Source organism: Collinsella sp. SGI.241 (assembly GCF_050312955.1).
In the GTDB taxonomy this organism is placed as follows: Bacteria; Actinomycetota; Coriobacteriia; order Coriobacteriales; family Coriobacteriaceae; genus Collinsella.
Window position 1 is genome coordinate 1 of the sequence record NZ_JBNPKM010000016.1, and the last position, 49,386, is coordinate 49,386.

Annotated in this window: 44 protein-coding genes and 6 tRNA genes; 11 read left to right on the forward strand and 39 right to left on the reverse strand. The window is 59.6% G+C overall.

Annotated features, from left to right (window positions below; all coding sequences use genetic code 11):
- Positions 1-268: 268 nt before the first annotated feature.
- Entirely contained in the window at positions 269-1,168 is a 900-nt protein-coding gene (locus ACQQ92_RS07390) for an alpha/beta hydrolase (RefSeq protein WP_427793558.1), read from the reverse strand.
- A 246-nt stretch (positions 1,169-1,414) separates the two neighbouring features.
- Here ACQQ92_RS07390 and ACQQ92_RS07395 point away from each other — a divergent pair, with 246 nt between their 5' ends.
- The 9 genes from ACQQ92_RS07395 to ACQQ92_RS07435 all read left to right on the forward strand — a co-directional run bounded on the left by ACQQ92_RS07395 (position 1,415) and on the right by ACQQ92_RS07435 (position 11,495).
- On the forward strand, positions 1,415-1,978 hold the full coding sequence (locus ACQQ92_RS07395) for a PTS sugar transporter subunit IIA (protein WP_427796157.1): 564 nt from the start codon (positions 1,415-1,417) through the stop codon (positions 1,976-1,978).
- A gap of 179 nt (positions 1,979-2,157) precedes the next feature.
- On the forward strand, positions 2,158-3,561 hold the full coding sequence (gene asnS, locus ACQQ92_RS07400; protein WP_427796158.1) for an asparagine--tRNA ligase: 1,404 nt from the start codon (positions 2,158-2,160) through the stop codon (positions 3,559-3,561).
- A 250-nt stretch (positions 3,562-3,811) separates the two neighbouring features.
- Positions 3,812-4,600 (forward strand): hypothetical protein, encoded by a 789-nt coding sequence (locus ACQQ92_RS07405; protein WP_427796159.1) that lies wholly within the window; start codon positions 3,812-3,814, stop codon positions 4,598-4,600.
- Between the two features lie 158 nt (positions 4,601-4,758).
- Positions 4,759-5,739 (forward strand): ABC transporter substrate-binding protein, encoded by a 981-nt coding sequence (locus tag ACQQ92_RS07410; RefSeq protein ID WP_427747699.1) that lies wholly within the window; start codon positions 4,759-4,761, stop codon positions 5,737-5,739.
- A gap of 203 nt (positions 5,740-5,942) precedes the next feature.
- Positions 5,943-6,866, forward strand: coding sequence for an ABC transporter permease (locus ACQQ92_RS07415; protein WP_427796160.1), 924 nt, complete (start codon positions 5,943-5,945; stop codon positions 6,864-6,866).
- A complete protein-coding gene (locus tag ACQQ92_RS07420) occupies positions 6,859-7,653 on the forward strand; it encodes an ABC transporter ATP-binding protein (protein ID WP_117839998.1) in 795 nt (264 codons plus the stop codon). The genes ACQQ92_RS07415 and ACQQ92_RS07420 overlap by 8 nt, the downstream gene beginning before the upstream one ends.
- A 334-nt stretch (positions 7,654-7,987) precedes the next feature.
- Complete coding sequence (locus ACQQ92_RS07425) at positions 7,988-8,755, forward strand: mechanosensitive ion channel family protein (RefSeq protein ID WP_427718391.1); 768 nt, start codon at positions 7,988-7,990, stop codon at positions 8,753-8,755.
- Between the two features lie 116 nt (positions 8,756-8,871).
- Complete coding sequence (locus ACQQ92_RS07430) at positions 8,872-10,788, forward strand: BMP family ABC transporter substrate-binding protein (RefSeq protein WP_427796161.1); 1,917 nt, start codon at positions 8,872-8,874, stop codon at positions 10,786-10,788.
- The gene (locus tag ACQQ92_RS07435; protein ID WP_427796162.1) at positions 10,785-11,495 is read left to right on the forward strand and encodes a metallophosphoesterase family protein; all 711 of its coding nucleotides are present in this window, start codon (positions 10,785-10,787) and stop codon (positions 11,493-11,495) included. Before ACQQ92_RS07430 ends, ACQQ92_RS07435 begins: the two co-directional genes overlap by 4 nt.
- 50 nt (positions 11,496-11,545) lie before the next feature.
- On the opposite strand, the gene leuB is transcribed toward ACQQ92_RS07435, so the two are convergent.
- The 16 genes from leuB to ACQQ92_RS07515 form a co-directional block, all read right to left on the reverse strand.
- On the reverse strand, positions 11,546-12,718 hold the full coding sequence (gene leuB / locus ACQQ92_RS07440; protein ID WP_427796163.1) for a 3-isopropylmalate dehydrogenase: 1,173 nt from the start codon (positions 12,716-12,718) through the stop codon (positions 11,546-11,548).
- Positions 12,719-12,724: 6 nt separating this feature from the next.
- A complete protein-coding gene (locus tag ACQQ92_RS07445; protein WP_427796164.1) occupies positions 12,725-13,237 on the reverse strand; it encodes a 3-isopropylmalate dehydratase small subunit in 513 nt (170 codons plus the stop codon).
- 251 nt (positions 13,238-13,488) lie between these two features.
- Entirely contained in the window at positions 13,489-14,754 is a 1,266-nt protein-coding gene (leuC, locus tag ACQQ92_RS07450) for a 3-isopropylmalate dehydratase large subunit (protein ID WP_427796165.1), read from the reverse strand.
- Between the two features lie 42 nt (positions 14,755-14,796).
- Positions 14,797-16,332, reverse strand: coding sequence for a 2-isopropylmalate synthase (locus ACQQ92_RS07455; RefSeq protein WP_427796166.1), 1,536 nt, complete (start codon positions 16,330-16,332; stop codon positions 14,797-14,799).
- Between the two features lie 426 nt (positions 16,333-16,758).
- The gene (gene rplA, locus ACQQ92_RS07460; protein ID WP_154514750.1) at positions 16,759-17,466 is read right to left on the reverse strand and encodes a 50S ribosomal protein L1; all 708 of its coding nucleotides are present in this window, start codon (positions 17,464-17,466) and stop codon (positions 16,759-16,761) included.
- Positions 17,467-17,582: 116 nt separating this feature from the next.
- Positions 17,583-18,011: a 50S ribosomal protein L11 gene (gene rplK / locus ACQQ92_RS07465; protein ID WP_022093893.1), complete on the reverse strand. Its 429-nt coding sequence runs from the start codon at positions 18,009-18,011 to the stop codon at positions 17,583-17,585.
- Between the two features lie 120 nt (positions 18,012-18,131).
- On the reverse strand, positions 18,132-18,668 hold the full coding sequence (gene nusG / locus ACQQ92_RS07470; RefSeq protein WP_427718370.1) for a transcription termination/antitermination protein NusG: 537 nt from the start codon (positions 18,666-18,668) through the stop codon (positions 18,132-18,134).
- Between the two features lie 3 nt (positions 18,669-18,671).
- Positions 18,672-19,010: a preprotein translocase subunit SecE gene (gene secE / locus ACQQ92_RS07475; RefSeq protein ID WP_154514754.1), complete on the reverse strand. Its 339-nt coding sequence runs from the start codon at positions 19,008-19,010 to the stop codon at positions 18,672-18,674.
- A 76-nt stretch (positions 19,011-19,086) separates the two neighbouring features.
- A tRNA-Trp gene (locus ACQQ92_RS07480) sits at positions 19,087-19,162 on the reverse strand.
- A gap of 13 nt (positions 19,163-19,175) precedes the next feature.
- The gene (rpmG, locus tag ACQQ92_RS07485) at positions 19,176-19,325 is read right to left on the reverse strand and encodes a 50S ribosomal protein L33 (protein ID WP_102372646.1); all 150 of its coding nucleotides are present in this window, start codon (positions 19,323-19,325) and stop codon (positions 19,176-19,178) included.
- 278 nt (positions 19,326-19,603) lie between these two features.
- Positions 19,604-20,794 carry an elongation factor Tu gene (gene tuf / locus ACQQ92_RS07490; RefSeq protein ID WP_154514756.1) on the reverse strand — a complete coding sequence of 397 codons (1,191 nt, stop codon included), beginning with the start codon at positions 20,792-20,794 and terminating at the stop codon, positions 19,604-19,606.
- A 96-nt stretch (positions 20,795-20,890) separates the two neighbouring features.
- Positions 20,891-20,967 (reverse strand) — tRNA-Met (locus tag ACQQ92_RS07495).
- A gap of 3 nt (positions 20,968-20,970) precedes the next feature.
- A tRNA-Thr gene (locus tag ACQQ92_RS07500) sits at positions 20,971-21,046 on the reverse strand.
- A gap of 10 nt (positions 21,047-21,056) precedes the next feature.
- Positions 21,057-21,138 (reverse strand) — tRNA-Tyr (locus tag ACQQ92_RS07505).
- 637 nt (positions 21,139-21,775) lie between these two features.
- A complete protein-coding gene (locus tag ACQQ92_RS07510) occupies positions 21,776-22,468 on the reverse strand; it encodes a hypothetical protein (RefSeq protein WP_427796167.1) in 693 nt (230 codons plus the stop codon).
- A gap of 964 nt (positions 22,469-23,432) precedes the next feature.
- Positions 23,433-23,507, reverse strand: a tRNA-Thr gene (locus tag ACQQ92_RS07515).
- 161 nt (positions 23,508-23,668) lie between these two features.
- Between ACQQ92_RS07515 and ACQQ92_RS07520 the strand changes: the two genes are divergently transcribed.
- Positions 23,669-25,009 carry a DNA-binding protein gene (locus ACQQ92_RS07520; protein WP_427796168.1) on the forward strand — a complete coding sequence of 447 codons (1,341 nt, stop codon included), beginning with the start codon at positions 23,669-23,671 and terminating at the stop codon, positions 25,007-25,009.
- A 27-nt stretch (positions 25,010-25,036) separates the two neighbouring features.
- Here ACQQ92_RS07520 and ACQQ92_RS07525 read toward each other — a convergent pair whose 3' ends face one another.
- The 6 genes from ACQQ92_RS07525 to disA all read right to left on the reverse strand — a co-directional run bounded on the left by ACQQ92_RS07525 (position 25,037) and on the right by disA (position 30,522).
- Positions 25,037-25,714: an NYN domain-containing protein gene (locus ACQQ92_RS07525; RefSeq protein WP_154514764.1), complete on the reverse strand. Its 678-nt coding sequence runs from the start codon at positions 25,712-25,714 to the stop codon at positions 25,037-25,039.
- 3 nt (positions 25,715-25,717) lie between these two features.
- A complete protein-coding gene (rlmB, locus tag ACQQ92_RS07530; RefSeq protein WP_427796169.1) occupies positions 25,718-26,632 on the reverse strand; it encodes a 23S rRNA (guanosine(2251)-2'-O)-methyltransferase RlmB in 915 nt (304 codons plus the stop codon).
- Between the two features lie 167 nt (positions 26,633-26,799).
- Positions 26,800-28,266, reverse strand: a complete 1,467-nt coding sequence (cysS, locus tag ACQQ92_RS07535) for a cysteine--tRNA ligase (protein WP_427796170.1) — start codon at positions 28,264-28,266, stop codon at positions 26,800-26,802.
- Positions 28,267-28,269: 3 nt separating this feature from the next.
- Positions 28,270-28,764, reverse strand: a complete 495-nt coding sequence (gene ispF, locus ACQQ92_RS07540) for a 2-C-methyl-D-erythritol 2,4-cyclodiphosphate synthase (RefSeq protein ID WP_427796171.1) — start codon at positions 28,762-28,764, stop codon at positions 28,270-28,272.
- Positions 28,754-29,482: a 2-C-methyl-D-erythritol 4-phosphate cytidylyltransferase gene (gene ispD, locus ACQQ92_RS07545; RefSeq protein WP_154514770.1), complete on the reverse strand. Its 729-nt coding sequence runs from the start codon at positions 29,480-29,482 to the stop codon at positions 28,754-28,756. The genes ispF and ispD overlap by 11 nt, the downstream gene beginning before the upstream one ends.
- Positions 29,482-30,522 (reverse strand): DNA integrity scanning diadenylate cyclase DisA, encoded by a 1,041-nt coding sequence (gene disA, locus ACQQ92_RS07550; protein ID WP_370450554.1) that lies wholly within the window; start codon positions 30,520-30,522, stop codon positions 29,482-29,484. The genes ispD and disA overlap by 1 nt, the downstream gene beginning before the upstream one ends.
- A 248-nt stretch (positions 30,523-30,770) precedes the next feature.
- On the opposite strand from disA, the gene ACQQ92_RS07555 reads away from it, so the two are divergent.
- Complete coding sequence (locus ACQQ92_RS07555; RefSeq protein WP_154514774.1) at positions 30,771-31,355, forward strand: manganese efflux pump MntP family protein; 585 nt, start codon at positions 30,771-30,773, stop codon at positions 31,353-31,355.
- Between the two features lie 80 nt (positions 31,356-31,435).
- On the opposite strand, the gene ACQQ92_RS07560 is transcribed toward ACQQ92_RS07555, so the two are convergent.
- The 16 genes from ACQQ92_RS07560 to asnB all read right to left on the reverse strand — a co-directional run bounded on the left by ACQQ92_RS07560 (position 31,436) and on the right by asnB (position 49,141).
- Positions 31,436-32,893: an aminoacyl-histidine dipeptidase gene (locus tag ACQQ92_RS07560; RefSeq protein WP_427796172.1), complete on the reverse strand. Its 1,458-nt coding sequence runs from the start codon at positions 32,891-32,893 to the stop codon at positions 31,436-31,438.
- A 324-nt stretch (positions 32,894-33,217) separates the two neighbouring features.
- A complete protein-coding gene (locus ACQQ92_RS07565; RefSeq protein WP_427747689.1) occupies positions 33,218-35,860 on the reverse strand; it encodes an ATP-dependent Clp protease ATP-binding subunit in 2,643 nt (880 codons plus the stop codon).
- 185 nt (positions 35,861-36,045) lie between these two features.
- Complete coding sequence (locus ACQQ92_RS07570; RefSeq protein ID WP_427796173.1) at positions 36,046-36,639, reverse strand: DUF2798 domain-containing protein; 594 nt, start codon at positions 36,637-36,639, stop codon at positions 36,046-36,048.
- Positions 36,640-37,170: 531 nt separating this feature from the next.
- Positions 37,171-39,135 carry a lysine--tRNA ligase gene (gene lysS / locus ACQQ92_RS07575; RefSeq protein ID WP_427747687.1) on the reverse strand — a complete coding sequence of 655 codons (1,965 nt, stop codon included), beginning with the start codon at positions 39,133-39,135 and terminating at the stop codon, positions 37,171-37,173.
- 79 nt (positions 39,136-39,214) lie between these two features.
- Complete coding sequence (gene greA, locus ACQQ92_RS07580) at positions 39,215-39,685, reverse strand: transcription elongation factor GreA (protein WP_006234960.1); 471 nt, start codon at positions 39,683-39,685, stop codon at positions 39,215-39,217.
- A gap of 106 nt (positions 39,686-39,791) precedes the next feature.
- Entirely contained in the window at positions 39,792-40,067 is a 276-nt protein-coding gene (tatA, locus tag ACQQ92_RS07585; RefSeq protein ID WP_195838497.1) for a twin-arginine translocase TatA/TatE family subunit, read from the reverse strand.
- Between the two features lie 112 nt (positions 40,068-40,179).
- Positions 40,180-40,256: transfer RNA gene (locus ACQQ92_RS07590), tRNA-Pro, on the reverse strand.
- Between the two features lie 49 nt (positions 40,257-40,305).
- A complete protein-coding gene (ispE, locus tag ACQQ92_RS07595) occupies positions 40,306-41,202 on the reverse strand; it encodes a 4-(cytidine 5'-diphospho)-2-C-methyl-D-erythritol kinase (RefSeq protein ID WP_427747686.1) in 897 nt (298 codons plus the stop codon).
- A gap of 2 nt (positions 41,203-41,204) precedes the next feature.
- Positions 41,205-41,501 carry a Veg family protein gene (locus ACQQ92_RS07600; protein WP_118206416.1) on the reverse strand — a complete coding sequence of 99 codons (297 nt, stop codon included), beginning with the start codon at positions 41,499-41,501 and terminating at the stop codon, positions 41,205-41,207.
- Between the two features lie 114 nt (positions 41,502-41,615).
- Positions 41,616-42,062, reverse strand: a complete 447-nt coding sequence (dtd, locus tag ACQQ92_RS07605; protein WP_117797049.1) for a D-aminoacyl-tRNA deacylase — start codon at positions 42,060-42,062, stop codon at positions 41,616-41,618.
- 3 nt (positions 42,063-42,065) lie between these two features.
- The gene (rdgB, locus tag ACQQ92_RS07610; RefSeq protein ID WP_118206636.1) at positions 42,066-42,707 is read right to left on the reverse strand and encodes an RdgB/HAM1 family non-canonical purine NTP pyrophosphatase; all 642 of its coding nucleotides are present in this window, start codon (positions 42,705-42,707) and stop codon (positions 42,066-42,068) included.
- Positions 42,708-42,849: 142 nt separating this feature from the next.
- Positions 42,850-43,575 (reverse strand): ribonuclease PH, encoded by a 726-nt coding sequence (gene rph / locus ACQQ92_RS07615; protein ID WP_427796174.1) that lies wholly within the window; start codon positions 43,573-43,575, stop codon positions 42,850-42,852.
- Between the two features lie 53 nt (positions 43,576-43,628).
- Positions 43,629-44,513 (reverse strand): glutamate racemase, encoded by an 885-nt coding sequence (gene murI / locus ACQQ92_RS07620; protein ID WP_117769301.1) that lies wholly within the window; start codon positions 44,511-44,513, stop codon positions 43,629-43,631.
- A 53-nt stretch (positions 44,514-44,566) separates the two neighbouring features.
- Positions 44,567-45,478 carry an HAD family hydrolase gene (locus ACQQ92_RS07625; protein WP_427747684.1) on the reverse strand — a complete coding sequence of 304 codons (912 nt, stop codon included), beginning with the start codon at positions 45,476-45,478 and terminating at the stop codon, positions 44,567-44,569.
- A gap of 107 nt (positions 45,479-45,585) precedes the next feature.
- Positions 45,586-47,148 (reverse strand): Mur ligase family protein, encoded by a 1,563-nt coding sequence (locus tag ACQQ92_RS07630; protein ID WP_427727009.1) that lies wholly within the window; start codon positions 47,146-47,148, stop codon positions 45,586-45,588.
- A gap of 112 nt (positions 47,149-47,260) precedes the next feature.
- Positions 47,261-49,141, reverse strand: coding sequence for an asparagine synthase (glutamine-hydrolyzing) (asnB, locus tag ACQQ92_RS07635; RefSeq protein ID WP_161115110.1), 1,881 nt, complete (start codon positions 49,139-49,141; stop codon positions 47,261-47,263).
- Between the last annotated feature and the right edge of the window lie 245 nt (positions 49,142-49,386).

Consider the following 49,386-nt stretch of genomic DNA (forward strand, 5'->3'; position numbering starts at 1 on the left):
AGCTTCAAAACGGGATGCGTTTTCCGGTTGAGGCATCTTGCGGAAAATGCATCCCGGAATCGTCGCTCAGACCGGGACGCATTTTCCCGATCGACCCTCTGCGAGAAACTGTATCCCACCTTGAGGGGCAAAACTGGGACGCGGTTTCCGGTCCGGGCATCAAAACGAAGTTGCGGTGGAATAGTTCCTGCTTGGGGCTTTAACCAGCAAAAACAGGAACTATTTCACCGCAAGTTATGAGGGACGGGAGGGACTGGCCCTCTTACTCTTACAGATGGCGCTCCAGGAAGCGGAAGGCTAGGCGAATCCAAGGGCGAACCGCCACCTGCTTGTCCTCGTTGTCGACCGCGGTATTGGCATTGCCGAGCGAAAGGCCGTGACCGCCTTGGTCAAAGACGTGCATCTCGCAAGCGACGCCCTCCTCGGCCATACGCTGAGCAAACGGATAGACCTGCGCGATCGGCGCCGTTTTGTCATCGGACACGCCCCACACAAAGGTCGGCGGCATCTGACGCGAAACATGCGTGGTAGGGCAGATATCGGCCAGGTGCTCTTCGGTGGCCTCGCCGCCGGTCACCATCGACAGGTAGTCGTTGAGCAAATCGCGCCCCGTCTTGCCCCCTGTCTTGGGCACGCGCAAGTCGATGCGCGGATCGCGCGTCTGCATGTCGCGGACATAGGCAAAGTCGAGCAATGGATAGCCCAGCACCACGGCATCGGGACGAATGTCGTCCGGACGCGCCCCGGCAAGTGCCGCGAAGGGGCCGGTCTTCCATTGCGTTGCCAGCGAAGCGCAGATCATGCCACCCGCCGAGAATCCCACGACGCACACGCGCTTGGGATCGACATGCCACTCGTCGGCATTCGCACGAACCGTGGCGACCATCTTGGCAAGATCTGCCTGGGGGTGCGGAAAGCTCACGTCACCCGTGCCACTCGTGACATAGTTGAGAACAAAGGCCTGGTACCCGTGATCCAAAAATGCAAACGCCACCGGGTCCTGCTCGTGCGGAGCGATGTGCGTAAACGCGCCTCCGCCGCAGATGATCACTGCCGGGCGACGACCATTGGGCTTGCCGGGCAGCGGTTCGGCCCCCATATAGGTAAACGTCGCCGGATATTCCTCGGTCGGCTCCTCGCCCCACAGCGCATGGCTCTCGACGATCATATATGCTCCCTTCGCGCGATTCGTGCGCACGTTATGTATCGCCTTCAAGCGTACCCCACTTGGACGCACGGCATCGAAATGTATCCGCAATAAGTTCCCTTCAACTGATATATCACATAATCCCAGCTCAGGGCCGTCGTTGAGCAGCGTAAAATAGAGACGCTGACCGAGCCGGTAACACACACGAAACGTTTCCGGCAAAACTACGCGTGCGCTACATGCGCACTTGATACGTTGGAGGCATCTATGGGTCTACTCGATTCGCTCAAGTCCACGTTCAACTCGTCGGGCGAGGCGTCCGTACCGCCCGCAGCAAGCTTCGCCACCCGCGAAGGCGTCATCTACGCTCCCGTTAACGGTGTGCTCGTCAATCTAAACGAGATTCCCGACGAGACCATCGCCTCGGGTATGCTCGGCCAGGGCTACGGCATCGAGCCCATCACCGGCACCATCTATGCGCCCGCTAACGGCCGCATCGGCGCCACCACCGTCACCAACCACTCTATTGGCATGATCACCGAGGACGGCATTCGTGTGTTCATCCATGTCGGCCTGGGCACCGTACAAATGAACGGCAAGGGCTTTGCCCGCTTTGTCGAGATGGGCGATGTGGTCAAGGCAGGCCAGCCGCTCATCAGTTTCGACCGCGATGCCATTAAGGCCGCTGGTCACGAGGACATCGTGACCGTCATCATCTCCGAGCTCGATCGTCTTAAGAGCATCGACCATGTCGGCGAGTCTGGAACGCTTATCGGCGGCAACCCGCTCGTCAAGCTGGGCGACCCGCTGCTGGTGGCTAAGACCAAGTAACGAGTCCTGCGCCGTACAGCCAATAGGCAACACGCCAAGCGCCCACGACCATCTGGCCGCGGGCGCTTTTCGTTTGAAAACCGTCCCGTCAATACCTTATCTGTATAGCCCAAATGAGCCGAGCTGCTAGAATATCGAACTATATGGATAACTATCATTCAACCGTTATGGGAGGATACGTGAACCGCACCAAAATCGCGCAGCTCTATGCCGATGCCGAGTCGCTCGGCGGCAAGACCGTCACTGTCGCCGGCTGGGTCAAGTCCGTCCGCGACATGAAGAACTTTGGCTTCGTCACGCTCAACGACGGCAGCTGCTTCCGCGACCTGCAGGTCGTCATGAACCGCGAGACGCTCGGCAACTACGACGAGATCGCCCACCAAAACGTCTCGGCTGCACTCATTTGCACCGGCACCGTCAAGCTGACCCCCGATGCCCCCCAGCCTTTCGAGCTTTCTGCCACCTCCATCGAGGTAGAGGGCACGAGCGCCCCGGACTACCCGCTGCAGAAGAAGCGCGCAACCGTCGAGTTCCTGCGTACCCAGCAGCACCTGCGCCCGCGCACCAACCTGTTCCGCGCTGTGTTCCGCATCCGCTCTGTCGCGGCTGCCGCCATCCACCGCTTCTTCCAAGAGCAGGGCTTTGTCTACGTCAACACCCCCATCATCACCACGAGTGACTGCGAGGGCGCCGGCGAGATGTTCCGCGTGACCACGCTCGACCCCAAAAATCCGCCTCTCACCGAGTCCGGAGAGGTCGACTGGAGCCAGGACTTCTTTGGCAAGCACGCAAGCCTTACCGTGTCCGGCCAGCTCAATGCCGAGAACTTTGCCATGGCCTTTGGCGACGTGTACACCTTTGGCCCCACCTTCCGCGCCGAAAACTCCAACACCACGCGCCACGCCGCCGAGTTTTGGATGATTGAGCCCGAGATGGCCTTTGCCGACCTGAACGACTACATGGATAACGCCGAGGCCATGCTCAAGTACGTTCTTAAGGACGTTATGGCCACTTGCCCCGACGAGCTCAACATGCTCAACAAGTTTGTGGACAAGGGCCTGATCGAGCGCCTGAACCACGTGGCCAACTCCGACTTTGCCCGCGTCACCTACACCGAGGCCGTCGAGATCCTGGAGCAGGCCGTCGCTGCCGGTCACAAGTTTGACTATCCTGTCAGCTGGGGCATTGACCTGCAGACCGAGCACGAGCGCTTCCTGACCGAGGAGCACTTTAAGCGCCCGACCTTCGTGACCGACTACCCGGCCGAGATCAAGGCCTTCTACATGCGCATGAACGACGACGGCAAGACCGTCGCCGCCGCCGACTGCCTGGTTCCCGGTATCGGCGAGATTATCGGCGGCTCCCAGCGCGAGGAGCGCCTGGATCTGCTCGAGGCCCGCATCAAGGACCTGGGCATGGCCCCCGAGCAGTACAAGTACTACCTTGACCTGCGCCGCTATGGCTCCTGCAAGCACGCCGGCTATGGCCTGGGCTTCGAGCGCTTGGTAATGTACCTGACGGGCGTGGGCAACATCCGCGACGTCCTTCCGCACCCCCGCACCGTGGGCAACGCCGATTTCTAATCGCCACAGCTCCGCCCCGCGCGTTACAGCGTGTCGCACCAGCGCCTCTCGGCAAGCCGAGGGGCGCTTTTTTCAACAGCATCCGTCAGGCTTTTGTCAAGTTTTTGGTCAGCTGAGCAGGGCTGTTGAAAACTCGATCCGCCGCTTGCCGACGACTACCGACCACCCAGAGTGCCCTGCGCCCCTAAGCAAACCCCGTGTCCTAGGCTCCGTAGCGTCATCACCCAAAAACGGAAAGGACGTGAACGCAATGGCCAAACCCGCTGTTGAGAACTACGAGGCCACGACCAGGGGTGCTGCTTCCATGGCAGCCTATCGCGCTGTGCGCATCCTGCAACTCTTAAGCGAGCATACCGGTGAGGACAAAGCGCTTCCTCCCGATGAGCTGATCGAGCGTCTCGCCCATCCCGACGACCCCGCTCGCATGCCCATCTCGGCAGCGCGGCGCAGTATCCATACCGCGATTTCCGCCCTGCGACATGCCGGATACGAGATTGAGTACAAGCGCGGCGCGGGTTACCGACTTCTCACCCGACCGCTCTCCGACGAGGAAATCATTCGACTCCATGGCATGGTCATGCGCAACCGCTCCACACCCATCGCGACCAGGAAAAGCATAGCGCGCCATCTGGTCGCCATGGCAAGCGCCGACGTTCGCGGCTATCTCGATACGTCCGAGCCGGCACCAAGCTCAGAAGGCAAACCCGCCAAGGCCACACGACCGCCCGCCAAACGCATCGATACCTGCGAGCTCATCGAGCGGGCCATCGACCACGGAACCACGGTGAGCTTTGACATTTCAAGCGTCACGACACACGACAAGATCGAAGTGACGAGGATGACCGTTCGGCCTTTTGCCATCAAACAGCGAGACGGCGTCTCGTATCTGCTGGGAACGGTCGTCGACGGGCACGGCTCCGACGACACCCTACGCACCGTCGAGGTCGGCCGCATGAGAAACGTTAGCACGCGCCTGCTCGACGGCAAGAAGCTCTTTGCCGCGCTGGACGAGGGGGAGCGGCCCGCGCCCGCCGCCTAAGTCTTGCCGTTGCCCGCCGAATCCCCCGCCGTCCATCCGGTTCAGTATTAAAAAACCCGACAGGTTGTTGAAAAAATGGGCATCGGCGCTACTATAGACCCACTTGCACTTTGTTTGAGTGCAGTGTTTCCAGCAATTTCTATACTGGGGGTAATGACATGAACGACATCACCATCAGCCGCAGGAGCCTTCTGGTCTCCGCCGGTCTGCTCGCACTGGCCCCGCTCGCCGGATGCGGCGGCAACTCTGGTTCCGGCTCTGCAGCCGCCGGTTCCGACTACACCATCGGCGTTCTGCAGCTCACTGAGCACTCCGCGCTCGACGCCGCCAACGACGGCTTTGTCAAGGCCATCAAGAAGAGCGGACTCAAGGTCAAGATCGACCAGAAGAACGCCCAGAACGACCAGTCCACGTGTAAGTCCATCGCCGACAAGTTTGTGGGCGACAACGTCAACTTGATCTACGCCATCGCCACGCCTGCCGCACAGGCTGCCGCCGGCGCCACGGCCGATATCCCCATCGTGGGCTGCGCCATCACCGACTACGCCGCCTCCGGCCTGGTCCAGGACAACGACAAGCCCGGCACCAACGTCACCGGCGCCTCCGACCTCACCCCGGTCGCCGAGCAGCTCGAGATGATGCAAAAGGTCCTGCCCGACGTTAAAAAGGTCGGACTGCTCTACTGCACCGCCGAGTCCAACTCCGACGTCCAGATCAAGGCCGCCAAGAAGGAACTCGACAAGCTGGGCCTGGAGTACACCGATTTCACCGTCTCGAGCTCCAACGAGATCCAGTCCGTCGTCGAGTCTGCCGTGGGCAAGGTCGACGCGCTCTACTCTCCCACTGACAACACTATCGCCGCGGGCGCTTCGCAGGTCGGTCAGATCTGCAAGGAGAACAAGCTTCCCTTTGTGACCGGCGAGGAGGGCATGTGCATGGCCGGCGGCCTGTTCACCCTTTCCATCAACTATGAGGACCTGGGCTACGCCGCGGGCGAGATGGCCGTTAAGATTCTGAAGGGCGAGGCCAAGCCCGAGGATATGCCGATCAAGCACCTCCCAAGCAAGGATCTGGTCGTCATCAAGAACGACGAGATGGCCGAGGCCCTGGGCATCGACCTTTCCGCTCTAGACGAGTAGCGCCATGCGCGGTAACGCAGCTAGGCACGCGCTTGCGCCATAGCTGCGTTATTCAATATCTGAGTCATTGGGGCGAACGCTAAAGACCGGCGTTCGCCCTGCTTGTTTTTGGTAAAACAAAATGTCCGTCCGCTGCTCTTTTATGCATTGGTACCGCTATTATGGAAAATCACGTGTCCACCCTATCCTAGGAGGTATGAAGCATGCTCATTGCGTTGCAGGGCGCCGTTTCGCAGGGTGTCCTCTGGGGCATTATGGTGCTTGGCGTGTTTATCACGTTCCGCCTGCTCGACATCCCCGATATGACCTGTGACGGCAGCTTTGCCCTCGGCGGCTGCGTCTGCGCCGTGCTCATCGTCAACAACAATGTCGACCCGTTGCTCGCCGTTTTGGCCGGCATGTGCGCCGGCGCCATTGCGGGCGCGGTCACGGGCATTCTGACCACCGTCTTTGAGATTCCCGCGATCCTCGCCGGAATCCTCACCCAGATCAGCCTGTGGTCCATCAACCTGCGCATCATGGGCAAATCCAACACGCCCATCCTTGCCAAGGGCACCGTGTTCTCGGCCGTCAGCAATATGACGGGCCTGCCGCAGTCCGCCGTTGCCATCATCCTGGGCGTCTTGCTCGCCGTGGCCATCGTTGCCATCCTGTATTGGTTCTTTGGCACCGAGATCGGCTCGGCGCTGCGCGCCACCGGCAACAACGAGTACATGATCCGTGCCCTGGGCGTCAACACCAACTCCACTAAGATGATCGCCCTCGTGCTCTCCAACGCCCTCATTGGCCTTTCGGGCGCGCTCATCTGCCAGAGCCAGAAGTACGCCGACATTGGCATGGGCACCGGCGCCATCGTTATCGGTCTCGCCGCCATTGTTATCGGCGAGGTGCTCGGCCGCCTGCTGCCCGGCGGTCTCACGCAGTTTAGCGTCCGTCTTGCCTCCGCCGTCTTTGGCTCCGTAGTGTACTTCCTCATCCGCGCCATCGTGCTGCAGCTGGGCATGGACGCCAACGACATGAAGCTGCTCTCCGCCGTGATTGTCGCTGTGGCCCTATGCGTGCCCGTGGTTTGGGAGCGCTATAAGCTCCGCAGCTCCTACACGAAGGGGGATGAGGCAGATGCTTAAGCTCTCGCACGTCAAGAAGACCTTTAACAAGGGCACCGTCACCGAAAAGCGCGCTCTTACCGGCGTCGACCTTACCCTCAACGATGGCGACTTTGTAACCGTGATTGGCGGCAACGGCGCCGGCAAGTCCACGCTGCTCAACATGATCGCCGGCGTGTATCCGCTCGATTCGGGCGTTATCGAGCTCGACGGCACCGACATCTCGCGTCTGAGCGAGTCGCAGCGTGCCAAGTACCTGGGCCGCGTGTTCCAGGACCCCATGCGCGGCACCGCAGCCGACATGCAAATTGCCGAGAACCTGGCACTCGCCAAGCGTCGCGGCCAGCGTCGCGGCCTTTCGTGGGGCGTCACCAAGGCCGAGAAGGACGAGTACGTCAAGCTGCTCAAACGCCTGGACCTTGGTCTGGACACGCGCCTCAACGCCAAGGTCGGCCTACTCTCGGGCGGCCAGCGCCAGGCACTCACCCTGCTCATGGCCACGCTCACCAAGCCGCGCCTGCTGCTGCTCGACGAGCATACCGCGGCACTCGACCCCAAGACGGCCTCTAAAGTGCTCAATCTGACCGAGGAGATCGTCGACGAGAACCACCTGACCACGCTCATGGTCACGCATAACATGAACGACGCTATCCGTCTGGGCAATCGCCTGATCATGATGCACGAGGGCCACGTAATCTACGACGTGGCGGGCGATGAGAAGAAATCGCTCACCGTGGCCGACTTGCTTCAGAAGTTCGAGGAGGTCTCGGGCGGCGAGCTCGCCAACGACCGCATGCTGCTGAGCTAAACCTACCAAAAAGGGACAGGTTTGTTTTGGCAGGTTTTATCTGCGCAGACGTCAAAACCGCCGCAAAGGGACAGACACCTTTGCGGCGGTTTTCGCATATTATGTCGATAATCCAGCGTCAGCAGGGACCACTGGTTAAGAACTAAAGAAACTGCCATGAGAGGATCTCTTCCTCGTCTTGCTTGACCGCCGCACTCCTTGCCGGCGTACTCGCCGGCGCCCCAGCTTACGCCACCGCGGACGCCCCATCTCAAGTTATCGGCCCGTCCGTTGTGATCGGACGGGCTTTTTGGTGGGTATCATGGTTGAACGATCTTGAGGAGGTTTTCCCTACATGGAATTGTTTGAGCCGATTCTTCATTTCTTTGAGCAGCGGTGGGTCCACAACATCATCTGGGCTGGCATCTTGGCGATAGGCACCGCCGTCGCCGCCAAAGTCGTTTCCAAGACGCTGCGTCACCTGCTCAACCGCGACGATAACCCGCTTCCGGCATCGAGTATCTTCATCAACATTGCGCGCGCCGTCATCTGGATGATCGGCGGCAGTTTTATCCTCGACAACTGCTTTGGCATTAACGCAAACGCGCTCGTCGCCGCTCTTGGCGTCGGCGGCATTGCCATCTCGCTCGGCTTTCAGGACACGCTGTCGAACCTTATCGGCGGCATGCAGGTGACCTTTATGGGCATCATCAAGCCCGGCGACAATATCGAGGTCGGCGGCGTGTCGGGCGTGGTCCAGGACATCACCTGGCGCCACACGACCATCGAGGATGCCTACGGGCAGACCATCATTGTGCCCAACTCCAACATCTCCAAGGACACGCTCGTGCATCTGATGCCCTTTGGGCGCGTGGCCGTGCCCGTTGCCGTAAAGGACACGTCTAAATGGGCTTCCCTTGACGCGCTGGCAGACGAGCTGACCAGCGCCACCAAGGCCGCCGTGCTTCCCATCTCGGGCTTTGACCAGGAGCCCTACGTGCTCTTTAGCGAAATCGGCGACTTTGGCATCAAGGGCAAGATCATCTTTATCGTCAGTGACGACAGCACCACACTCACCGCTGCCGACGCCTGCATCCGCGCTATCGCTCCCATCATCGCCTAAAGCACCACAAAGGGGACAGTGAACTGCCTCCCATTTCTTTGACATCGGAAAATGGGAGGTTTTCATTCGTGGTACCATAGTTCATACAGTTGTTTAAACGACTAAGGGAGCAAACTATGGAAGAGGCCTACCGTCAAGCACGCAAGCGCGGCGAGCAAGGACGTCGACGCGCCATTAGCCAAAGCGAGCATCCATACCTTACGGACCTCGACAGTTTGGTTGCTCAGCTCCCCTTAGGTCAGCGAGAGAATGTCGGCCTGCGGGATATTCCGCTCGAAATGGTTGTCGGCACGGTTACCAAGGGCCGTCAGTCCGCCTTTTCATGCAACTTTATGCCCCTGCTGCCGTTTAGCACCGAGTTCGCCCGCAAGTGGTCCAACCTCTACGACATTCAGGTAACCGAGGGCTATCGCGACCCCATCATCGTCACCGAGTTCATGCATAGGTTCTATGTCCAGGAGGGCAACAAGCGCGTCAGCGTCCTCAAATTCCTGGACGCCCCGACGGTTTCGGCCAAGGTCACCCGCCTCTACCCCGGCAAATGGGATTCCGTCGAAAGTCGCCTGTACGGCGAGTTCTGCGCGTTTTGGCGTGTCTGCCCCCTATACGAGATCGAGTTCTCGCGCGAAGGAAGCTACGAAACGCTCGCCAAGATGCTCGGTCAGAACCTTATCGAAAAATGGCCCCAAAAAAAGGTCGATTACCTGCGCCACACCTTCCTACTCTTTAAGCGCGCCTACCTTCGCGCGGGCGGCGACCACCTGGACATTACGCCAGCCGACGCCATGCTCGTGTACCTCAATGTGTACAACCAGGACCGCCTGCTGGATACGCCGACGGATATCGTCGTAAACCGCCTGTGCAAGATTTGGCGCGAGCTGGTCATTGCCGGGAAAAGTGACGAGGACAAGGTCGATCTTGTCGAAGCGCCAAACGTCGATGAGGAGGAGTCGCCCGCCAAGTCCACCTCCGGTATGCTCAACTTCTTTATGGGCAAGACCGTCTATTCGGCGGCCAACCCCCTGCGCATCGCCTTTATCCATGAATTCACCTGTGCGACGTCGAGCTGGGACAGCCTGCACGACCAAGGGCGTCAGTATCTCGATGAGCACTTTGGAGGTATCGTGCGCACCGAGGCGTTTGAGGACTGTCACGATCCGGACGTGTTCTACGCCGCCGTGGAAACGGCAGTCAAACATGGAGCAAACGTCATCTTCTCGACCTCGCACCGCCTGATGGAATACACGCTCAGGGCTGCCGTTGAATATCCCCGGGTTCGGTTCCTTAACTGCTCCATCGGCCTTCCCCACCAAAGCGTCCGTTCGTACTTTGGCAAGATGTACGAAGCCAAGTTTCTCCTGGGCGCCCTTGCCGCCAGCATGGCGGACAACCACCGCATCGGTTACCACGCGTCGGTCTTCGCCTCGGGCGCACTCAGCGAGATCAACGCCTTTGCGATTGGCGCCTCGCTGCTCGACCCCCGTGCGCAAATTATCCTAACCTGGGGCGATGTGCCCGCCGGAGGCCTTGCCGAGGCCATGTGCCGCGAAGGCGTGAGCGTCATGACCGGCGCCGATATGTCAAAGTCGCTCGAAGACCCCACGGCCTACGGACTCCACCGTCTGGTCGATGGCAAGGTCGTCGGCATTGCCATGCCGGTATGGAACTGGGGCCGATACTACGAGCTTATCGTGCGAAGTCTACTGCATGGCACCTGGGATGAGACCAGTGACGACAGCCAGCTTCGCGCCGTCAACTACTGGTATGGCATGAGCTCGGGCGTTATCGATATTCGCTACGCTCCGGGTCTGCCCTATCAGACGCGCAAGCTTGTTCAGCTCCTCCGCAATGGCATCGTCGAGGGCTCCATCAATCCATTTGGCGGCGAGCTCCATAGCCAAGACGGCGTGGTGCAGATTGAGGGCTTTCCCCCACTGCCGAGCACGCAAATCGTCGAGATGGACTGGCTGGCAGACAACGTGGTGGGCACCATTCCGCAGCCTGACGATGAGCCGAAGGTCCGTGCTCTATGAAAATCCTTGCCATAGCCGATACCGAAGAGCGATGCCTGTGGGAGTGCTTTCGCAAGGAACGCTTTGAGGGTGTCGACCTGATTTTGTCCGCTGGTGATCTGGACCCGGACTATCTTGAGTTTTTGGTTACGGTCATCAACAGACCGCTCATCTACGTGCGTGGCAATCACGATGACCGCTACGCGCGTCATGCACCGGGCGGCTGCATCTGTGTCGAAGACACCGTGTACGTGTATCGCGGCGTCCGCATTGCGGGGCTTGGCGGCTCCATGCGCTACCGAGATGGCGCTAACATGTACACCGAGCACGAGATGGCCAAGCGCGTGCGCAAGCTGTCCCGCAAAGTGAGGATGGTCGGCGGCTGCGACATCTTGCTCACCCATGCGCCCGCCGCCGGCATGGGCGATCTGGACGATCTGCCGCATCGGGGATTCGAATGCTTTAACACAGCGCTCCAGACATGGAATCCCGACTACATGGTGCACGGGCATGTGCACCAATGCTATGTTCGCGACTTTCAACGCGAACGCCAGCACGCATGCGGGGCAACGATCATCAACGCCTGCGGCTATACGCAGTTTGAGCTGGACGAGGCGCGCTACCCCATCCGTGGATGGCAGGCAGCCTGGCTCAATTCGCAAACCATGCGCCGCGAACTCAAGCGCCACGAGGCAATCGAGTCCTCAACCGCCAGAACCCCCTGGTAACCACCACAAAGGGGACAGGTGCCTTTGTGGTGGTTCCGGACATCTCGACGCTACAGTGCGGCGATGACCTTATCGCCCATCTGGGTCGTGCCGAGGATCTTATCGGCAGGGGTACTGGCATCGGCAATGTCGCGGGTGCGCCAGCCTTCATCAAGCACACGTGCCACGGCATTTTCGATCCAAGCAGCCTGCTCACCCATGTCGAGCGCGTACGTGAGCAGCATTGCCGCCGACAGGATCTGCGCGAGCGGGTTAGCGATACCGAGCCCCGCGATGTCGGGCGCGCTGCCGGCGCTCGGCTCAAACAGCGACACACCATCGCCCAGCGAAGCCGAGGCAAGCATGCCGAGCGATCCGGTAATCTGCGCCGCCTCGTCGGAGAGAATGTCGCCGAACATGTTCTCCGTAACTACGACGTCAAAGTCGGCCGGCCGGTTAATGAGCTGCATGGCGGCGTTGTCGACGAGCAGGTCCTCAAGCTCTACATCTGGATACTCCTCGTCATGCACGCGATGCACGACCTCACGCCACATGCGGCTCGTCTCCAATACATTGCGCTTGTCCACGCTTGTCACCTTGCCGCGGCGCTTGCGAGCTGCCTCGAACGCCTGACGGGCGATGCGCTCAACTTCGTACTCGCGGTACTCCATTACGTCAACCGCGCGCTGGCCAGCCACACCGTCGGTGCCCGCACCGCCCTCGTCATAAAAGCGCTCGTGCTTGCCAAAGTAAATGCCACCGGTAAGTTCGCGGACGAGTACCATGTCAACACCCTTGATGACTTCGGGACGAAGCGTCGATGCGCTGGCAAGTGCGTCGTAGATTTTTACAGGGCGAAGGTTGGTATAGAGGCCGAGTTCTTTGCGGATACGCAGCAAGCCTTGCTCGGGGCGCGGGGCCGCCGGATCGGTCGAATCCCACTTTGGGCCACCGACGGATGCCAACAGCACGGCGTCCGACGCCTTTGCCGCCGCAAGAGTTTCATCGGGCAGCGGATTGCCGCACGCATCGATCGCCGCGCCACCAATCAGGTGATCCTCAAAGGCAAACTCTACGCCGGCGCGCTTGCCCACGGCAGCCAGCACCTTCTTACCCTCGGCAATGACCTCGGGCCCAATGCCGTCACCAGGAAGACAGCAGATCTTATAGGTCTTCTTCACGTTGCAACTCCAGCTCTCGCTACTCGGCCCGTTTGCAAACGGATTATCCAGCTTGACCGTCATAATCGCTTACGCCTCCTGACCCTTTGCCGCGACAATCTTGGCACGCGTGCGCGCAACCAAACCGCCGGCCTCGATAATCTCGGCAATAAATGGCGGGAACGGCTCAGCTGTAAAAGTCTCGCCAGTACGCTCGTTGGTGATGACACCCGCATCGGTATCGACCTTCACGGTATCGCCGGCACAAATCGCATCGACGGCTTCGGGGCACTCCATAATGGGCAGGCCCACGTTAATGGCATTGCGATAGAAGATGCGTGCGAAGCTCTTGGCAATAACACACGACACTCCTGCAGCCTTAATGGCAACCGGGGCATGCTCACGCGAAGAACCGCAACCAAAGTTCCCCTCAGCCACAATGATGTCACCGGGCCTCACGGCAGAGGCAAACGCGGGATCAATATCCTCCATAGCATGCGCCGCCAAGTGCGCATGGTCGGACGAGTTCAGATACCGAGCAGGAATGATGACATCCGTATCAACATCACGACCATATCGAAAAACCGAACCTTCAAAGTTCATATCATTCTCCGTTCAAACATGGAATGCGGGGGATTTGATATTTACTTACTTACTCGGACAGTCCTGCTCGCACGGAGAGCACATTAAGTGCTCTCCGGCTCGTGCGTAACTCGACGCAAGCAAATATCAAATCCCTCGTTCGCGTTTCGGCTACAAAAAAGCTAATGGTAAGTTAGCGTTCGCCTTCGGCGAACAAAAAAGTGCCAGGACTGTCCGCCGTAGCGAGCAAAGGTCGAAGGACCCCGTAGCCCCTACAGGTCAGACGGCAAGCATATGTGCCCCGCCACGGCAGAAGCAGCCGCCACGGCCGGCGAGGCCAGATAGACCTCGGACGTGGGGTCGCCCATACGGCCGACAAAGTTGCGGTTGGTCGTAGAAACGCAACGCTCCCCCGCCGCCAAGATGCCCATGTAGCCGCCCAGGCACGGACCGCACGTGGGCGTGGAGAACACACAGTTGGCATCTAGGAAAATGTCGGTCAATCCCTCCTTCATGCACTGGCGGAAGACCGCCTGGGTCGCCGGAATCACGATGCAACGCACCCCGTCGGCAACCTTATGGCCGCGCATGACTTCGGCCGCAGCACGCATATCCTCGATACGTCCGTTGGTGCACGAGCCGATTACCGCCTGGTCGATCATGATGTGACGGCTCTCGCTCACCGGATGGGTGTTGCTAGGCAGATACGGCCACGATACACACGGCTTAATGTCGGCCGCGTCAATGGCAATAACCTGGGCATACTCGGCGTCTGGATCGGCGTGATACTCAACGTAATCACGCTCGCAGCGTCCCTTGAGCCAGGCGCGGGCAACATCATCGACCTCGATAATGCCCGCCTTGCCGCCCGCTTCGATCGCCATGTTCGAAATTGTCATGCGACCTTCCATCGACAGGCCCTCGATGGTGCTGCCGGCAAACTCCATGGCCTGGTACAGGGCACCGTCCACGCCGATCATGCCGATAATGTGCAGGATGATGTCCTTGGCGGTAGCACCGTCCTCAAGCTCGCCGTTAATCTCAAAGCGAATCGTCGGCGGAACCTTAAACCATGCGCGCCCCGTGGCAATGCCCACGCCGGCGTCTGTTGAGCCCACGCCGGTCGAAAACGCACCCAAGGCGCCATACGTGCAGGTATGCGAGTCGGCACCGATAATCAGATCGCCCGGGACCACCACGCCGCGCTCGGGCAGCAGGGCATGCTCAATGCCCGCGCAGCCTTGCTCGTAATAGTGCGTCACATGCTGCTCGTGCGCAAAATCTCGCATCTTTTTGGTCTGCTCGGCGCTCTTGATGTCCTTGTTGGGCGCATAGTGATCGGGCACCAGGCAAATGCGATCGCGATCAAATACCTCGGTGGCACCCAGCTCACGAAAGACATCGATCGCGATAGGTGCGGTAATGTCGTTGGCGAGCACAATGTCCAGGTCGCACTCGACCAGCTGGCCCGGCTTTACCTCATCGAGCCCGGCGTGTGCCGCCAAAATTTTCTCTGCTACGGTCATGGGACGTGCCATGTGATTCCCCTCTCGTACGGGCGCATGCCCGGCTGGTGCTTGTTACTTGCCCGCCTTGGAACGGTTGGTCTGAATCATGCGGTTAATAGCGTTGATGTAAGCCTTGGCCGAGCTCACGATAATGTCGGTATCCGCGCCGCGGCCGGTGTAGATCTTGCCGTCCTCGGCGGTGATGCGCACCGTCACCTCACCGATGGCGTCGATACCACGCGTAATGGCTTTAACGTTGAACTCCGTCAGCTCACCATGGGCAGAGATGGCCTTGTCAACCGCCTTGTAGGCCGCATCAACCGGACCAGTACCCGTCGAGCAAACCACCCGTGTCGCGCCGTCCTCGTCCGTGATGGTCGCCGTGGCCGTAGGAATAAGCGGGTCGCCGCAGGAAACTTGAAGCGCGTCGAGGGTGTAGATCGCCTTGACCTCGCGCTGGCGCTCCTGAATCATCGACTCCAGATCCTCGTCAAAGACCTCTTTCTTTTGATCTGCAATCTCCAAGAAGCGCTGATAGATCGACTCGAATTCCTCATCGCCAAACGTATAACCCAGCTCGGCGAGACGATGGCGCAGTGCCGCATGGCCCGAACGTGCCGAAAGGATAATCTCGGATCCCGCTGCACCCACGTCCTTGGGATCGATAATCTCGTAGGTGTCACGCGCCTTGAGCACGCCATCCTGATGAATGCCCGAGCTGTGTGCAAACGCATTAGCGCCCACAATGGACTTGTTGGGCTGCACATTAATGCCAGTGATTGAGCTGACGAGCTTAGATGCGCGCGTGAGCTCGGTCGTTACGATATCGGTATGTGCATCCAGATCCTGCTCGTGCATCCTCATGGCCATGACGACCTCCTCGAGCGCCGTGTTGCCCGCGCGCTCGCCCAAGCCGTTGATGGTGCACTCGATCTGCGTCGCGCCATTGCGGACGGCCTCGAGTGCAAGGGCTGTGGCCATGCCCAGATCGTTATGCGTGTGGACCGAAATCGTAACGTCCTCGATTCCGGCCACGCGCTCGCGTAGATCGCGAATACGGGCGCCAAACTCCCAGGGCATGTTATAGCCCGTGGTGTCCGGAATATTCACGACCGTAGCGCCGGCCTTGATCGCTGCCTCGAGAATGCGGACCAGGAACTCCTGATCGGAGCGGCCCGCATCCTCGGCATAAAACTCGACATCGTCGACAAACTTACGAGCGTGCTTTACGGCGTGAATAGCGCGCTCGATAGCCTCGTCTTCGGTCATATGGAGCTTGTCGCGCAAATGGCTGGGACTCACACCCAGACCGGTATGGATACGGGGCCTCTGAGCCGTCTTGAGGGCTTCTGCCGCTACTTGGATATCCTTATCGACCGCACGGGTGAGACCGCATACCGTGCACCGGTCACCCGCGATCTTGCCAATCTCCTGTACGGAACGATAATCACCGGGGCTCGAAATAGGAAATCCCGCCTCGATCACGTCGACATTCATACGTACCAGCTGGCGTGCAATAACGAGCTTTTCCTCGGTATTCATGCTGGCGCCGGGAGACTGCTCCCCGTCACGCAGCGTTGTGTCAAAGATTGCGATTTTGCGGCTCATGATTTCCTCCTGACAGGCTAAAGATACAGATGGCTTTCAGGAGAGATGGAGTGCCTCAAGATAGGATAATACCCGTGTCGCTCATCACGCCCAAAAGCGGCGGAAGATAGCGCACCCGGGTACAACTAATCGTTATAGCAAAATTACAACCCTAGCGCGCTATCCAATCTAGTAGCGCTAGGCCTAGGAGCTGCTGATTGTAATTGAACAAGTCTGGCTCCTTTCGGCCTCGGGTATTCACTACATTGGGCTAAAGTGTAACACAGTCAAAACGACGCTCAACGGGGATTTTGAACCAAAACCACCACAAAGGCGCCTATCTCCTTCGTGTTGGTTTTGGCCCGAAATAGCAAGGAACCCGGTCCTGCACGAGACAGAACCGGGTTCCTTTAGCAATGCTTGCTTTGCTCAGGCAGTAACTAGAAGTTACTCAGCCAGGAAGTCACGCTGGACAGCGGGATCGACCTTGACGCCAGGGCCCATGGTGGAAGACACAGAGATGGACTTGACGTACTTGCCCTTAGCAGAAGAGGGCTTGACGCGCAGGATCTCGGTGTACAGGGCAGCGTAGTTCTCAACGAGCTGCTGCTCAGAGAAGGACTTCTTGCCCAGGGGCACGTGGCAGATGCCATAACGGTCGGCGCGATACTCAACGCGGCCGGCCTTGAGCTCGGAGACCATCTTGGCGACGTCCATGGTCACGGTGCCGAGCTTGGGGTTCGGCATGAGGCCACGGGGACCAAGGATCTTACCGATGCGGCCAACCTTGGCCATCATGTTCGGCGTAGCGATAGCAGCGTCGAAGTTGATCTCGCCCTTCTGGATCTGGGCGACGAGCTCGTCGGAACCGATGATGTCGGCACCGGCAGCCTCGGCCTCACGGGCCTTCTCGCCCTCGGCGAAGACGGCAACACGAACGGTCTTGCCGGTGCCGTGGGGCAGGGAGATGGAACCACGGATGTTCTGGTCAGCCTTACGAGTATCGATGCCCAGACGGAAGTGGGCCTCGACGGTCTCGTCGAACTTGGCGGTGTCGAGCTCCTTGATGAGCTTGGCAGCCTGAAGGGGGGTGTAGAGCGTGGCGCGGTCGACCTTCTCGGCAGCGGCGTTATAGCTCTTACCATGCTTAGCCATGTGCATTACCTCCTGTGGTTAAACGGGCGTGAGCCCTCCCACATCGTATCGTGTGCCCTATTGCACACATTTAACGGGCGCCCCGGTCGGAGCACCCGTCGTTACCTAGAAAAACGCTACTCAGCGATGGTGACGCCCATGGAGCGGGCGGTACCGGCGATGATCTTCTTGGCGGCGTCAATGTCGTTGGCATTGAGGTCCGGCATCTTGATCTCGGCGATCTTGGTGAGCTGCTCCTGAGAGAGCTGGCCAACCTTGTCGGCCTGGGGCTTAGCGGAACCAGACTTGAGGTTCAGCTCCTTCTTGATGAGGTGAGCCGCCGGCGGAGTCTTGGTGATGAAGGAGAAGGACTTATCCTCGTAGACAGAGATCTCAACGGGGATAATGTCGCCCTTCTTGTCCTGCGTCTCGGCGTTAAAGGCCTGGCAGAACTGCATGATGTTCACGCCAGCAGCGCCCAGGGCGGGGCCGACGGGAGGAGCGGGGTTAGCGGCACCAGCAGGAATCTGGAGCTTAATGACGTTGGCAACCTTCTTCTCAGCCATGGTCATTCCTTTCGAATCACGAGTGTGAAGTACTTGCTATATCGTAAGCACGCACGTGTTAGAAGCACTCCTGAGATGAGCAGTCACAGAAGAAGCACGCTCGCGCGAACGGACGAAAACTTAAGCGATGACAGCGACCTGGTTAAAGTCAAGCTCGACCGGCGTCTCGCGGCCAAAGATCATCAGCGTGACCTTGAGCTTGCCTGCCTCGGCGTTAACCTCGGAGACCTTGCCATCAAAGTCGGTAAGCGGGCCATCGGTGACGCGGACGGACGTACCAACCTCAATATCAACCGACGTACGCTTGGGCGAATCGCCCTTACCGGGACGACGAGTCATCTTATTGTACTCGTCGCGGGAAAGCGGAGCGGGCTTGCCGTTGCCGCCCAGGAAACCGGTGACGCCGGGCGTGTTGCGAACACACGTCCATGCATCGTCATCCATCTCCATGCGAACCAGGACATAACCCGGGAAAATCTTAGAATCCTTGGTCTCGCGCTTGCCACCCTCTTTGATTTCGGTGACGCGCTCCATAGGAATCTCAATATCAAAGATACGATCCTGCATGCCCATGGTCTCGATGCGATGCTCGAGATCGGACTTAACGCGGTTCTCGTATCCAGAGTAAGTGTGGACGACGTACCAACGCTTAGACATGGTTTAGCCCCTCAATCCAGAGAACAGAGCAAGAGCCTCGCCAAAGCCAGCATCGAGCAAAGCGATGACGACGCCGACGACGATCAGAGAAGCGCAAACGACGACCGAGTAGTTCACGAGCTCCTTCTTATCGGGCCACGTGACACGCTTCATCTCGGACTTCACCGAAGCAAAATACTTCTTGGTGCGGGCGAAGAAACCGGGCTTCTCGTTCTTCTTGGACTTCGCAGCCTTCTCGCTCTTCTTGGCAACGGCCTTCTTGGCCTCAACCTTGGAGTTGGCGGCAGCTTTGTTGGCAGGCGCCTGCTGCTGTGCCTTCTTCTTGTTCTTCTTGTTGGCCATTTGGGTTACCTCCGCGCAATGCGCTTATACATGAGTAAACCGTAAGCCCCCAAATGGGAGCTTACGGAATAATGACTGGCACGCCAGGAAGGACTCGAACCCTCAACACTCGGTTTTGGAGACCGATGCTCTACCAATTGAACTACTGGCGTATGTGACTAGAGACTAGCGAGTCTCTTTGTGCAGCGTGTGGTGACGGCACCAGGGGCAATACTTCTTGATCTCCATACGATCAGGCATGTTCGCCTTGTTCTTAGTGGTCGTATAGTTGCGGCGCTTGCACTCAGTGCACGCAAGAGTAACTAGAGTACGCATGTATCCTGAACCTTTCATATCCGCCCCGTACGGGCACGAGTTGGTACTTTATCAGCTCTACGTAAGTGCTGTCAACGAAAACCTCGAATCAATTGGTTCTCGGTAGATCCATTCATATTTGGAACACATCAATGGAGCCAACGAGATCTAATCGATCCCTCACGCTCAACTTAAGAGCGAGCTAAGCGTAATCATCAGGCAAAAAGACCAGCGTAGAAAAGAACCCGGCACCCATATAAGTGCCGGGTTCTCTAAGTCAGCTGTATCAGAGAGCTAATTTACTCAATGATCGTGGAGACGATGCCCGAACCGACGGTGTGGCCACCCTCGCGGATAGCGAAGCGCAGGCCCTCCTCCATAGCGATCGGGTGAATGAGGTCGCCCTCGATGGTGATGTGGTCACCAGGCATAGCCATCTCGGTGCCCTCGGGGAGCTTGACCGTACCGGTAACGTCGGTGGTACGGAAGTAGAACTGAGGACGATAACCATCGAAGAACGGGGTGTGACGGCCGCCCTCCTCCTTGGTCAGAACGTAGATCTCACCGGTGAACTTGGTGTGCGGGGTAACCGAACCGGGCTTGCAGAGAACCTGGCCGCGCTCGATGTCCTCGCGCTTGATGCCGCGGAGCAGCAGACCGACGTTGTCGCCAGCCTCGCAGAAGTCCATGGACTTACGGAACATCTCGATACCGGTAACGACGGTGTTCTGGGTATCCTTGATGCCGACGATCTCGACGGGCTCGTTGAGCTTGAGCTCACCGCGCTCGACACGGCCGGTAGCAACGGTACCACGGCCGGAGATGGTCATAACGTCCTCAACGGCCATCAGGAACGGGAGGTCGTTGTCACGAGCAGGCGTCGGGATGTACTCGTCGACGGCAGACATGAGCTCGCGAATGGCGTCCATCCACTTGGCGTCGCCCTCGAGAGCGCCCAGAGCGGAACCACGGATGACGGGGATGTCGTCGCCGGGGAACTCGTACTCGGAAAGGAGCTCACGGGTCTCCATCTCGACGAGGTCGATGAGCTCGTCATCGTCGACCATGTCGCACTTGTTCAGGAAGACGACGATGTAGGGAACGCCGACCTGACGGGCGAGCAGGATGTGCTCGCGGGTCTGAGCCATGGGGCCGTCGGTAGCGGCGATGACCAGGATAGCGCCGTCCATCTGAGCAGCACCGGAGATCATGTTCTTGACGTAGTCAGCGTGGCCCGGGCAGTCAACGTGAGCGTAGTGACGGGCAGCAGTCTCGTACTCGACGTGGGAGACGGAGATCGTAATGCCGCGCTCGCGCTCCTCGGGAGCCTTGTCGATGTTCTCGAACGCAGTGAAGTCAGCCTTGCAGCCCTCGGTCTCGGAGAGAACCTTGGTGATGGCAGCGGTCAGCGTGGTCTTGCCGTGGTCGACGTGACCAATGGTGCCGATGTTAACATGCGGCTTAGTGCGCTCAAACTTCTCTTTGGCCATAAAGCCCTCCTCTAAACAGGTCGTCCCCGGACGGGACTATGCCTTTATACCATAGTGGCCTCTCAACATACTATTGAGAAGCCACCGTGTTACCTATGGTAGCGGTGACTGGATTCGAACCAGTGACGCCACGGGTATGAACCGTGTGCTCTAACCAACTGAGCTACACCGCCGGATGGAGCCTGCAACCAGACTTGAACTGGTGACCTCTTCGTTACCAACGAAGTGCTCTACCGACTGAGCTATACAGGCACTTGACGGGTGGGAGCTATAGGATTCGAACCTATGTAGGCAGAGCCAACGGGTTTACAGCCCGTCCCCATTAACCACTCGGGCAAACTCCCAATCGTTCAAGTATCCGCAGGTTCTTTGGTCTTTTGGGCCTCCGCCCCCGCGAACGAAAAAGATAATACGATGCAACCTTGGGGGCTGTCAACGAAAACCTCTAAATACACGGTGCCGGGCGTATCTATATACCTTTGACCTGCGGTTTTGCTGAATTTAGATATGAAGGACGGCGGATTTGGCTGCGCTGGCGACATTTCCCGAGGGAACACTTTGGTGTAGTGGAGTACCCTTGCGGTATCGACTTTCGATAACGATCCTCGTGCGTCCGAATATCCTCGCTCAACCAGGATGACTGGGACCGGTCCGGCCTTTGTCTCGATCTGTAACATTTAGAGAAAATTTTCTCCCCTATCTGTTACAGATCGAGATGTTTCCCTGGCGGTCTCCCGTTTATCTAAATCTGTAACAACAAGAACGATTTTCCTTCCCTAGTTGTTACAGATTGAGATGTTTCGCAGAGACCCTAGCTTACGTCTCATTCTGTAACAGTTAGAACGGTTTTCCTTCCCTAGTTGTTACAGATTGAGACACTTCTCAGCTCGCCCCCAGATTGTCTAAATCTGTAACAGCTGGGAGCTGAACGCTCGTCCTCGTGTTACAGATCTAGATTGTCGACTAGCCCCAACCAAGCTCTTAAGCCAGTACCTCAGATCCGTTGTAGAGCCTGCTGCCTTCAAACGAGCGCAGCAGGAGCTCGCGACGTTCATCGAGGTCCTTTAGCTCGCAGGGGAACACGAACAGCATCACGTTTTGATGATACTTGTAATCGGCATAGACATCCGGATCGCCCAAGCGCGTGGGCGTGGAAACGATATCCTCCGACATGTGCTCGCTTGAGCCCACATAAATTCCCAGATAGTCACTGTAGTTCTTATCGTGATCGCCCTTTTGATACTTTGCGATAAGGTAGCAGCCAGGCATATCAAAGCCGTTAAACGCGGCATCGGCAGCTTTTTTCTGCTGGCTGACAAACTTGTGCAGGGGCATCACCGTCGACGCACTTTCGAAAATCGACTGCCTTGCGGCGTTGATCTTCTTGCGAGTCTCGGCGGCCTCTCTTGAGTCCTGCAACGCTTTCGCGGCGCCGCCCAGCGCGCCAACTGCCGCGCCAAAGCCATCGGCCGCGACACCGAGCCCCTTGCCAATGCCATCGGCAACGACACGTGCACCGTTAGCAGCACCATCCGCAGCACCCTTTACAGCACCGCCGACAGCTTCGACATCGACGCCGAGCTGCTTTGCGCCATCAATGACGTCCGCGGCCGCAACCAGGACCTTCGCCGCAAGGCTCATCGCATCTTTTACTGTTTTCAGATCTACAGACATCCTAGAATTCCTTTCGATATCTCGCATAACCAAAACAGCTCATGACTCATAAATAGCGTCAGGCGATTGCGCAGCCTCCCGCGGCTATGCGAAATGCATGCGGTACCCAAGTCAGCAGTTTAAATCGGGCTACGTAATGAGTCTCAACGGGTTGCCTATTAATCGGCGAGCGCAACGAGCGTTTCGAGGAACGCCAATACTCGCACTCGCCCCCATTATTCGAAGCCAGATGATGTGTTCTACCGATAGCCCGTCACGGGCGTAGACGGTGCTCACGCCATCGTCGAGCACCATCACGACAGGTGCCAGGTCATTCGGCTGATGCCTCAGCCGACGCAAGGCCGTGTAACACGGTATTAGCCACAGGTTGTTGCTCAACAAATACGCTGCTGGCTGTGGCATACTTTAATTTACTAATGTATCGAGAAAGAGAGTGTCATGGTCCCTTCGGGTAACGGCTGCAGCCAGATCATCATCATTGCTTTGGGCATTTGCCTTGGCCTGACTATGTTTGCGGTCTGTGGCTAAACGATTCAGATCTGCGCTTATTTCCAGCGCAAATCTTCTGCCGCTGCTTGCCGGCATCGTGTATCTCGTTAACAGATACATTGCGAGCTTCGACTTTTTCCTCCCCTACGACTTCGCCCATTATCAGCTCGGAGATCTGTGCGGAGGAATCATTTTTCCCGCCTACGTAAACGTCCTCTGCGAAGTGGTGAGTGGGAAAACGCCGATATGCAACTTTGCAAGTAGCTTGGCATTATCGGTGGGATGCTCAATCTGCTGGGAAGTACTTGCGCCCATGGTGCTCGAGTTTAGTACCCCAGATCCGCTTGATGCCTGCATGTACGTTATCGGCGGCATCTTGTACCTGAAAGCTTTTAAACTGACGGCGGACAGTCGAATCTAGCTGCCCACAAGAAACGGGCCCTGTCCCACTAGGGAACAGAGCCCGAAACTCTCATGGAGCCAGTGACAGGAATCGAACCCGCAACCCACTGATTACAAATCAGTTGCGCTACCGTTGCGCCACACTGGCACACTTGGCGCTTTCGCGCGAAGCCAATTAAGAATAAAGGAATTGCGGACGGGGCGCAACAGGCCCTTTGATCGACCATATCTCAAAACTATTCGTCAGAACGAATAGTATTAATTACAATGAAATAGATAAAACTATTCGTTCTGGCGAAGGGTTTCGCGATGTTGACCACGAAGGAAGCTGCAGAGCTACTCGACATCACCCCGCGCAGGGTGCAAGAGCTCATAAAAAACGGAGCACTTGAGGCACGCAAGGCTTCTGGTGTATGGCTCATCGACAAAGACAGCGTCAACGCACGACTCCGCTCCGTGACCAAAACGGGGGGACGCCCCCGTCGAGGCCATGGAAAAAGCGAGATTACGTTTACCCTCATGAACCGCACGCACGAAGTCGCCCAGCTGGTCTACAGCACATCGCGAAAAGACTTTACCCACATCGGTGCCGACATCGATTACGCTCACGCCCCTATTGGAGTACTTGGCCCCAATAATCCCGTGTCGCTCGACTCTTTCCGCATTTGGTGGCGAGGCCGCGGTATCCCGCTCGCACGCATTGGGCTTGCATCCCTGTTGGCAGAAGCAGCAGTCGATGTTCCCGACGAACTCATCCAGCGAAATCTCGGCCTCTCCCTATCCGACCAGTATTGGATTAGACCCCAAGATTCCGGTCTCGCGTGGGAGGATATTAACTTCTTCAATAATGCTTTTGACGACGTCTCTCTGTCCATCGCACCCTTCGCCCCAGAGGGCAAAGCAGCCGCCGCAAAGCCCGATAACACCTCGGACGGCAACCTTCAGAAGTATTGGACATGCGAGGGCGGGCGTCGAATTCTGCATAAGGCAGGAGCGCACCTGAACCAAGAACCATATAACGAGCTGGTAGCGACCGCGCTCCATCGTCGCATCCTAAACGCCTGCGATTATGTGCCTTACTCGCTCGAGGGCACGGGCACTTCCGCCCTGAGCAAATGCGATGTCTTCTTAACTGATGAAGAAGAGTATGTCCCTGCGTTCTATGTAAACCAGTACGCAAACGCAGATGAAAGACTAACCGACTACGAGCGATATGTAGCAAACTGCGAGAAGCTCGGGGTAACAGGCGTCAAGGATGCCCTTGACCGCATGATCGTGTGCGACGACATCATCGCCAACTATGACCGTCATTGGCGTAACTTTGGCCTTGTGCGAAACGTCAACACGCTAGCCTGCAGACCTGCCCCCATCTTCGATTCGGGCTCATCGCTCTGGTGCAACGTTTCTCTAGAGGAGCTTAAGGCAGGGGAGCACAGTTTTACCAGCGCGCAGTTTCATTCAAGCCCCGCGAAACAAATGCTGCTTGTCGAGGATATGAGCTGGTTTGACGACGACAAGCTCGAGGGTTTCGTTGACGAGGCAATCGAAATCCTATCCAAAAACGACGCTCTTACAGCGAGACTGCCTTATCTAAAAGAGGCGCTAACATGGCGCCTCAAAAGAATGATCGACATCGCTGAATGGAGTTAGCGAAACAGTATCGCCCCGCCAACTCCCCTACCTCCCGCGCAGGGCCTTGAGCTTGGCCAGTGCCTCGGGGCTCAGGCGACTGCCCAGAGTCATCTTGATCTGCGGAGCCTCCTCGGCCTCGCGGACGTCGTTATCGATCTGTTTGATCTCGTCCACCAGCATGCGGCTCGAGATGCGCGTAACGCCCTTGCCCATGACGACGGCTTGAATTGTGCCGTCACTCGATACAACGGAGCACGCGCGGCCTTCCTCGCGCGCCTCGATGCAGAGCTTTTGTACCACGGTATCGGCCGATACACCCGTCGGCGAAAACTCGATGCGCACGCCGCGAGCCGGCAGGTTGGGACGCTCGCTAGAGATATTGCCTGCACCGTCAAACACAATTACGGCCTCGTAGCGGCCCTGGGCAAAGGCGGCAACGTCGTTGATAAGGGCGGTGCGCGCCATATCGTGAACGTCGCTGGAATACGGATCGTCGGAATGGTCGTACACGAGCTTTTCGTAGCGCGGCGTGCAGTGGATCACATTGTAGCCGTCGACCACCAGCAGCTCGGGCTTATTGGAGTGAACCGTCGAGACCGGGTCGGCGATAGCCTGCGCAAACGCATTGCCGCCCACGCCGTAGGTCGCGGCCGAGACAATCGGCTTGGCCGAGCCTTCGCCAAAGCGCTTGGCCTTAGACTTGGCGCGGTTCTTCTTGGACATGCGCTACTCCTCCCCCATGAGCTCGCCGGCGTTGCGACGTAGCCACTCAAAGCACAGCGCTGTCGTTGCCTGGGCAACGTTGAGGCTCTCGGTCATGCCACGCTGAGGAAGCTTGGTCAAAAAGTCGCATTTCTCGAGCACCAGGCGCGAGATACCGTCGCCCTCGGAGCCCATGACAAGCGCCACGCGGCCCTCGAAGGGAGCATCCCAGCAACTGCCCTCGGCGTGCTCGGAGGCACCGCCCACCCAAAAGCCAGCGGCCTTAAGATCGTCGAGTGCACGAGCGATATTGGGGACCTGCGCGATAGGCAGATGCATGACGGCGCCGGCTGAGGTCTTGTAGCTGCCCACGGTCACGCCGGCGGCACGCTTGTTGGCGATGATGACGCCCGCCGCGCCCACGACCTCGGCGGAGCGCACGATGGCGCCAAAGTTACCGTCGTCGGTCACGTGGTCGAGCACCACGACAAGTGCCGGACCCTCGCCTGCACGGTCGAGGATATCGGCGACATCGGCATAAGGGAAGTTGCCCACCTCGAGTGCAATGCCCTGGTGAGCGCCATGGCTCGACAGCGCATCGAGCTGCGCGCGCGGCACGTACTTAATGCGGACACCCGCGGCGTTGAGGTCATCGACCAGACGAGACAAGGCGGCATCGCGCTCCCCGCCCTCGGCAATGAGCGCGCACTTGATGGGAAAACCGGTGCGCAGGGCCTCGACGGCAGCACGACGGCCTTCGATAAACTCGCCCTTGGGAGCCTGGACAGCGTCGCGGTTGCGATCGCGCTGCGGACGCGCAGCTTGGGTGCGATCGCGCTGGCCCTTGGAAGCGGCAGCGCGGTCATTTCGGCGAATCGGACGCGAGCCAGAAGCGGCCTGCTTGCCGCCACGAGGCGCACGCTTGCGATTGTCGGCCATAGGACGGCCTCCTAAATACAACTATCAAACGAAACAAATAGACCGACCGCCCGAGGTGCGGCAGATTGCCTTGAAAGAAGAGGGCATAGACCTTGAGGTCATGCCCGACGATTGAAAGGCAAGGTGCCGTGGCTCGGGCGGTCGGGTGCTTGGGAAACCCGCGGGGGTTAGAGGGATTTGATACGGGTGCCGGCGGCGGTATCTTCAATCGTCAGGCCCAGGTCCTTGAGTTGATCGCGGATGGCGTCTGCCAAGTCCCAGTTCTTGGCGGCACGGGCCTCGGCGCGAGCCTCGAGAATCTTGGCAGCGGCCTCGTCCACGTCGTCACCAGTGTAGGCAACCAAGCCGGCGGCAACGCCCAAAAGGCCCAACGGCAGCTCGACCTTGGGCTCGGGAAGCTCAACGCCAAACGTATCGAGCAGCTCGACCAGCGTATCGGCGGCAGCAAGAGCCGCGGCCTTGTCGGCAGCGCCGCCCGCCTGCTCCAGATACTGATTGCACTCGGTGACAAAACCAAAGACGGCGCCCATGGCACCGGCGGTGTTAAAGTCGTCGTCCATGCACTCCTTAAAGGTGGCACGGGTCTCGGCAGCCTTGGCGGCAAACGCCTCAGATGCTGCCTCATCGGCATCGGCCGTCGCATGGTTCGCGGCCCAGCGCAGGTTCTCGACCGTACCGGCGATACGCGTGAGCGAATTCTCGGCACCCTCCAGGCGCTCCCAGGAGAAGTCGAGCGGCGAGCGATAGCTCGTCTGCAGCATCAGCAGGCGCAGGGCGGCAGCGGAGTGCTGCTCGAGCACCTCGGCCAGCGTAAAGAAGTTACCAAGCGATTTGGACATCTTCTCGCCGTCGACCAGCAGCATGCCCGTGTGCATCCAGGTGTTGGAGAAGCCCTGGTGCCAGGCGCAGGCAGCCTGGGCGCACTCGTTCTCGTGATGCGGGAAGGCAAGGTCGGAGCCACCGCCGTGAATGTCGATCGGGGTACCCAGGTAGCGGTGCACCATGGCGGCGCACTCGGTGTGCCAACCGGGACGGCCCTCGCCCCAGGGGCTCGGCCAGCTGGGCTCGCCGGGCTTGGCGGCCTTCCACAGGGCAAAGTCGAGCGGGTCGTTCTTGTCCTCGTTCTCCTCGATGCGCGCACCCACCATAAGGTCGTCGATGTTGCGGCCCGAGACCTGACCGTAGTTGGGATCGCTGCGCACGGAAAAGTACACGTCGCCGTTATCGGCGGCGTAAGCGTGGCCCTGCTCGATGAGCGCCTTGATCATGGCAATCATGGGGCCGATCTCCTTGGTGGCGCGGGGGCGCACATCGGGATCGAGCACGTTGGCAGCGCGCATGACACCAATAAACTTATCCGAGAACTCCGTCGCGACCTCGGCGGCCGTACGGCCCTGCTCGTTGGCGCGCTTGATGATCTTGTCGTCGACATCGGTGAGGTTCTGGGCGAACGTGACCTCGTAGCCGCTCGCGATGAGCCAGCGTCGAATCACATCGAAGCTGATGAACGTGCGGGCGTTACCGATGTGGATGTTGTCGTAAACCGTGGGGCCGCACACGTACATGCGGACCTTGCCGGGCTCGATGGGCTGGAACTCTTCCTTTTTATGGGTAGCGCTGTTGTAGATACGCATTCGTTACTCCTTAACGGTTTTCTGTAGCAGGCAGACGGCCCAGGCGCCAATTCCCTCGCCTTGACCTTCCCAACCGAGCTTTTCGGTCGTGGTGGCGGCGACGCCCACGTTTTCGACGTCAACGCCCAGGGCATGGGCCAAGTTGGCACGCATGGCATCGCGGTGCGGGGTGATCTTAGGCTGCTGGCAGGCAATGGTGCAGTCGGCATCGACAAACTCAAAGCCCAGCTCGCGCGCATAGTCCATTACGCGGGCAAGCAACACCATCGAGTCGGCACCCTCGTAGGCGGGGTCGGTGTCGGGGAACAGCTTGCCAATGTCTCCCCCGCGGCAGGCGCCCAGAATAGCGTCGGACAGCGCGTGCGCGAGCACATCGGCATCCGAGTGGCCCAGCAGGCCGCGCTCGTAGGGAATGTCGACCCCGCCGATGATACATCGACGCCCCTCCACCAAACGGTGGACGTCGTAGCCGTGGCCAATGCGCAGGTTACTGAACATGGGGAAGGTCCTCTCTCTCGGCCATCCGCCCGAGCAAAATCGCGGTTACGGGACGCAAGTCCTCGGGCACCGTCACCTTAAGGTTGTCGCGCGGGCTCTGGACGCAGCGGACGCGCCCACCCATGCGCTCGACCAGTGACGAATCGTCCGTACCGATAAAGCCCTCGGCAATCGCCGCGGCATGGGCGCGTTTCATGGCGTCGACACTAAAGATCTGCGGCGTCTGCGCGGCCCAATAGAGTTCGCGTGGCGGCGTCTCGACGATGTTGTCCCCATCGACGATCTTGAGCGTGTCGATCGCGGGTTGGCCACACACGACACCGTCGAGCGAGCGGTCGCTCACGAGCACGTCGATAGCGTGATCGATGGCCTCGGTAGTAATGAGCGGACGAGCGCCGTCGTGAATGGCGACGTATTCAAAGCCTGCCGGCACCGCATGCACGCCGGCACGAGTGGAGTCCTGGCGGGTATCGCCGGCATCGGCGAAGCTGATGGGCGTGTTATACGAATACGGGCTGATGGCCAGGCGGCGCATCTCGGCACGACGCTCGGCAGGGCAAACCACGACGATATGGCCGACCTTATCGCTACGGTCAAACGCGCGGATGGACCAGCTCATAAGCGGACGGCCCGCTACATTGACGAGCTGCTTGCCACCGGGATTACCAAAGCGCTGGCCGCTGCCACCGGCAACGACCACGGCGCATACGGGCGCCATTATGCGTTCCCCTGTTTGGTGCCCTTCATGCGGTACAGGGAGTCCGCAAGAATGGCAGGGTTGTTAACGCCAAAGTCGCCCAGGCGCTCCGGATCCTTGCTGATATCGTCCATGAGCTCCTGCAGCGAGCCATACTCGTCGACGATCTTCTCGGCCACGCCGTCGCGCACGACGGACACGCGCGAAAGCGTGCGCAGGCCCAGCGGCGTCATGACGGAGTCCTCGTCCAGGTCGTCGTAACCCAGAACCGCCGCCACATGCTGCGGGTCAGACAAGTCCTTGGGCGTCATGCGGCTAAGCTCGGCACGGATCTTCTCGGCGTTTGCCTCGGAGGAATCGCTTGCGTAGTCGCGAATCATCAAGTCGTACTCGGTATCCATGCTGGAGCCGGCGAGCTGCTCGAGCTGCATCTGCACGAGCTTGCCCTGGTTGCCCAGCTTGACAATGCAATCCTTAAGCTCGGTCTTTGCCTGCTGCATGATCTCGAAACTCGAGAAAATGCCGGTGATGTCGGCGAGCGTGACGTAGTCGTCCAGCTCGAGGGCCGTCAGACGCAGCAGGGAGCGGTCGAGCGACTGACGGGTGGTCTGAAGCGTAGCGACGAGCTGGTTGACCGAGCTCATGATGGTGGTGACGGGCTGAATCTCATAGCTCTTGCCGTGCACATACACGTTGACGACGGCACGACGGGCCGAGACCGAGATCACAATGGCGTCGGTGAGCACCGACATGCGAGCGGCAGTACGGTGACGCATGCCCGTCTCGCTCGTGGCGAGCGAGGGGTCGGGATTGAGGTGGAAATTGGCACGCAGGATCTGGGTAAGGTCGCCGTCGATGACGATAGCGCCGTCCATCTTGGAAAGCTCGAACAGGCGGTTCGAGGTAAACGAAATGTTGAGCGGGAAGCCGTCGTTACCGGCAGCGAGCACGTTTTCGGTGTCGCCGACGCAGATAAGGGCGCCCAGGTGACCGGCGATGATCATGTCAAGGGCGGTGCGGATCGGCTGACCAGGTGCCGTCAGGCGGATGGCCTGTTCCATACGCTTTTGCAGCTCGTTCTTATCCAAGGCATCGCTCCCATCGTATACGCTCCATAAACGTCAATAAGTTTCTCACGGTTTGCCCCTGTGACGCCCGCAAATTCCGATGCTTACAGAATGAGCGAACACCGCTTAGGTAGCTCATTTGGGACGGGGCTCTTTTGGCTGCTCATGTGGTAGCATCGGGTCTCATATAAATGAGGGAGTGGTCGTGTAATCGGGTTCGCCCGGAGAGAGGGAGCCAGACTATGGGACTCGCAGAGCTCGTGTTGCTCGCCGTTGGCCTTTCGATGGACGCCTTTGCCGTTTCTATCTGCAAGGGTCTCGGCATGAAAAAGATCAACCTTAAAGTCGCCGTTGTGCTTGGCCTGTTCTTTGGCGGCTTTCAGGCCGGCATGCCCGTAATCGGTTGGGCACTCGGCAGCCAGTTCATGGGCATCATCGGTCCCATAGACCATTGGATCGCCTTTATCCTTTTGGCCTTTATCGGCGGCAAGATGCTGTGGGAAGCCTTTACCGAAGACGAGGATGAGGACGAAGGCGACGGCAAGGATGCCGAAAAGATCGACCTGGGCGAGTACCTAATCCTTGCCATCGCCACCTCGATTGACGCGCTCGCCGTGGGCATCTCGTTTGCCGCGCTCTCGGTCGATATCGTGCCCTCTGTATCACTTATCGGCGTCACAACGTTTATCTTCTCCGTCGCCGGCGTAGCGATCGGCCACACCTTTGGCGCGCGCTACGAAAAACCCGCCACCATCGTGGGTGGCGTCGTACTCGTCCTCATCGGGCTTAAGATCCTACTTGAGCACCTTGGGATCCTCGCACTGTAACGAATAACGGCCGCCCGGCATTACGCCAGGCGGCCGTTTTCAGAGCCAGCCGTTTTAGAGCTGCTTAACCAAGGCGACCTTTACGCGGCAAGGCGCTTGAGGACGTCGATGAGCAGCTCGTAGAAGCGCTCGGCAGAAGCGAGCTCCATGCTCTCGTCCGGGGTGTGGACATCGGAGAGCGTCGGGCCCACGGCGATGGCGTCCAGGCCGTGCAGGGCCTCGGCAAACAGGCCGCACTCAAGGCCGGCGTGAATGGACTCGATGCGCAGCTCGGATCCAAAGAGCTCGCGATAGCTCTCGATAAAGACGTCGCGGACCGGCGAATGCTCGGCATAGCTCCAGCCGGGATACTCGAACTCAAACTTGGCGTCGAAGCCCAGGACATCGGCCAGTGTCTGCAGGCGGTCCTTGAACTCGTTCTGCAGCGAGGTGATCGAGGAGCGCGGGGACAGCATGATCTTGACCTCGTCGTCAGAAGTGGCAACCACACCGATGTTGGAGGAAACCTCGACGGAGCCGTCGGTAGCGACGTTGCGGCGGATCACGCCATTGGGGGCAAGACGCAGGGCGCGGATGAGGGCAAGCGCGGACTTCTCGTCCATGGCCTCGACCTCGGCGTCGTCGGCAATCTCGACAGTGCAGGTAAAGCCGGGGTCGAAGACCTCGAGCTCGGCAGTGACGTCGGCGATAATGCCCTTTGCGATCTGGGCCGCGGCCTCGGCGGCAGCGTGGTCGGCGTAGACCAGAACAGCCTTGCACTCACGGTTGATGGCGTTGTCCTTGGTGCCGCCGTTAAAGCTAACGATGGCGGGCTCGCCGGCAACCATCAGGCGGTCGATGATGCGGGCCATGATGAGGTTGCCGTTGCCGCGCTCCAGGTGGATATCGCTGCCGGAGTGACCGCCCAGCAGGCCGGAGATGTCGAACGTGAGGGTGCTACCGGTCTTGTGCTCGCGCGCGATCGGGCAGGTGTAGGTAACGACGACGCCGCCGGCGCAGCTGACGGTGGCAACGCCCTCTTCCTCGGAGTCAAGGTTGATCATGGTGCGGGCGCTAATCTGGGACTTGTCGAGCGTCTCGGCGCCGACCAGGCCAGTCTCCTCGTCGGTGGTGAATACGCACTCGAGGGCGGGGTGAACGATCGAATCGTCATCGAGAACAGTGAGCATCAGAGCGACGGCGATACCGTTGTCGGCGCCCAGCGTGGTGCCGTTAGCGGTGAGAACGCCGTCCTTGACGAGCAGGTCGATACCATCGGTCGTAAAGTCGTGCTCAACGGAGCCCAATTTGTCGCACACCATATCGATGTGGCCCTGCAGCATCACGGTCGGGGCATTCTCGGCACCGGCAGATGCGGGCTTGCGAATGATGACGTTGTAGACCTCGTCCTGATACACATCGAGGCCGCGCTCCTTGGCAAACGCAACCAGGAAATCGCTGATGCCCTTCTCGTTGCCAGACCCACGGGGGATCGCGCTGACCTCCTCAAAGAAATGGAACAGCTGGGCGGGCTCATAGCCGGTGATCTTGTAGTCCATGGTGCCTCCTTGGCGCAACTGGTTAGACAATAAGACATGCGCCTTGTATATTCCCAGACTTCGTTTGCATAAACCAGTCGAAAACGCCGAGCGCTCTCGCATCATCGGCTAACGGCGGAGAAACGCCACTTTATTAAGATAAAGCAGGTAGACGGACCGCGCCGAAGGGACGTTGGGCCCTTCAACCAACCTCAACGCCTGACCAACGCTTATGCATACACCGTTGGTATGTTTAATGAGATTTACTTTGAACGAGGGGCCTTTCCAACAGAAAAAAGGGCGCTCCTTTGGAACGCCCTCGTGGACACAAGGTTTTGTTACGCCCTACAGCGCGCCGGAACCGGCTTGCATCATGCCGCCGGGGCCCGAGCTTACGCCACTGCTCACAGGCGCGGCGTTTCCGGTGTGCGGCGCTGCCGGAGCGGTATCGCCCCCAAGCGCACCTGCCGGACGCGGCGCCGGGATCTCGCCCGTACCGTGGCTAAAGACGAACTTGCCGTCGGCCACGTCGCACAGGACGGTATCGCCGCTGCCCCACTCGCCGGCCAGCAGCTCCTCGGATAGCGGATCCTCGATGAGCTTTTGGATGGCGCGGCGCAGCGGACGTGCGCCGTTGGTGAGGTCGGTACCCTCGGCTACGATCTTGTCGTAGGCCGCATCGGTGAGTTTGATGTTCATGCCGTTGGCAATCAGGCGCTGGCGCAGGTCGTCCACCAGCAGGTGAGCGATCTTGGTCAAGTTCTCGCCCGAAAGCTTCTGAAACACCACGATGTCATCGATACGGTTGAGCAGCTCGGGGCGGAACAGGCGCTTGAGTTCGCCCATCGCACGGCCCTTAATCTCGCTCGAGGTAAGACCCTGCTCACCGGTGGTGCCAAAGCCAACGCTCGCATCCTGCGCAATCTCGCGGGCGCCCACGTTGGACGTCATGATGATCACGGTGTTGCGGAAATCGACCGTCTTGCCCTGGCTATCGGTCAGGCGGCCCTCCTCAAGCACCTGCAGCAAGATGTTGAAGATATCGGGGTGCGCCTTCTCGATCTCGTCGAACAGCACGACCGAGTACGGGTGACGGCGAACGGCCTTGGTGAGCTGACCGCCCTCGTCGTGGCCCACGTAGCCCGGGGGGCTACCGATGAGCTTGGAGACCTCGAACTCGCTGCCAAACTCCGACATGTCGAAGCTGATGAGCGCGTCCTTGCTGCCAAAGAGATACTCGGCGAGCGTCTTGGCGAGCTCGGTCTTGCCTGTGCCGGTAGGACCCAAGAAGATAAAGCTGCCGCCGGGACGACGCGGGTCCTTGAGCGGCGAGCGGCTGCGGCGCACTGCCTTGGCCACGGCCTCGACAGCTTCATCCTGGCCGATAATGCGGGTCTTGAGCACGCTTTCGGTCTGCAACAGACGACGGCTTTCGCTCTCGGTGAGCGAAGACACCGGCACGCCCGAGGTCACGGACACGATGTCGGCAACCTGGGCGACATCGATGGTGAGCGGGCTGGCGTCGAGCTCGGCCGTCCAAGCTGCCTTGGCCTCGGCGAGCTCAATCTCGGCAGCCTTCTGCTGCTCGGTAATCTCGGCGGCCTTGTTCATGTCGTCGCCCTCGGTGGCCTCCTGCGCGGCAGCCTTGAGCTCCTCCACGCGATGCTCGGCCTCGCGCACCGGCTCAGGCGCACGGTTGGCGGCAATGCGGGCGCGGGCGCCGGCCTCGTCGATGAGATCGATGGCCTTATCGGGCAGGAAGCGATCCTGGATGTAGCGGTTGGAGAGGTTCGCGGCAGCCTCGATGGCACCCTGCGTATAGCGCACGTGGTGGTGCTCCTCGTAGCGTGGCTTGAGCGCGGTCAGGATCTTGACCGTGTCCTCGACGCTTGGCTCCTCAACATCGATGGTCTGGAAGCGGCGCTCGAAGGCCGGGTCCTTGGTGAGGTACTTGCGGAACTCCTCGGCCGTGGTGGCACCGATGATCTGGAAAGCGCCGCGCGCGAGCACGGGCTTGAGCATGGAGCTTGCATCGATGGATCCCTCGGCAGAACCGGCACCGATGATGGTGTGCATCTCGTCGATAAACAGGATGACGTCGTCGGCTTCGGTTGCCTCCTGGATTACGTTCTTGAGACGCTCCTCAAACTCACCGCGATATTTGGCGCCCGCGACAAGACCCGGCAGGTCGAGCGTCCAGATGTTCTGGTTCATAAGGTTCTCGGGCACGTTGCCGGCAGCGATCTGCTGCGCCAGGCCCTCGACGATGGCCGTCTTGCCCACGCCGGGGTCGCCCAAGATAAGCGGGTTGTTCTTGGTGCGGCGCGAAAGGATCTCCATCATGCGCTGGACTTCCTTTTCGCGACCGATCACCGGGTCGAGCTCGCCGTCGCGCGCCTTCTGCGTAAGGTTGGTGGCGAACTGCTTGAGCGTGTCGGTGCCGCTCCCCTTTTGCTGCGAGGCGTCCGAGCCGCTAAAGAACGGCAGGCCTGTACCGGGACGCCCGGCACCGGCACCGGCGAGCGGGCGCTTCTTGTCTTGATCCTTGGCGGTAAGCTTCTCGATGGCTTTTTTAATGGAAGCGGACGAAACACCCAGGCGCATGAGAATGTCCATGGCCATGCCGTTGCCCTCTTCGACAATACCGATGAGCAGGTGCTCGGTCGACACATAGGTCTGGTTGTTCTCGCGCGCCACGCGGAAGGAACGCTCCATCACGCTGATGACGAGCGGCGTAAAGGCGAGCTTAGCGGCCTCGGTCTCCTCGCTGGGCTCGGGAACGGTGGTCTGGACCTCCTTGAGCGTGTCCATGATGTCATCGTAGGAGATATCGAGTGAGCGCAGTGCCTCGGCGGCAATGCCCTCGTCCTCCTTGGCGAGCGCGAGCAGCAGATGCTCGGTACCCACCTTATTTGAGTGAAGATCGAGCGCCTCCTGCTTGGCCATGGACATGACCTTGCGCGCGCGATCGGTAAAACGGTCCAACATGCTAGTTCCTCTTAGACGAGCTAGTTTTTCAAACGCAAAGCGCCACTCGTGGCGGCGCTTTGGTCTCTTTACCCATATGGAGTATATGTTAACCGCTGTGGCCTTTTCCGCGTGCAGCCATACGACAACGTCTACAAAAAAGGAATCGCCGGATGCGGCGGGCGCTCTAGGTTAGAGGCTCTTGCCTAGCAGGCGGGCTCGGCGTCCATACTCTCGGCAACGTCATCGTCGACATCGGCAACGGGAGCGCCCGGCATACGTACGAGCTCCATATGCTGCTCTTCAAAGACGGTTCCCATGGGGAAGGCATGGCGGAAGATAAAGCGAGCAACCGGACCAGCCACCAGCAGGTTCCCGGGCAGGGCCATGATAAAGTTGCGCGGGATGTTGATGAGCCACATCATCGGCAGCATCTGCAGGTTTGCGAGCGGGCCACCGGGCATGTGGAACAAGCCCTCGCACGCACCGTAGAACGACATGATGATGACCATGGGAACGACCATGCAGGAGCTGACGGCGAGCGTCATGGCAAGCGGTGAGCTCTTACCCGGCGTGACCAGGAATTTAAAAGCGAAACCCTTGGCAAGGGGGCTGGCAACAAACCAGTCGCAGCACATGGCAAAAATGTAGGCAACGGGGAAGCCGAGCCACGCGGCGGCAATGACCTCGCCGTTGATGGCCCCGTGCTGCAGGGCAACGTTGTAGATGCTCATCCAGAGCACCATGCAAAAGCACATGATAAAGGTAAACAGCAGGCTCTCTCGTTTATTGATAGGCATAAAGGGCAAAATCCTTTCTGTGTTACGCCGCGGTGCACAACAAAAACGGGCGGGCGAGATGGAGCTACTGGGACTTCATCTCGCCCGCCCGTGGCACGTGCGTCTGCGACTACTTATGTGGTGGAACTACCCTAACACGAGCAGCACACGCTTCGTAAGCGTTGAGTTTGTGGAGATGTAGAGCACCAATAATCCCCCGACCCCATAAGTTGCGGTGGAATACGAAGTGCCAACCAGAGCAACGCCGCAGGTAGAGGACGGACAGCGAGCGACGTCTAGCTTGACAGCCAAGGCAACGCCGATGTGTTGCCAACGGCAGCGAAAGCCCGCCAGAGCGAGCAGGGTGCCTTCAAGCAAAATGGCGCCGCAGGTTGAGCATAAGTCAGCGAGCGGGCTGCATTTGAGACAAGGTGACGTGAAACGAAAGGGCGCTGACCTTTCGGTCGCGCCCTTGAAGTTGAACGTCACATTGTACAGGTGCGGCCCGCGCAGCGTCGGCTGGTCCGCCGTTCGGTAGAACGGCGGAACCAATTAGTACATCTTTGCGCCGGCGGGAATGGAGGCGTCGAGCTGGATCAGGTTGAGGCGCTCCTCGCCCTCCTCCTCGTGGATGGCACTGATGAGCATGCCGCAGCTGGGGATGCCCATCATCTTGCGCGGAGGCAGGTTGGTGATGGCGAGCAGGGTCTTGCCGACCAGGTCCTCGGGCTCATAGTATTCGTGGATGCCGGAGAGGATGGTGCGGTCGACACCGGTACCGTCGTCGAGCGTAAAGTTCAGCAGCTTCTTGGACTTCTTGACGGCCTCGCATGCCTTGACCTTCACAGCGCGGAAATCGCTCTTGGAGAAGGTATCGAAGTCGACGAACTCCTCAAAAAGCGGCTCAACGGCGATCTTGGAGTAATCGAGCGTGGGCTTAAGCGACTTAACGAACGGGCTCGCGGCGTTGCCGGCCTCTGCGGCCTTGGCGGCAGCGGCACCGGACTGGAAACCCTTCTCGGGCTTCATGTGCGGGAACAGCAGGACATCGCGGATAGAAGCCTGGTTGGTGAGCAGCATGACCACACGGTCGATACCGATGCCAATGCCGCCCGCGGGAGGCATACCGTACTCGAGGGCGCGTACGTAGTCCTCGTCATACTCCATGGCCTCATCGTCGCCGCCGGCCTTCTCGGCCATCTGGGCGGCAAAGCGCTCAGCCTGGTCGACCGGGTCGTTGAGCTCGGAGAATGCGTTGGCGTACTCGTGGCCGGCGATGACCAGCTCAAAGCGGTGGGTCAGACGCGGGTCGTCCTCAAAACGCTTGGCGAGCGGGCTGACCTCGATGGGGTAATCGCACACGAAGGTCGGGTTGACGATGGTGTCCTCGCCCAGCTCATCGTAAATCTCGGCGATGATCTTGCCTGCAGTCCACTCGGGCTTGATCTCCAGGCCCTTCTCGCGCGCGGCGGCAGCAAGCTCCTCGACAGGCGTGTCGATGGTGACCTTCTTGCCGAGCACGTCAGAGACAATATCAGTCATGGGGCGGCTTGCCCACTCACCGGAAAGATCGATGGTCTGGCCCTGGTACTCGATGACCTCGGGGTTGCCGATGGCCTTGTTGGCAGCCTTGATGACGCCCTGGGCGAGCGCCTTCATGCCCTCGAGATCGGAGAAGGCACGGTAGGCCTCCATCGTGGTGAACTCGGGGTTGTGGGTGAGGTCCATGCCCTCGTTACGGAAGATACGACCGATCTCGAAGACGCGCTCAAAGCCACCGACGATGCAGCGCTTGAGGTGCAGCTCGGTAGCAATGCGCAGGTAGCACTCCTGATCGAGAGCGTTAAAGTGCGTGATGAACGGCTTAGCCGTAGCGCCACCCTGAATGGTCTGCAGAATGGGAGTCTCGACCTCCATGTAGCCGTCGGACTCCATAAAGCGACGGAAGGTGGAGAGGATCTGCGAGCGCTTGCGGAAGGTCTCGCGGACATCGTCGTTGGCGATCAGGTCGACATAGCGCTGACGATAGCGGGTCTCCTTGTCGGAGAGACCGTGGAACTTCTCGGGCAGCGGGCGAACGGCCTTGGAGAGCAGGGTCGCGCTCTTAGGGGCGACGGAGAGCTGGCCGCGCTGAGTACGCACAACCACACCGGTCACACCCAGGATATCGCCAAGGTCGAGGGCCTTGAGCGTATTCCAGGCTGCCTCGTCCATGTCGTTGATGCGGCAGAACAGCTGAATCTCGGCGGTTGCGTCGCGCACGACGATGAACATGATCTTGCCCTGACCACGCTTTGCGACCACGCGGCCGCCGATCTTCACGACGTCCTCGGTGTCCTCGCCATCGGCAAGATCGGCATACTTAGCCTCGATGTCGGCAACGTAGTCCTCGATCTCGGAATGCTCGGGATAGGGGTTCTGGCCCGCCTCGAACAGGGCGGCGCGCTTGGCCAGGCGCGTGGCGCGCTCGTCATTGAGCGTCGATGCCTGCTCGGCGGCGTTTTGGTTCTCTGCCATAAGTTAACTCCTCAAACTAAAACGCTCCCCAGGATTCGGTCCCAGGGAGCGAAAACATACCTTTACGCGGGACCGTGGTCTAGCGTGCGATCTTGGCGATGGTGTAGACGCGAGTCTTGCCGGAAGGCGTAACGACCTCGACGGAGTCGCCCTCGCCGTGGCCGATGATGGCGTGGCCGACCGGGGACTCGTTGGAGATCTTGTGCTCGAGCGAGTTGGTCTCGGTGGTACCGACGAGCGTGACTTCCATGACCTCACCGTTGGGATCAATCAGCGAAACGGTGGAACCGATGGAGACGGTCAGATCGCCCGTGGTGGCAGCAACCTGAGCGTTGGCGAGAATAGCCTGAATCTCGGCAATGCGAGCAGCATTCTGAGCCTGCTTGTCCTTGGCGGCATCGTACTCGGAGTTCTCCGAAAGGTCGCCAAACGCGCGGGCTTCCTTGATGTCCTCGACGATCTCCTTGGCGTAATCGCCCTCACGCCAAGCGAGCTCCTCGACGAGCTTCTGGCGGCCCTCAGCGGTCAGTACGATCTGGCTTGCGTCCATACGGATATCTCCCCAACTATGATGTAACAATCAACTGTCAACATAACGAAAAAGACCGGCTAGCCTGCGGGCAAGCCGGTCAGGTGCTCACCCCAAAGGGATGGGACTACTCTGCGTCCGCGTCGCCGTCCTCTGCCTTCTTTTTCTTGGCGGCGGCGAGCTGGGCCTCGAGCTCTGCGATCTTCTTGTCCTCCTCGGACTCCTCGACCACAACGTCCTCGGCCTGCTTGGTCTCGTCCTTATCGTCGCCCTCCATACCCTCGCGGATATTCTTGACGGTAGAGCCGAGGGACTTGCCGAGCTTCGGCAGGTTCTTGGGCCCGAAGATAATCAGGACAACGACGAGAATAATGATGAGCTCAGGAGCCCTCAGTCCAAACATGTAGACCTCCACAAAACAGCGAGACAAGCTCGAATGAGTATACCGCGGGTATCGCGGTATCACAACAATAGCTAAAAAAAGGGACCGCAAGAAGCGGTCCCTCCTCATGCTCTGGTCGGGTTGACTGGATTTGAACCAGCGACCCCTGCGTCCCGAACGCAGTGCTCTACCAAACTGAGCCACAACCCGTTAGCTCGACTATAGTAACAAAGTTTTTCGCCGCGTGCTAGAGAAATTTTTATTTCTTTGGCGCGTCGATTTGAACCGTGTTGGGAATAAGCTCAGTCGCGCAGGACCACCAGCCATTTTGCTGGGCAGCCCCGGCAAGCCTTTCGGCCGTGGCGGCGGTGTCGCAAATGGCAAACGAGCAGGCACCCGACCCGCACACGTCCACGGCAACGGTTCCCTCCTGTTCGCTCAGCCAGTCGAGAACCGCCTGGATCTGCGGCTCCATCAAAGCAGAAATGATGCCCAAGTTGTTATGGATGAGCGAATACGCCATCTTCGCATCACTCACGCTAAGAGCCGATGCAATGGCACCGGGCGCAGTCGCGGGCACCGGGGCCTCGTCAAAACGTCGATAGGCCTCAATTGTCGAAACGCTCGCCTCCCGCGGCTTGACCAGCACAACGGGCGTCACAGGAAGCGCGGGGTACTCAGTTGCCAGAACGTCTCCCCCACCCACGTAGAATGCGGGGCTCGTATGCAAAAAGAACGGCACGTCGGCGCCGATGCCACGCGCAATCTCATCCAGCGCAGGATCAGTGCGGTCGATGCCCCACAGCTCAGCCAGGGCAACGATAACCGCCGCGGCATCCGTCGAGGGGCCGCCCAGGCCGGCGCACAGCGGGATGCGCTTCTCAATCGTCACGCACACGTTTGCCTCGCGCCCGAAATGATCGGCCATGGCGACGGCGGCGCGGTAGGCAGTATTCTTTTGCATGGGAAAATCTGATGCCGGAACCGTCTGGACGGTCAACGCCTGCGCCGGCGTGACCGTCACGGTATCGGCTAGGCCGACAGCTGCCATCAGGGAATCGACTTTGTGGTAGCCGCGGGTATCGCGCTCGGTATGAACCCCCAGGTAGAGGTTAATCTTTGCCGGCGCAGTAAGGATGAGGGACCGATCGGTCACCGTTAATGCTCCTCGAGCTGGTTGCCGAGCGGAGTAAAGATGTGCTCGCCGCTCTCGGGGTCGAACAGTTCAACCTGACCGGTAAGGACGTCGATGTACTGGTAGGACTGACGCGACTTGCGGCCGCGGCGCTCGTCAACCTCGACGATAAAGACAGCCGGGTGGACGCTCTTGATGGTACCCATGCGCTCGACAACGCGGGTACGGCCCATGTTGGCCTTCACCTTGACGCGATCGCCCACCATATCGGTCAGCTTCTCGTGGATGTCGTCGACGTAATTGACTTCCATCTCTTCCATGAACAGGGCCTCCAGAAGGTGCAATTCAAAAAGGGGATAATACCCCTAAGATAGACAAAACTCTAATACTATAGCACCCTGTTACAACCCCACGCAAGTAGCTAATTAGGCTACTTACAGATTGTCGGTATCGAGGACAATGGTGAACGGGCCGTCGTTGACCAGGTCGACTTTCATGTCGGCGCCAAAGATGCCGTGCGCCACGTGGTCGACGTCCTGGGCGACGAGCGTCAGAAAGTACTCATAAAGCTCGTTGGCGACATCGGGCGCGCCAGCATCCGTAAACGACGGACGACGGCCGTGGCGGCAATCGGCAAACAGCGTAAACTGCGACACCACGAGCACCTCGCCGTCGACATCGGCAAGCGCCAAGTTAGTCTTGCCGTTCTCGTCCTCGTTGATACGCAGCCCGCGGAGCTTGCCCCATAGTTTATCGGCCTCGGCACGCGTATCGCCATGGCCCACACCCAGCAATACCAGATAGCCGCGCCCAATGCGGCCCACGCACTCGCCGTCGACCGTCACACCGGCGTTGAGCACGCGCTGCACCACCGCACGCACGGCCTACTCCTCGCCCGTGAGTTTGGCGGACAGGTGCTCGAGTGCATGGAAACGATGGCTGATGGCGTTCTTCTCGTCCGCTGTGAGCTCGGCCATAGTCTTGCCCGGCGTATCGACCGGCAGGAACAGCGGGTCGTAGCCAAAGCCGTGGTCGCCGCGGCCCTCGTGTGCGATAACGCCCTCGCAGGCGCCCTCGCCATAGGTGACCAGGCCGTCTTGGTCGATGAGCGCAACGACACTCATAAAGCGTGCGGTGCGATCCTCGTCTGCCACGCCTTCCAGATTAACGAGTAGTTTGGCATTGTTGGCGGCATCATCGCCGTGTACGCCCGCATAACGCGCGCTATACACACCCGGCTCGCCGTCCAGCGCGTCGACGACCAAGCCGGAATCGTCAGCGATGGCCATAAGGCCCGTCTCCTCGACCGCAGCCTGCGCCTTGATGATGGCGTTCTCCAAAAACGTCGTGCCGTTTTCCTCGGGGTCCTCAAAATCGCCCAGCTGGCCGAGCGCCACAAAGCGCACCTCGGGCATGACCTTGCCCAAAATGGCCTCGATCTCGGTGAGCTTATGGGCGTTACCCGTGGCCACAACAATGGTCGCCGCCGGGTCGAGGGTGTCGATGTCAATCTTCTCAAGTGCCATAGCTGGCCTCCTTGTCTCTTATAGCAATGCCGTGTAGAGGACGACGAGGGTCTCGGCCTCTCCCCTCTCAATCAACGGCAGTCTTATACTTCGGCGTTTTCGCAGATTAAACCTGCCAAAATCAACATCCCCTTTTGGCAGGTTAGGCGAGGGCTTGACGCTGAAGCTCGATGAGCTCGACGATGCCCTTGTCGCCCAGATCGAGCAGGGCGTTGAGACGCTTGCGGTCGAAGGGCGCCTGCTCGCCGGTACCCTGGAGTTCGATCATCTCGCCAGAGTCGGTGGCGACGAGGTTCATGTCGACCTCGGCGTGGCTGTCCTCGGAATAATCCAAGTCGAGCAGGGTGTTGCCGTCGACGACGCCCATGGAAATAGCGGCAACCTGACCGGTAAGCGAAATGCGCTCGAGCTTGCCCGCCTCGACCCACATGGCAAGGGCGTCGTGCAGCGCCACCCAGGCGCCGGTGATGCTCGCCGTACGCGTGCCGCCATCGGCCTGGATCACATCGCAGTCAACGGTAACGGTGTACTCGCCGAGCGCCTTCATGTTGACGACGGTGCGCAGGCTGCGGCCGATCAAGCGCTCGATCTCCATGGAACGGCCCTTGCGGTTGGCATGTTCGCGCTTGCAGCGCTTGCCGGTCGACGCCGGCAGCATCGCATATTCCGCCGTTACCCAACCGGCCTTGGCGCCCTTGCGCCAGCCCGGAACGCCCTCCTCGATGGTGGCGGCGCACAGCACGCGCGTGTCGCCAAACTCTGCCAGGCACGAGCCGTGGGCGTGCTTCATGACGCCGCGAGTGAGCTTAACGGGACGCAGCTCGTTTGCGGCGCGGCCGTTGGCGCGGTTGACCTGCATATATTCCATGGAACTATCCTTTCGGCAAAAGATGTGGCGAAGACTCCGGCGACATTGCGTGCCTAACCGAGTTCGTCGATATCGACATGCTCGATGCTTTTGAGCGGCTGGCCAAAGATAAAGCTGCCCGCCACCGCAAACTCGGCAATGTTGTCGGACGTGGTGGCAAAGCGATGCTGCGGCTCGGCGGTGTTGCCCGCCAGCTGCTCACGGCGCGTGAGGATATCGGTCAGCTCGCGGGTGGTCTCCTCGGCGGAGCTCACCACGCGCACCCCGGGCCCCAACGCATGACGGATGGGGCCCACCAGCAGCGGAAAGTGCGTACAGCCGAGCACCACGGTATCGATGCCACGATCGTGCAGTGGCTCGACTGTGGCGTTGACCAGCGCGCGAACGGCTGGCGTATCAAAAATATCCTCGTTCTCGAGCCACTGCTCCTGCAGATGCGCGCCCGAGGCGAGCTCGTGCTCGACAACCTCGACAAAGCTCGAGGCAGGGCAGCCATACACGTCCACGCCGGCATCCAAGTCCTGGATGGCGCGCGTGTAGGCGCCCGAGCGGATGGTGAGGTTGGTGGCGAGCACGCCCACACGGCGCGTGCGGGTGCTGTTGATGGCGGCACGCGCGCCCGGCGCGATTACGCCAATCACGGGGACATCGAGCACCTGCTGAGCCAGGCGAAGCGCCGCTGCCGTCGCCGTATTGCAGGCGATGACCATGATCTTGACGTCGTGTCTCGAAAGCCAGCGCCCCGCCTGTAGCGCAAACGAGCGCACCTCGTCCTCGGTGCGGGTGCCGTAAGGGCAGCGCTTGGTATCGCCAAAGTAGTAGACGGACTCGTGCGGAAGCGCCGTCGCAATCGCGCGCGCAACCGTCAAGCCGCCCAGGCCCGAGTCGAACACGCCGATGGGGCGCGTATCACCGGCCAGATTCTCGATATCGGACATTACCTCACCAGATTCTCTCTCGAAAAGATATGGCCAAGCGTAACGGCACTGCGCTATGAACGGGCCGCGACGAGCAGCTCCGCCGTCGCCGCCCAGCCGTCAACGATCCTGCCACGCGTGACAAAGGCGTTATCGCAGGACGCAAGAAACTCGGACGCGCCGGCGCTGGTCAGGCCGTTCTCGACCAGGCAGAACGTGCCCACGTGGTCGGCCATGTAGAAATCAGACTCGGAATCGCCGAGTGCCAGCGTCTCGTCGCGCTCGATGCCCAGACGCTCGCAGAAACGCGCGACCGCCACGCCCTTGTCGAGACCCGACGGATTGATGTTAAAGGCACGACCATCCTCGACGCGATCGAGCTCGAGGGTCGTCGGCTTGGACAGATGAGTCAAGTGGCCGTTGCAGGCCCAGACCAGACCGCAGCCGGCCTCGTCGAGGATGGCCTGCGCCTCGTCATCGGGAATATCGCCGCGCATGCCGACGGTGACCTCGCGGTACTTATAGCCAGTCGACATGTCGTTGTGGTACTCGATCTTGTGCGGCCAGCGAGCGAGAATCTTCTCGCACACGCCGGTCTGCTCAATCACCTGGTGCGGCGTGAGGCCGCAGGCGGGGTCGTAAGGCATGTCGCCGGTCAGATACTCCCAGTCGTTGGCCTTGAGGTCGTACATGACCAGGCCACCCATCTCGCCAATGTAGGAGTTGAGGCCGAGCACGCGGGCATCTTCGTGGATCATGGTGCGGTTGCGACCCGAGGTGGGAATTACCTGGATGCCAGCGCGGGCAAGCGCCACGACGGCCTCGACGAGCTTGGTCGAGGGATTGCCGTCGTTGTCGCGCAGCACGCACGAGCCGGGCGCGAGCATCGTGGCGTCCAGATCGGTAAAGACGTACTTGACCTTGGCAAGGCGCTCGCGCATCTCGCCCGAAAGCTCGGCAACGGTCGGCAGGGTGTTGTGGGACATGGTCACTCCGTTTACGTAGAAGGGTTTGGACTTGGACGGCATGTTTTGATTGAGGGAACACGCTTATGGCGACAGCGCACTCAGGGCGCCGCCGCCATCATGGTTCATTAGTCAAACTGGGTAACATCGATCAGGCGATTGGCCAACGAAAGGTCGCTCTCGATGGGCACGAACTCGTCGCCCACGTGCATGAGCTCCTCGTCACCCTTTGCCAGCAGCAAGACAATGGTGGGAGCATCGGGGTTGACGTACTCCTCGCGCGCCGCCTTGAACGCCGCATGCACAGCGGCTTCGCGATCGAGGATGATCTTGTTCGGCGTATCGTCGGGAACATGTTCGGCAAGCTCGCGACAGACCTTCATCGGGTCCTCGTGAGCCGGGTCCTCGTTGGCAAAGATCATCAGGTCGGAATATGGTGCGGCCTCGCGCGGAAGCTGCTCGCGGCGCTCCTGCGCCTTGCCGCCGGCAGCGCCAAACACCGCAATGACTGGACTAGCGGGAAACGCGCGCTTGACCGACGAGAAAAGCGAACGGAACGAAAGCTGGTTATGCGCATAGTCAACGACACAGATCACGCGGCCGTCCTTCGACTCCACGACCTCCATACGGCCCGGCACACGCAGTTTGGAGAGGCCCTTCTTGATGGCCTCGATACCGATACCGATCTCGCGCGCGGCGGCGATAGCGACCAGCGCGTTCTCCACGTTAAAGTCTCCCGCGATACCCAGCAGGATCTTCTCCCCCGCCTCGGACTCGTCGGCACACAGGCCATGCAAGTTGAACTCGATGCTAAAGCCGACCATGCGCACGTCGCTCGCCCACAGGCTTGCCTCGGGATGCTCGACACCAACGGTCACCAAGCGCTCGGCCGTCGACGCTGCCTCCAGCACACGGTCGACCTCTTCGGTGCCCAGATTCACCACGGCGGTCTTTGCCTGGTCAAAGATCCTGAGTTTGCTCTCAAAATAATCCTCAAACGTGGGGTGTTCAATCAGCGAGATGTGGTCGCGGCCGATGTTGAGGAAGCACGCCACGTCAAACGGCAGATTCTCGACGCGTTGATACTTGAGCGCCTGGCTCGAGACCTCCATGACCATGGACTGGCGACCGGACGTGCGGCAGTTGGCGATATGGCGCCAAACCTCGGGGGCCTCGGGCGTGGTGTTGGTGCTCTCGTAGCACTCGATACCATCGTCGGTACTCACCGAGCCGATCATGCCGCAGGACTCGCCCGCCGCCTTGATGATGGACTGGAGCATAAAAGCGGCCGTGGTCTTTCCCTTGGTGCCGGTGATGCCCACGATCTTGACGTCGTGGTCAGGACGGTCGTAGACCTCCGGCGGCAACAGGGCCATGGCTGTGCGAACACTATCAACAACCAGCATCGCAGCACCGCTCTCCTGCGCCAGCGGCTCCAGAGACTCGACCAGCGACTCCTCGCACACAAATGCGACGGCGCCCGCATCGAGCGCCATGCTCAAAAACGCGGGCTTAAAGGCAGCACCTTTGCAAAAGAATACGTCACCTGCCGAGACCACGCGCGAATCAAACGAGCAGCCGGTCACGGCACGCTCGTCAACCTGCTCTGATGCGCGCAGCTCGCCGCACACGTCGAGAAGCTTGGCAAGCGTATCGACCGTGGTCACGGTCGCGGAATCCGAATGGTGCATCTTTCACCTTTCTCAGCCATTTGGCAGGGACGGTTTTTATAGTAACTGAAACGCACCCATGCAAAAACGGCTCCCGGAGGAGCCGTTACGCGCAGGCGTTCGTAAGCCGAGGCTAGGCAGCCTGAACAGAAGGCTGGCCCTCGTCGATAAAGAAGCGCTTGTACCACACTAGGAACACGAGCGGCGTATAGATCTTGCGCTGGAAATCGCCCTTGCCCGCAAAGTGCAGATCGAGCAGGTGCATGAGCTCGTCGGTATTGAAGAACTCGCTTGCCCACGGCGCGGTGAAGTACTCCTTGACATAGTCGTACCACTTTTGCTCGCGCAGCCAGTAGACAATCGGCACCGGGAAGCCCACCTTGGGACGGGTGGCCCACTCATCGGGCAGCGACTTGTTGGCAGCGTGGCGGAGTACCTGTTTGTTGCCGTTCTCGTTGATGCGGTAGCGGTCGGGAATGTGCTCGGCGAACTCCATGACTTTGCGGTCCAGGAAGGGCACGCGCAGCTCCAGTGAGTGTGCCATGCACATCTTGTCGGCCTTGAGCAGAATGTCGCCCGGGAGCCACATGTTCATGTCCAGGTACTGCTTCTTGACCAGCTCGGGCTGACCCTTCACGCGCGCATAGATGGGAGCGGCAAGCTCGAAGGCGCCATCGCCGGTGTTGTACTCGGGCTTGAGCACGCCGTCGACCTCGCGCTCCGGCCATACCAGAGCCTGTCCCAGGAACGACTTCTCAGGGATCTCGGCACCCTTGACCAGGAAGTTATGTCCCTTGAAGTACGGCATATGCAGCGCCAGGTTACCGAGCGCGCGACGGATGGGCAGCGGCACCATCTTTTTGTACTTGCGGACCGGGACCGTGTCCTCGTAGTAGGCGTAGCCGCCAAAGAGTTCGTCGGCGCCTTCGCCCGAAAGCACTACGGTGACGTCCTTGCGGGCCATCTCGGCCAAGAACCACAGCGGCACAGAAGACAGGTTGGACTGCGGCTCGTCCATGTGATACTGGATATCCTCGAGCGCACCGAAGAACTCGTCGGCGGTAATCATCTTGCGGACGTTCTCGACGCCGAGCTTATCGGAAAGCTCCTTGGCGTAGTTGGTCTCGTTGAAGTTCTTGTAGTCAAAGCCCACCGAGAAGGTCTTGTCGGGCATGAGGCAAGCAGCAATATAGCTGGAGTCGACGCCGCCGGAGAGGAACGACGCGACCTTGACGTCGGCGATGCGATGGGCCTCGACACTCTCGTGCACGACCTCGTCCAGCTCATCGACATACTCTTCGAACGGCTTCTCGACGGCAGAGTAATCGCAATCCCAGTAGCGCTCGATGTTCATCTTGCCGGTCGGAATATCGACGGTAAAGTAGTGCGCCGGCGGCAGCTTGTAGACACCCTCGAAGAAGGTCTCCTCGGTTGCCGAATACTGCAGCGTCATGTACGGACGCAGAGCCTTTTTGTTGACCGCCTTGTGGAAGTGCGGGTAGTCCAGGAAGCTCTTGATCTCGGAACCAAAGAGCACGCCCGGAGCGCCGTCGCCCGCATCGGCCATGGGATAGTAGTAAAGCGGCTTGATGCCAAAGATGTCGCGGGCGCCAAAAAGCTTGTTCTTCTTTTTGTCCCAGATGACGAAGGCGTACATACCGCGCAGGCGATCGAGGACGGCCTCGCCCCACTCCTCGTAGCCGTGCAGGAGGCTCTCGGTGTCGGCGCCGCAGTGGAACTTGTAGCCCTTGGCCTCGAGCTCGGAACGGAGTTCTTGGAAGTTGTAGATCTCGCCGTTGAAGACAATGACGACGCTACCGTCCTCGTTGGCCATGGGTTGGGCGCCAGCCTCGGTCAGGTCAAGGATTGACAAGCGGCGGAAGCCGAGGGCAACGCGGCCGTCGATAAACTGACCGCCCATGTCGGGACCGCGATGGACGATGCGGTCCATCATCTTGGTGAGCACCTCGGATTGGTTATCCGTCCCACCGACAAAACCGACAAAACCGCACATATACTATCCCCTCTGCTGTTGCTGGGCATCAAATCGAATCAGTAGCTTTTAAGTATACCCGAGGGCGTAAAGAGGGGCGGAATGTTCAGGCAATCTCAACTGAATCAGCTCCGCTGTGACACGCGCCGGTTACCTTTAATGGATATGAGGTGAATGGGGCGATTGTTTTGCTATACTCTCTCCGCACGGGCGATTGGCGCAACGGTTAGCGCAGGTGCTTTACACGCACAAGGCTGGGGGTTCGA

What these genes read in the sequence shown, in the direction of transcription:
- ACQQ92_RS07390 (WP_427793558.1), bottom strand. Translation starts at nt 1,168, where the DNA reads ATGATCGTCGAGAGCCATGCGCTGTGGGGCGAGGAGCCGACCGAGGAA.
- ACQQ92_RS07395 (WP_427796157.1), top strand. Translation starts at nt 1,415, where the DNA reads ATGGGTCTACTCGATTCGCTCAAGTCCACGTTCAACTCGTCGGGCGAG.
- ACQQ92_RS07405 (WP_427796159.1), top strand. Translation starts at nt 3,812, where the DNA reads ATGGCCAAACCCGCTGTTGAGAACTACGAGGCCACGACCAGGGGTGCT.
- ACQQ92_RS07410 (WP_427747699.1), top strand. Translation starts at nt 4,759, where the DNA reads ATGAACGACATCACCATCAGCCGCAGGAGCCTTCTGGTCTCCGCCGGT.
- ACQQ92_RS07415 (WP_427796160.1), top strand. Translation starts at nt 5,943, where the DNA reads ATGCTCATTGCGTTGCAGGGCGCCGTTTCGCAGGGTGTCCTCTGGGGC.
- ACQQ92_RS07420 (WP_117839998.1), top strand. Translation starts at nt 6,859, where the DNA reads ATGCTTAAGCTCTCGCACGTCAAGAAGACCTTTAACAAGGGCACCGTC.
- ACQQ92_RS07425 (WP_427718391.1), top strand. Translation starts at nt 7,988, where the DNA reads ATGGAATTGTTTGAGCCGATTCTTCATTTCTTTGAGCAGCGGTGGGTC.
- ACQQ92_RS07430 (WP_427796161.1), top strand. Translation starts at nt 8,872, where the DNA reads ATGGAAGAGGCCTACCGTCAAGCACGCAAGCGCGGCGAGCAAGGACGT.
- ACQQ92_RS07435 (WP_427796162.1), top strand. Translation starts at nt 10,785, where the DNA reads ATGAAAATCCTTGCCATAGCCGATACCGAAGAGCGATGCCTGTGGGAG.
- leuB (WP_427796163.1), bottom strand. Translation starts at nt 12,718, where the DNA reads ATGACGGTCAAGCTGGATAATCCGTTTGCAAACGGGCCGAGTAGCGAG.
- ACQQ92_RS07445 (WP_427796164.1), bottom strand. Translation starts at nt 13,237, where the DNA reads ATGAACTTTGAAGGTTCGGTTTTTCGATATGGTCGTGATGTTGATACG.
- leuC (WP_427796165.1), bottom strand. Translation starts at nt 14,754, where the DNA reads ATGGCACGTCCCATGACCGTAGCAGAGAAAATTTTGGCGGCACACGCC.
- ACQQ92_RS07455 (WP_427796166.1), bottom strand. Translation starts at nt 16,332, where the DNA reads ATGAGCCGCAAAATCGCAATCTTTGACACAACGCTGCGTGACGGGGAG.
- rplA (WP_154514750.1), bottom strand. Translation starts at nt 17,466, where the DNA reads ATGGCTAAGCATGGTAAGAGCTATAACGCCGCTGCCGAGAAGGTCGAC.
- rplK (WP_022093893.1), bottom strand. Translation starts at nt 18,011, where the DNA reads ATGGCTGAGAAGAAGGTTGCCAACGTCATTAAGCTCCAGATTCCTGCT.
- nusG (WP_427718370.1), bottom strand. Translation starts at nt 18,668, where the DNA reads ATGTCTAAGCGTTGGTACGTCGTCCACACTTACTCTGGATACGAGAAC.
- secE (WP_154514754.1), bottom strand. Translation starts at nt 19,010, where the DNA reads ATGGCCAACAAGAAGAACAAGAAGAAGGCACAGCAGCAGGCGCCTGCC.
- rpmG (WP_102372646.1), bottom strand. Translation starts at nt 19,325, where the DNA reads ATGCGTACTCTAGTTACTCTTGCGTGCACTGAGTGCAAGCGCCGCAAC.
- tuf (WP_154514756.1), bottom strand. Translation starts at nt 20,794, where the DNA reads ATGGCCAAAGAGAAGTTTGAGCGCACTAAGCCGCATGTTAACATCGGC.
- ACQQ92_RS07510 (WP_427796167.1), bottom strand. Translation starts at nt 22,468, where the DNA reads ATGTCTGTAGATCTGAAAACAGTAAAAGATGCGATGAGCCTTGCGGCG.
- ACQQ92_RS07520 (WP_427796168.1), top strand. Translation starts at nt 23,669, where the DNA reads ATGTTGACCACGAAGGAAGCTGCAGAGCTACTCGACATCACCCCGCGC.
- ACQQ92_RS07525 (WP_154514764.1), bottom strand. Translation starts at nt 25,714, where the DNA reads ATGTCCAAGAAGAACCGCGCCAAGTCTAAGGCCAAGCGCTTTGGCGAA.
- rlmB (WP_427796169.1), bottom strand. Translation starts at nt 26,632, where the DNA reads ATGGCCGACAATCGCAAGCGTGCGCCTCGTGGCGGCAAGCAGGCCGCT.
- cysS (WP_427796170.1), bottom strand. Translation starts at nt 28,266, where the DNA reads ATGCGTATCTACAACAGCGCTACCCATAAAAAGGAAGAGTTCCAGCCC.
- ispF (WP_427796171.1), bottom strand. Translation starts at nt 28,764, where the DNA reads ATGTTCAGTAACCTGCGCATTGGCCACGGCTACGACGTCCACCGTTTG.
- ispD (WP_154514770.1), bottom strand. Translation starts at nt 29,482, where the DNA reads ATGGCGCCCGTATGCGCCGTGGTCGTTGCCGGTGGCAGCGGCCAGCGC.
- disA (WP_370450554.1), bottom strand. Translation starts at nt 30,522, where the DNA reads ATGGAACAGGCCATCCGCCTGACGGCACCTGGTCAGCCGATCCGCACC.
- ACQQ92_RS07555 (WP_154514774.1), top strand. Translation starts at nt 30,771, where the DNA reads ATGGGACTCGCAGAGCTCGTGTTGCTCGCCGTTGGCCTTTCGATGGAC.
- ACQQ92_RS07560 (WP_427796172.1), bottom strand. Translation starts at nt 32,893, where the DNA reads ATGGACTACAAGATCACCGGCTATGAGCCCGCCCAGCTGTTCCATTTC.
- ACQQ92_RS07565 (WP_427747689.1), bottom strand. Translation starts at nt 35,860, where the DNA reads ATGTTGGACCGTTTTACCGATCGCGCGCGCAAGGTCATGTCCATGGCC.
- ACQQ92_RS07570 (WP_427796173.1), bottom strand. Translation starts at nt 36,639, where the DNA reads ATGCCTATCAATAAACGAGAGAGCCTGCTGTTTACCTTTATCATGTGC.
- lysS (WP_427747687.1), bottom strand. Translation starts at nt 39,135, where the DNA reads ATGGCAGAGAACCAAAACGCCGCCGAGCAGGCATCGACGCTCAATGAC.
- greA (WP_006234960.1), bottom strand. Translation starts at nt 39,685, where the DNA reads ATGGACGCAAGCCAGATCGTACTGACCGCTGAGGGCCGCCAGAAGCTC.
- tatA (WP_195838497.1), bottom strand. Translation starts at nt 40,067, where the DNA reads ATGTTTGGACTGAGGGCTCCTGAGCTCATCATTATTCTCGTCGTTGTC.
- ACQQ92_RS07600 (WP_118206416.1), bottom strand. Translation starts at nt 41,501, where the DNA reads ATGGAAGAGATGGAAGTCAATTACGTCGACGACATCCACGAGAAGCTG.
- rdgB (WP_118206636.1), bottom strand. Translation starts at nt 42,707, where the DNA reads ATGGCACTTGAGAAGATTGACATCGACACCCTCGACCCGGCGGCGACC.
- rph (WP_427796174.1), bottom strand. Translation starts at nt 43,575, where the DNA reads ATGGAATATATGCAGGTCAACCGCGCCAACGGCCGCGCCGCAAACGAG.
- murI (WP_117769301.1), bottom strand. Translation starts at nt 44,513, where the DNA reads ATGTCCGATATCGAGAATCTGGCCGGTGATACGCGCCCCATCGGCGTG.
- ACQQ92_RS07625 (WP_427747684.1), bottom strand. Translation starts at nt 45,478, where the DNA reads ATGTCCCACAACACCCTGCCGACCGTTGCCGAGCTTTCGGGCGAGATG.
- ACQQ92_RS07630 (WP_427727009.1), bottom strand. Translation starts at nt 47,148, where the DNA reads ATGCACCATTCGGATTCCGCGACCGTGACCACGGTCGATACGCTTGCC.
- asnB (WP_161115110.1), bottom strand. Translation starts at nt 49,141, where the DNA reads ATGTGCGGTTTTGTCGGTTTTGTCGGTGGGACGGATAACCAATCCGAG.